The sequence below is a fragment of the Thermococcus sp. GR6 genome (assembly GCF_012027415.1).
Lineage (GTDB): Archaea > Methanobacteriota_B > Thermococci > Thermococcales > Thermococcaceae > Thermococcus > Thermococcus onnurineus.
The window spans coordinates 162,568-217,714 of sequence record NZ_SNUM01000001.1; the positions used below are offsets into that span (position 1 = coordinate 162,568).

At 49.1% G+C, this 55,147-nt stretch carries 59 protein-coding genes, 1 tRNA gene and 1 pseudogene (2 of these 61 running past the window's edge); 30 read left to right on the forward strand and 31 right to left on the reverse strand.

Annotation, left to right across the window (positions count from 1 at the left end):
• On the forward strand, nt 1–564 hold the final stretch of the coding sequence (locus tag E3E32_RS00950; protein ID WP_167730859.1) for a DEAD/DEAH box helicase. It extends 1,977 nt beyond the left edge of the window; the window shows 564 of its 2,541 coding nt (coding positions 1,978–2,541); its start codon lies beyond the left edge, outside the window; the stop codon is at nt 562–564.
• Nucleotides 565–641: 77 nt separating this feature from the next.
• Here E3E32_RS00950 and E3E32_RS00955 read toward each other — a convergent pair whose 3' ends face one another.
• Nucleotides 642–1,433: a DUF63 family protein gene (locus E3E32_RS00955; RefSeq protein WP_167730860.1), complete on the reverse strand. Its 792-nt coding sequence runs from the start codon at nt 1,431–1,433 to the stop codon at nt 642–644.
• A gap of 95 nt (nt 1,434–1,528) precedes the next feature.
• On the opposite strand from E3E32_RS00955, the gene E3E32_RS00960 reads away from it, so the two are divergent.
• Together E3E32_RS00960 and E3E32_RS00965 are read left to right on the forward strand one after the other, a co-directional pair.
• Nucleotides 1,529–1,921 (forward strand): hypothetical protein, encoded by a 393-nt coding sequence (locus tag E3E32_RS00960; protein ID WP_167729806.1) that lies wholly within the window; start codon nt 1,529–1,531, stop codon nt 1,919–1,921.
• 60 nt (nt 1,922–1,981) lie between these two features.
• Nucleotides 1,982–2,617 (forward strand): hypothetical protein, encoded by a 636-nt coding sequence (locus E3E32_RS00965; RefSeq protein WP_240910534.1) that lies wholly within the window; start codon nt 1,982–1,984, stop codon nt 2,615–2,617.
• Here E3E32_RS00965 and E3E32_RS00970 read toward each other — a convergent pair.
• Nucleotides 2,614–3,375, reverse strand: a complete 762-nt coding sequence (locus tag E3E32_RS00970) for an energy-coupling factor transporter transmembrane protein EcfT (RefSeq protein WP_167729807.1) — start codon at nt 3,373–3,375, stop codon at nt 2,614–2,616. The two genes, E3E32_RS00965 and E3E32_RS00970, sit on opposite strands and share 4 nt — an antisense overlap.
• Complete coding sequence (locus E3E32_RS00975; RefSeq protein ID WP_167729808.1) at nt 3,372–4,163, reverse strand: energy-coupling factor ABC transporter ATP-binding protein; 792 nt, start codon at nt 4,161–4,163, stop codon at nt 3,372–3,374. Before E3E32_RS00975 ends, E3E32_RS00970 begins: the two co-directional genes overlap by 4 nt.
• Before the next feature lie 47 nt (nt 4,164–4,210).
• On the opposite strand from E3E32_RS00975, the gene E3E32_RS00980 reads away from it, so the two are divergent.
• A complete protein-coding gene (locus E3E32_RS00980; RefSeq protein ID WP_167729809.1) occupies nt 4,211–4,726 on the forward strand; it encodes a biotin transporter BioY in 516 nt (171 codons plus the stop codon).
• Nucleotides 4,727–4,804: 78 nt separating this feature from the next.
• On the opposite strand, the gene E3E32_RS00985 is transcribed toward E3E32_RS00980, so the two are convergent.
• The 4 genes from E3E32_RS00985 to E3E32_RS01005 form a co-directional block, all read right to left on the reverse strand.
• A complete protein-coding gene (locus E3E32_RS00985) occupies nt 4,805–5,764 on the reverse strand; it encodes a pyrolysin (protein WP_240910535.1) in 960 nt (319 codons plus the stop codon).
• A gap of 130 nt (nt 5,765–5,894) precedes the next feature.
• A complete protein-coding gene (locus tag E3E32_RS00990; protein ID WP_167729810.1) occupies nt 5,895–6,485 on the reverse strand; it encodes a molybdenum cofactor guanylyltransferase in 591 nt (196 codons plus the stop codon).
• Nucleotides 6,486–6,751: 266 nt separating this feature from the next.
• The gene (locus E3E32_RS01000) at nt 6,752–7,240 is read right to left on the reverse strand and encodes a hypothetical protein (RefSeq protein WP_167729811.1); all 489 of its coding nucleotides are present in this window, start codon (nt 7,238–7,240) and stop codon (nt 6,752–6,754) included.
• Nucleotides 7,241–7,274: 34 nt separating this feature from the next.
• Complete coding sequence (locus E3E32_RS01005; RefSeq protein WP_167730862.1) at nt 7,275–9,176, reverse strand: S9 family peptidase; 1,902 nt, start codon at nt 9,174–9,176, stop codon at nt 7,275–7,277.
• A 127-nt stretch (nt 9,177–9,303) separates the two neighbouring features.
• Between E3E32_RS01005 and E3E32_RS01010 the strand changes: the two genes are divergently transcribed.
• On the forward strand, nt 9,304–11,736 hold the full coding sequence (locus tag E3E32_RS01010; protein ID WP_167729812.1) for a tRNA(Met) cytidine acetyltransferase TmcA: 2,433 nt from the start codon (nt 9,304–9,306) through the stop codon (nt 11,734–11,736).
• 53 nt (nt 11,737–11,789) lie between these two features.
• Here the strand turns inward: E3E32_RS01010 and E3E32_RS01015 are convergent, their stop codons facing one another.
• The gene (locus E3E32_RS01015; protein ID WP_167729813.1) at nt 11,790–12,218 is read right to left on the reverse strand and encodes a hypothetical protein; all 429 of its coding nucleotides are present in this window, start codon (nt 12,216–12,218) and stop codon (nt 11,790–11,792) included.
• Nucleotides 12,219–12,378: 160 nt separating this feature from the next.
• Between E3E32_RS01015 and E3E32_RS01020 the strand changes: the two genes are divergently transcribed.
• From E3E32_RS01020 to E3E32_RS01055, 8 genes are all read left to right on the forward strand, one after another.
• Nucleotides 12,379–12,891 (forward strand): TIGR00288 family NYN domain-containing protein, encoded by a 513-nt coding sequence (locus E3E32_RS01020; RefSeq protein ID WP_012571926.1) that lies wholly within the window; start codon nt 12,379–12,381, stop codon nt 12,889–12,891.
• Entirely contained in the window at nt 12,888–13,400 is a 513-nt protein-coding gene (locus E3E32_RS01025; RefSeq protein WP_167729814.1) for a TIGR00288 family NYN domain-containing protein, read from the forward strand. The genes E3E32_RS01020 and E3E32_RS01025 overlap by 4 nt, the downstream gene beginning before the upstream one ends.
• Nucleotides 13,401–13,438: 38 nt before the next feature.
• Complete coding sequence (locus E3E32_RS01030) at nt 13,439–14,374, forward strand: calcium/sodium antiporter (RefSeq protein WP_167712198.1); 936 nt, start codon at nt 13,439–13,441, stop codon at nt 14,372–14,374.
• Between the two features lie 129 nt (nt 14,375–14,503).
• On the forward strand, nt 14,504–15,646 hold the full coding sequence (locus E3E32_RS01035; protein WP_167712194.1) for a thiamine ABC transporter substrate-binding protein: 1,143 nt from the start codon (nt 14,504–14,506) through the stop codon (nt 15,644–15,646).
• Nucleotides 15,647–15,709: 63 nt separating this feature from the next.
• Nucleotides 15,710–15,786 (forward strand) — tRNA-Arg (locus tag E3E32_RS01040).
• 389 nt (nt 15,787–16,175) lie between these two features.
• Nucleotides 16,176–16,322, forward strand: coding sequence for a hypothetical protein (locus tag E3E32_RS01045; protein WP_167729815.1), 147 nt, complete (start codon nt 16,176–16,178; stop codon nt 16,320–16,322).
• A 98-nt stretch (nt 16,323–16,420) separates the two neighbouring features.
• On the forward strand, nt 16,421–17,044 hold the full coding sequence (locus tag E3E32_RS01050) for a hypothetical protein (protein WP_167729816.1): 624 nt from the start codon (nt 16,421–16,423) through the stop codon (nt 17,042–17,044).
• Nucleotides 17,045–17,108: 64 nt separating this feature from the next.
• Nucleotides 17,109–17,753, forward strand: coding sequence for a hypothetical protein (locus tag E3E32_RS01055; RefSeq protein ID WP_167729817.1), 645 nt, complete (start codon nt 17,109–17,111; stop codon nt 17,751–17,753).
• Between the two features lie 96 nt (nt 17,754–17,849).
• On the opposite strand, the gene asnS is transcribed toward E3E32_RS01055, so the two are convergent.
• Nucleotides 17,850–19,142 (reverse strand): asparagine--tRNA ligase, encoded by a 1,293-nt coding sequence (asnS, locus tag E3E32_RS01060; RefSeq protein ID WP_167730863.1) that lies wholly within the window; start codon nt 19,140–19,142, stop codon nt 17,850–17,852.
• Nucleotides 19,143–19,383: 241 nt separating this feature from the next.
• On the opposite strand from asnS, the gene E3E32_RS01065 reads away from it, so the two are divergent.
• Nucleotides 19,384–20,646 carry an amidohydrolase family protein gene (locus E3E32_RS01065; protein WP_167729818.1) on the forward strand — a complete coding sequence of 421 codons (1,263 nt, stop codon included), beginning with the start codon at nt 19,384–19,386 and terminating at the stop codon, nt 20,644–20,646.
• On the opposite strand, the gene E3E32_RS01070 is transcribed toward E3E32_RS01065, so the two are convergent.
• Both E3E32_RS01070 and E3E32_RS01075 read right to left on the reverse strand, forming a co-directional pair.
• A complete protein-coding gene (locus E3E32_RS01070) occupies nt 20,627–21,040 on the reverse strand; it encodes an NfeD family protein (RefSeq protein WP_167729819.1) in 414 nt (137 codons plus the stop codon). The two genes, E3E32_RS01065 and E3E32_RS01070, sit on opposite strands and share 20 nt — an antisense overlap.
• A 19-nt stretch (nt 21,041–21,059) precedes the next feature.
• On the reverse strand, nt 21,060–22,016 hold the full coding sequence (locus E3E32_RS01075) for an SPFH domain-containing protein (protein ID WP_167729820.1): 957 nt from the start codon (nt 22,014–22,016) through the stop codon (nt 21,060–21,062).
• 114 nt (nt 22,017–22,130) lie between these two features.
• Here E3E32_RS01075 and E3E32_RS01080 point away from each other — a divergent pair, with 114 nt between their 5' ends.
• The 7 genes from E3E32_RS01080 to ndk all read left to right on the forward strand — a co-directional run bounded on the left by E3E32_RS01080 (nt 22,131) and on the right by ndk (nt 27,220).
• Nucleotides 22,131–24,023, forward strand: a complete 1,893-nt coding sequence (locus tag E3E32_RS01080) for a phosphoadenosine phosphosulfate reductase family protein (protein WP_167729821.1) — start codon at nt 22,131–22,133, stop codon at nt 24,021–24,023.
• Nucleotides 24,024–24,049: 26 nt separating this feature from the next.
• Complete coding sequence (locus E3E32_RS01085) at nt 24,050–24,922, forward strand: winged helix-turn-helix domain-containing protein (protein WP_240910536.1); 873 nt, start codon at nt 24,050–24,052, stop codon at nt 24,920–24,922.
• 41 nt (nt 24,923–24,963) lie between these two features.
• Nucleotides 24,964–25,572: an HVO_0476 family zinc finger protein gene (locus E3E32_RS01090; protein ID WP_167730864.1), complete on the forward strand. Its 609-nt coding sequence runs from the start codon at nt 24,964–24,966 to the stop codon at nt 25,570–25,572.
• 159 nt (nt 25,573–25,731) lie between these two features.
• Entirely contained in the window at nt 25,732–26,103 is a 372-nt protein-coding gene (rpl7ae, locus tag E3E32_RS01095; RefSeq protein ID WP_012571914.1) for a 50S ribosomal protein L7Ae, read from the forward strand.
• Between the two features lie 78 nt (nt 26,104–26,181).
• Nucleotides 26,182–26,394 carry a 30S ribosomal protein S28e gene (locus E3E32_RS01100; protein WP_012571913.1) on the forward strand — a complete coding sequence of 71 codons (213 nt, stop codon included), beginning with the start codon at nt 26,182–26,184 and terminating at the stop codon, nt 26,392–26,394.
• 5 nt (nt 26,395–26,399) lie between these two features.
• Complete coding sequence (locus E3E32_RS01105) at nt 26,400–26,606, forward strand: 50S ribosomal protein L24e (protein WP_167729823.1); 207 nt, start codon at nt 26,400–26,402, stop codon at nt 26,604–26,606.
• Nucleotides 26,607–26,695: 89 nt separating this feature from the next.
• Nucleotides 26,696–27,220, forward strand: coding sequence for a nucleoside-diphosphate kinase (gene ndk / locus E3E32_RS01110; RefSeq protein WP_167730865.1), 525 nt, complete (start codon nt 26,696–26,698; stop codon nt 27,218–27,220).
• Nucleotide 27,221: 1 nt separating this feature from the next.
• On the opposite strand, the gene E3E32_RS01115 is transcribed toward ndk, so the two are convergent.
• Nucleotides 27,222–28,094: a hypothetical protein gene (locus tag E3E32_RS01115; RefSeq protein ID WP_167729824.1), complete on the reverse strand. Its 873-nt coding sequence runs from the start codon at nt 28,092–28,094 to the stop codon at nt 27,222–27,224.
• Between the two features lie 93 nt (nt 28,095–28,187).
• Between E3E32_RS01115 and infB the strand changes: the two genes are divergently transcribed.
• A complete protein-coding gene (infB, locus tag E3E32_RS01120) occupies nt 28,188–29,981 on the forward strand; it encodes a translation initiation factor IF-2 (protein ID WP_167729825.1) in 1,794 nt (597 codons plus the stop codon).
• Nucleotides 29,982–29,984: 3 nt separating this feature from the next.
• On the opposite strand, the gene rlmD is transcribed toward infB, so the two are convergent.
• The gene (rlmD, locus tag E3E32_RS01125; protein WP_167729826.1) at nt 29,985–31,244 is read right to left on the reverse strand and encodes a 23S rRNA (uracil(1939)-C(5))-methyltransferase RlmD; all 1,260 of its coding nucleotides are present in this window, start codon (nt 31,242–31,244) and stop codon (nt 29,985–29,987) included.
• 136 nt (nt 31,245–31,380) lie between these two features.
• Nucleotides 31,381–32,601 (reverse strand): PLP-dependent aminotransferase family protein, encoded by a 1,221-nt coding sequence (locus E3E32_RS01130; RefSeq protein ID WP_240910537.1) that lies wholly within the window; start codon nt 32,599–32,601, stop codon nt 31,381–31,383.
• A 68-nt stretch (nt 32,602–32,669) separates the two neighbouring features.
• On the opposite strand from E3E32_RS01130, the gene gyaR reads away from it, so the two are divergent.
• Nucleotides 32,670–33,674 (forward strand): glyoxylate reductase, encoded by a 1,005-nt coding sequence (gene gyaR, locus E3E32_RS01135; RefSeq protein WP_167729827.1) that lies wholly within the window; start codon nt 32,670–32,672, stop codon nt 33,672–33,674.
• Nucleotides 33,675–33,748: 74 nt separating this feature from the next.
• Here the strand turns inward: gyaR and E3E32_RS01140 are convergent.
• Nucleotides 33,749–34,461: pseudogene (locus E3E32_RS01140) on the reverse strand (DUF72 domain-containing protein).
• 99 nt (nt 34,462–34,560) lie between these two features.
• Between E3E32_RS01140 and E3E32_RS01145 the strand changes: the two are divergent.
• Nucleotides 34,561–36,141 (forward strand): dihydropteroate synthase-like protein, encoded by a 1,581-nt coding sequence (locus E3E32_RS01145; protein ID WP_167729828.1) that lies wholly within the window; start codon nt 34,561–34,563, stop codon nt 36,139–36,141.
• Nucleotides 36,142–36,168: 27 nt separating this feature from the next.
• On the opposite strand, the gene E3E32_RS01150 is transcribed toward E3E32_RS01145, so the two are convergent.
• Genes E3E32_RS01150 through E3E32_RS01165 form a run of 4 tightly spaced genes read right to left on the reverse strand, consistent with a single transcriptional unit; the run spans nt 36,169 to nt 38,181 of the window.
• Nucleotides 36,169–36,462: a DUF3216 domain-containing protein gene (locus tag E3E32_RS01150; protein ID WP_167729829.1), complete on the reverse strand. Its 294-nt coding sequence runs from the start codon at nt 36,460–36,462 to the stop codon at nt 36,169–36,171.
• A gap of 3 nt (nt 36,463–36,465) precedes the next feature.
• A complete protein-coding gene (locus E3E32_RS01155) occupies nt 36,466–37,224 on the reverse strand; it encodes a YchF/TatD family DNA exonuclease (protein ID WP_167729830.1) in 759 nt (252 codons plus the stop codon).
• A complete protein-coding gene (locus E3E32_RS01160; protein WP_167729831.1) occupies nt 37,217–37,480 on the reverse strand; it encodes a DUF504 domain-containing protein in 264 nt (87 codons plus the stop codon). The genes E3E32_RS01155 and E3E32_RS01160 overlap by 8 nt, the downstream gene beginning before the upstream one ends.
• A complete protein-coding gene (locus E3E32_RS01165; protein ID WP_167729832.1) occupies nt 37,480–38,181 on the reverse strand; it encodes an MBL fold metallo-hydrolase in 702 nt (233 codons plus the stop codon). Before E3E32_RS01165 ends, E3E32_RS01160 begins: the two co-directional genes overlap by 1 nt.
• A 445-nt stretch (nt 38,182–38,626) precedes the next feature.
• Between E3E32_RS01165 and E3E32_RS01170 the strand changes: the two genes are divergently transcribed.
• From E3E32_RS01170 to E3E32_RS01190, 5 genes are all read left to right on the forward strand, one after another.
• The gene (locus tag E3E32_RS01170) at nt 38,627–39,208 is read left to right on the forward strand and encodes a hypothetical protein (protein WP_167729833.1); all 582 of its coding nucleotides are present in this window, start codon (nt 38,627–38,629) and stop codon (nt 39,206–39,208) included.
• A gap of 5 nt (nt 39,209–39,213) precedes the next feature.
• Nucleotides 39,214–40,383 (forward strand): Kiwa anti-phage protein KwaB-like domain-containing protein, encoded by a 1,170-nt coding sequence (locus E3E32_RS01175; protein ID WP_167729834.1) that lies wholly within the window; start codon nt 39,214–39,216, stop codon nt 40,381–40,383.
• Nucleotides 40,380–40,574, forward strand: a complete 195-nt coding sequence (locus E3E32_RS01180; protein ID WP_167729835.1) for a hypothetical protein — start codon at nt 40,380–40,382, stop codon at nt 40,572–40,574. Before E3E32_RS01175 ends, E3E32_RS01180 begins: the two co-directional genes overlap by 4 nt.
• Before the next feature lie 69 nt (nt 40,575–40,643).
• Nucleotides 40,644–41,906 carry a hypothetical protein gene (locus tag E3E32_RS01185; protein ID WP_167729836.1) on the forward strand — a complete coding sequence of 421 codons (1,263 nt, stop codon included), beginning with the start codon at nt 40,644–40,646 and terminating at the stop codon, nt 41,904–41,906.
• A 203-nt stretch (nt 41,907–42,109) separates the two neighbouring features.
• Nucleotides 42,110–42,775 (forward strand): recombinase family protein, encoded by a 666-nt coding sequence (locus tag E3E32_RS01190; RefSeq protein WP_167729837.1) that lies wholly within the window; start codon nt 42,110–42,112, stop codon nt 42,773–42,775.
• On the opposite strand, the gene E3E32_RS01195 is transcribed toward E3E32_RS01190, so the two are convergent.
• From E3E32_RS01195 to E3E32_RS01210, 4 genes are all read right to left on the reverse strand, one after another.
• Nucleotides 42,756–43,274, reverse strand: coding sequence for a hypothetical protein (locus tag E3E32_RS01195; RefSeq protein WP_167729838.1), 519 nt, complete (start codon nt 43,272–43,274; stop codon nt 42,756–42,758). The genes E3E32_RS01190 and E3E32_RS01195 overlap by 20 nt on opposite strands.
• A gap of 362 nt (nt 43,275–43,636) precedes the next feature.
• On the reverse strand, nt 43,637–44,440 hold the full coding sequence (locus tag E3E32_RS01200) for a hypothetical protein (protein ID WP_167729839.1): 804 nt from the start codon (nt 44,438–44,440) through the stop codon (nt 43,637–43,639).
• Nucleotides 44,437–45,231, reverse strand: a complete 795-nt coding sequence (locus E3E32_RS01205) for a hypothetical protein (RefSeq protein ID WP_167729840.1) — start codon at nt 45,229–45,231, stop codon at nt 44,437–44,439. The genes E3E32_RS01200 and E3E32_RS01205 overlap by 4 nt, the downstream gene beginning before the upstream one ends.
• 63 nt (nt 45,232–45,294) lie before the next feature.
• Nucleotides 45,295–47,478 carry a hypothetical protein gene (locus E3E32_RS01210; RefSeq protein ID WP_167729841.1) on the reverse strand — a complete coding sequence of 728 codons (2,184 nt, stop codon included), beginning with the start codon at nt 47,476–47,478 and terminating at the stop codon, nt 45,295–45,297.
• Nucleotides 47,479–47,613: 135 nt separating this feature from the next.
• Between E3E32_RS01210 and E3E32_RS01215 the strand changes: the two genes are divergently transcribed.
• Entirely contained in the window at nt 47,614–48,144 is a 531-nt protein-coding gene (locus tag E3E32_RS01215) for a hypothetical protein (protein WP_206205184.1), read from the forward strand.
• Nucleotides 48,145–48,154: 10 nt separating this feature from the next.
• Here the strand turns inward: E3E32_RS01215 and E3E32_RS01220 are convergent, their stop codons facing one another.
• The 8 genes from E3E32_RS01220 to E3E32_RS01255 form a co-directional block, all read right to left on the reverse strand.
• Nucleotides 48,155–48,538, reverse strand: coding sequence for a hypothetical protein (locus E3E32_RS01220; protein ID WP_167729843.1), 384 nt, complete (start codon nt 48,536–48,538; stop codon nt 48,155–48,157).
• Nucleotides 48,535–49,056 carry a hypothetical protein gene (locus E3E32_RS01225; RefSeq protein ID WP_167729844.1) on the reverse strand — a complete coding sequence of 174 codons (522 nt, stop codon included), beginning with the start codon at nt 49,054–49,056 and terminating at the stop codon, nt 48,535–48,537. Before E3E32_RS01225 ends, E3E32_RS01220 begins: the two co-directional genes overlap by 4 nt.
• A 67-nt stretch (nt 49,057–49,123) precedes the next feature.
• Entirely contained in the window at nt 49,124–49,408 is a 285-nt protein-coding gene (locus E3E32_RS01230) for a hypothetical protein (RefSeq protein WP_167729845.1), read from the reverse strand.
• A 148-nt stretch (nt 49,409–49,556) separates the two neighbouring features.
• The gene (locus tag E3E32_RS01235) at nt 49,557–50,636 is read right to left on the reverse strand and encodes a hypothetical protein (RefSeq protein WP_167729846.1); all 1,080 of its coding nucleotides are present in this window, start codon (nt 50,634–50,636) and stop codon (nt 49,557–49,559) included.
• Nucleotides 50,637–50,694: 58 nt separating this feature from the next.
• Nucleotides 50,695–51,297, reverse strand: coding sequence for a hypothetical protein (locus tag E3E32_RS01240; RefSeq protein ID WP_167729847.1), 603 nt, complete (start codon nt 51,295–51,297; stop codon nt 50,695–50,697).
• A 556-nt stretch (nt 51,298–51,853) separates the two neighbouring features.
• Entirely contained in the window at nt 51,854–54,691 is a 2,838-nt protein-coding gene (locus E3E32_RS01245) for a primase-helicase family protein (RefSeq protein ID WP_167729848.1), read from the reverse strand.
• Entirely contained in the window at nt 54,688–55,074 is a 387-nt protein-coding gene (locus tag E3E32_RS01250) for a hypothetical protein (protein ID WP_206205185.1), read from the reverse strand. Before E3E32_RS01250 ends, E3E32_RS01245 begins: the two co-directional genes overlap by 4 nt.
• Nucleotides 55,065–55,147, reverse strand: partial view of a hypothetical protein gene (locus E3E32_RS01255; protein ID WP_167729850.1) — the 3' portion only. Its footprint extends 721 nt past the window's final position; 83 of the gene's 804 nt are visible here — the last part of the coding sequence; the start codon falls outside the window, past its right edge; its stop codon occupies nt 55,065–55,067. Before E3E32_RS01255 ends, E3E32_RS01250 begins: the two co-directional genes overlap by 10 nt.

The window sequence follows — 55,147 nt, forward strand, 5'->3', positions numbered from 1 at the left end:
ATAAGGGGCAACCTCGGAAAGAAGCCCGCCCAGTGGATAGCCCTCAAGCTACTCCCCTTCGAGAACCTGTATTTGAGCGGAACGCTCCAGAGAGAGCTTGAAGGAGCGGTCCGCGGAAGGCTGAGCGCCAACGTCTTCTCGCCGAGCTTTGCGTCGATTCTGGAAGAGCTTGATAAGGTCATCCCCGAGCTCAGCCCCAACGCGGCGGAGAGGCTGTTCACGATCTATCAGGAGTTCTTCATGTGCCCCGAGGACGACTGCACCGACTACGCGATGGAGCGCGTTAGCAACCTGATAATCGAGCTGAGGAGGAACGGTAAGCACCCAACCCAGATAGCAGAGCACTTCAGGAAGGTCTACGGTCTCGTAGTTTATCCTGGCGACGTCTTCACGTGGCTCGACGGAATAGTCAGAAAGCTTGAAGCCATCGAGAGGATAGCAAGGATTTTCAGAGTGAGGAGCACAGAGAACGAGGCAAAGCTTCTCAGGAGGGAGATTGAGGAGGGGAGAGCTTTAGATAGACGATCTCAAACGGGAACACGGGAGCGCGGTTATCGCCAGTGACTGCCCTTAAGGATAACCGTTCTCCTTTGGATTTTGACTTCAGCTTTCTGCAAAGATAAAACCGGGAGATCCAGAGCTCAGCCTATCTGCAACACCAGCTGGGCTGGATCTCTTATTGCCGGGCCGAGGCCGAGGATGTAGATGGCCAAGTACCAGAAGTAGCGCTCTTCCTCATCTGGAACGAGGTATTTAAGGCCGTAGTAGACGATGACTAGGATGAAGGTTATCCAGGGGTAGTAGAAGTAGGCCCCCAAGTGGGTGACTAGGATATTCTCCAGCCAGTGGACTTCCCTGTATCCGTAAAAGTGAATCGCCACCACCGTTGAGGCTATGTCGAAGTAGTGGGCAAGAACAGGGTAGAGGTAGAGCCTCTCGAAGGGTTTCCAGCGATAGAAGGCAAAAACCGCGAGGAAGCTGACCGCTGTGTGAATTAGGGTCAGCTCATAGGGTTCCCAGCTTTTGACGTTGGTTATAAGCAGATAGTTGGCCCACAGAGCTAGAATGCTCCCCCAGGCGACTGTTATCTTTGGATAGGTTTTCAGCTTGGCATCCGCAACGAGGGCAGGGACTATGAGGACGAAGGCCGTGAAAAATATCCCTGGCGTTAGAATGAGCGGGTTCTTGGGGAGAACGCCCCCATCGACCAGCGCCCTAACGGTTGCTCCGAAGACTACCATGGGCGTGACAGCCAAGAAAAGCCTCTCATCGACCCTGATTTTGAGCGGTTTGATTATATACTTATATGAGTATATGATTCCGAAGCCGAGCAGGAGGGCATAGACGAGGGTGTTGTAGGGGTTGTAGCCGCTCCTCGTGTACATCGGCTCGATGAAGTACTGGTAGATGAAGTTCCACAGCGACTCCAGCATTTTACCCACCGTACTGGAATAACTTCCCGCGCTTAAAGGTCTTTTGGGAAGATTAATAAGTCTCGACAAGGAAAAACAAATCTGGAGGTGGTGACATGCCTTACGGGCATGGATTTATATATGGACTCGGGGCCGTGTCTCTCCTCGGTTTCCTGCTCTCCCTGTTCATAGCAGGGTTCTTTCTGTCGCTCGCGGCCCATCTGGTCGGGATAAAAGAGGCCTCAACGCTTAAGGCGATGCTGGCAATAGTTGGCGGCGGAATCGTTGGAGCGATAGCGTACGCCGTGGTTGTAGTGCTGCTTATCTGGATAGCCCCCATGAATGTCCTTCTCGCAGTAGTGGCACTTATCCTGGCCTATGTGTGGGTCATTAAGACGATTTTCAACACCGACTGGATCAGGGCGTTTCTGGCTTGGATTCTGGCGGCGATAATAGAGGTAATGGTGGTGGGAATCCTCGTGCTTCTCGGTCTGGTTGCCCTGGCGTGACCCTCTGACTTTTATTCTTTTCGGAAAGGTATAAATATCCCGAGCGCGCTATATTGTACGATGCCTATGTTTTTCAAACCGGCTGAGGTTCAATCGAGGGAAGTAAAGCCCTTCGAGGAATTTCCCCTATCTTTCAGTGAGGGGAGCCTAGCCGGGATAATCTCAACTGACGAACTCGCCAACACGGTTTTTCTGTACCATCTGGTGGCCAATTCCCTCCCCAGCGGCCCTGTTTACCATGTTGGGCCCGGCAGTTCCTTCTCGATTAAAGTGCTCAAGCGCCTAGTTGAGGACGTTTCCAACCTCTACACCGGCAACGTCTACTCAATGGACGAGCTTCTTCAGGCTTTGAATCTCGTTGAAGACAACTCCCTAGTGGTCGTTTCCCTATTTCCAACGCTCCTTAACAGAACGGCCGAGAATATTGTGGGGCTAAGAAAGACCGTCGATAGAAAGGGTCTGATGCTCGTACTGACACATACGACGATTGAGCTGAACGAACTCGACTTACCCGGCGAGTTCCGCGCGCTCTACACCCTCCCGGAGATATTCGAATCCCTTGCCGTCTTGAGAACAAACTCCTACCGCGGCCACTACAGGCTTAACATGACGGTTCTGAAGGCCCCAGCCGAGTTTGTCTCAAACATTGGCGACCACTCGATACCGATTGATTCCCTCGTCAAACCCCTTCTTTAGCCGTATATCCTCACATGGCCGAGGCCAAGACCGTATCTAACGTAGAGTGCCAGCGCGAAGAGGAGAACGACGACAAAAGTTGCCGCGTAGTCTTTTCCACTCATCTTGATGTCGTAGAGGAACGTTCTCTTCTTACTCGCACCCAGAGCACGGCTCTCAAGGGCTATGCTCAGCTCGTGGGCGGTCTTGAGCGAAGCGACCAGAAGTGGAATCAGGACGACAGTCATTCTCTTCGTCCTGACGATGAAGTTGCCCTTCTCCATTTCCCAGCCGCGTGCCATTTGGGCGTCCATGATGTTCCTCGTGAGGAGGTACAGCGTCGGGATGTAGCGGAGTGCTATTGAAATCGTCAGCCCGAACTCGTAGGGCATGCCGAGCCTGACGAAGCCGAGGATGAGCTCTCTCTGCTGGGTCGTCATGAGCAGGATGAAGGTCAGCAAACCGAAGGTAAGCAGCCTGAAGGCAAATGAGAGCCCGAAGAGGAGTCCCACCAGCCGCGGCTTGTAGATCAGTGGCCAGACTATTATGGTTATGATAACTATAGGCAGGAGAGGTTTCAGGAGACGGAGCTGTTCTTTTATCTCAACTTTTCCCAGCAGGCGGCCGTAGAGGAGGGTAACAAAGAACAGCGGGACGAGAAAGGTGGGATCGTTGAAGAGCATTATAACAGCTATCCCTACTACCGTGCCGATTATCTTAACGCGTGGATCGAGGCGGTGAAGGAAAGAGTCGCGCTCGACGTAGAACGAGTACATCATCGAGAACCACCTGCCAGAGCCTCTATCAGCTCGCTCACGCTTCTCACAAATCCGGCTCCAATCTTTTCGCTGATCCTTAGAAGTTCAGGCTTTTCAAGGCCGTAGTCGTGCAGGTTAAGAGAGAAGAACTCCTCTACTGAACCATCGAAAGCCTTCCTTCCATCATTAAGAAGCATCACTCTTTCGGCAAGCTCAAGAACGAGCTCCATGTCGTGGGTTATGAGCAGAATTCCATGGCCTTCTCCCCTGAGCTTCCTTATCACGTTGACGACGCTCTCCGAGCTTCTCGCGTCCAGACCGGTCGTCGGCTCGTCGAGGATGAGGTACTTCGGCTTCATCGCCAGAACGCAGGCTATAGCTAGGCGCTGCTTCTCACCGCCGCTCAGAGAGTAGGGCGTTCTCTCCTCGTAACCCTCCAGATTAACCGCCCTTAAAGCCCATTTCACACGTTCATCTACCTCTTCCTCACTCAGCCCGAGGTTCTTTGGTCCAAAGGCGACTTCCTTAAAAACGCTTTCCTCAAAGAACATGTGCTCCGGATTCTGGAAGACGTAGCCTACAACGCGTGAAAGCTCCGCGACCGTGTGCTCCATGGTGTTCATGCCGTCAACGATGACTTCCCCTTTTGTCGGCTTGAGCAGACCGTTCAGGTGTTTGGCCAGGGTTGTTTTTCCGGAGCCGTTGGGACCGACTAGGGCCACTACCTCCTCGCCCATCTTGAAGTCTATGCCCTTCAGTGCTTCCTTTCCGTTCTCGTAGATATGCCAAAGATTTTTAACCTCAATCATCGGGGAATTTTCAAGTTTCGAGTTTAAAAGCTTTTTAAGGTGGTAGCATGAGGGGCAGGGAGGTTGCCTTCGCTGGACTCTTCGCGGCTTTGACGGCCGTGGGTGCCCAAATAAGCATTCCAATCGGTCCTGTACCGATTACGTTACAGGTGCTCTTCGTCCTCCTCAGCGGCCTCGTTCTCGGAGCGAGGCTCGGATTACTGAGCCAGCTGGTCTACGTTGTCATGGGGGCAATTGGTCTCCCGGTGTTTGCCAACTTCAATGGTGGCTTCACGGTCATCTACGGCCCGACTGGCGGCTACATAGTAGCGTTTCCCATAGCGGCCTATCTTGCCGGGCTGTTCACTGAAAGGCTTGGCAGAAGAGGAATGCCCATCGGCTCCATCCTGGGAGTTGGGATTATATACCTCCTTGGCTGGCTGAGGCTCGGCCTGTTCATGGGAGGGGACTTCGAAAAGGCCTTCCTTCTCGGCGTCACTCCATTCCTGCCAGTGGATGCAGTTAAAGCCGCTGTTGCCATTGTGATAGCAGACAGGGTCAGAAAAGCGGTGGAAATAGGGTGAAAAGAAGTCACCAGTCTTCCATTGCTTCTTTTAATATTCCAACTGCCTGCTTCTGGTGCAGTGCGGCCTTCCTTAAGTCTATGAAGATGTAAACTCGGGGAAGTTTGAAACAACGGGACCGTATCTACTTGCGTTCGCATAGTAAGTTGCTGCGGTGTCGTTCTGAGTAATAGCGAGCCCGAGCGTTTCGTTGTCCATTCCTCCGGCCACAGCCTCCCTGTACATCGTGTTGAACTTCTCAAGCGCCCGCTTGTACTGGATGTAGTAGTAGAAGTTGAATGTCATGAAGTCGATCCCTCCAATGACAATAACAGGGGCAACTGGTACGAATTGGGAGTAGCCCAAGTTGTTCATGAGCATTTCCCTGAAGAATGCTTCCCACTCCGGACCTTTCCTTGCGACGCTGTACTCTATGGTTAGTCCGGTCACGAAAACCTTGCCGTTTCCCAGCGAGTAGATCGCTGTGCTCGGTTTGTTATAATCAGGGGTTCCCGAGGGTGCCTGAACTGTAATTATCTCCGCGTTAGCTGGCAGGTTGATGAAGTAGCCGTGGCTCGCGTAGCTGCTCACCAGAGTTGTGCCGTTGGCTATCAGATAATCGTAGCTTGAGTAATCCTGCACTATCTCCGCTCCTCCGGGTAGAGGTGTTGTCCATACCCCTCCGTGCCATCCCCAGTTGGCGGCATGTATCTCGAGGGTTCTTCCGGCTCTCACATACTCCTCGAGCTTGTCCATCTGAGTGCCGAGGTCGTCGTAGAATGCCTGCGGCTGGTCGCTGACAATGATTATCATATCGTAGGTCTCGATTAGCTCTTGGGCAGTTTTGTTCTTCAGCTCTCCCGAGGTCATAACGTCGTAAGGTACCCCCATATCCGTGAGCGTGTTCTCCACTGCAGGTGAATTCCAGGCATCGACGCTTTTCAGGATCAGTACGTTATAATCGCTAATGGGCTTTGCAGAAACCATGCCCGGGCCGAAGGGGCCCATCACACTAAACAGAATAAGCAGCGATATCGCTGCGCTTAAGAGTTTTTTCATAATTATCTCTCCTTTATGGTCCGAACCGAGCAGAAGAACTTTTGGGAACTCCCACCCTACTATATTATAGTCCTTGCTACTATTTAAGAATTTTTACAAAAATTTGGAAAATTTCCAGCAAATCTGAGGCTCAGAGCTTCCTCAGCGTCTCCTCTGCAAAGCGGACGTCGAACTGGTTTCTCACCTTAAAGAAGCTCAACGTAACCTTCGGGTTTCTCTTGGCAAGCTCTTCGATAGAGACGGGCTCATAGTCGAGGAACTCCGTTATTCTACTCAGGCTTTTGTAACCCTCTGCCAATGCTGCTTCTATAGCATCCTTCAGCGCGTCGGATTCATAGACGGCGTGCGTTATCTCCGCAGTCCCGTCGCGCCAGACCGGAATTAAGGCTTCGGGTTCGTTCTCATAGAAGAGACCAGTCAGGTAATTCACCAGGAAGGGCATTATGAGGGGCATGTTGCCCTCGGCGAGAAATATTGACTCCCTGGATGGAAGGGCGTTTAGAAGGGCTTCGAGCTTGTTCCTTCCTTTGACTGGTAGGGGATTTGAGACATGAAGGGAATAGAGCTTCAGCTTGTCTTTCCTCACGATGGTTATTACATCGTCTATGCGCTTGCTCATCAGAAGCCGCCTTTCAGTAAGCTTTACCACAGGCTCGTCGTTTACTGGTATCGTGTAGTTCTCCCAGCGCTTCTCTGGGTAGGCTAGGATGTATGCTCTCATGGGCTCTCATTTCAGTCGGGGCTTTAAAAACCCCACGGCGGTGGACGGCAGGAGATAAAGAACGTCTATCTGGAGTGCTCTCGAGCTCTTTCCCGAAGTCCTCACCGAGAAGGGAGAGCAGTTCGTCCGAGCTGAGCTCCTCGGCCTCGATTTTCGCAAGATACTTGACTATTGCTTTTCTGGCCACCTCACTCCACTTTATCTCGGGGGATTCTTCATTTTCTCGTAAAAGTTTGAGGAACGGAGAGAGTTATGTTGGGTAGGGATTATGTGGGGTTGTACCCTCTTGGAGGCTTTGCGCGAAATTTAGATGGGCGTTTTGGCTTGGTATCCTCCTTAATATCAACAAGATAAAATGCCAAAAGCAATATTACCACCAAATTTTTTAGAATATTGCTAATGCTATGATCTCGGATAATTAAAGATATTGGAAGAGAAAGTATTGAAATGTACAACGATGCTCCAAAAATGATATCCAGTATGTATATAACGCCTGGAATTTTTGAAACGAACATAAATGTAAGAAAGAACGATGCAATGAACAGATAAACGAGCGAACTAAAATCACCTATTTCCTTCAGAGATATCTTCTGACCGGATAATATTGCCCAGGAGATTCTAAAAAATAAACCAGTGAGTACTATAATAAATGCATAGACTCCAGCAAGCTCAGCGTTTTTGACAATGAGTTTTATATTCTTTTTTATCGTCATAAAGTTGAGATAAAAAGTATAGGAGGAAATATCAATTTTCATGTTTAATTGCTTGTTGTGTTGTATATTTTAAAGTTTACTCTCTTTTTAACCACCTCTCCATCCATTCGGCTATAAGCTCCAGCCTCCTGACCCTGTGCTTCGGCTTTCCACCCCTTGAGAGGTCGTGGTTCTCTCCCGGGAATATCGCGAGCTCCACCGTCTTGCCGAGATACCTCAGCGCGGTGAAGAACTGGAGCGCCTCCGGCAGCCAGCAGCGGTAGTCCTCCGTCGAGTGGATTATGAGGAGCGGCGTCTCGACGTTGGGAGCGTACTTCAGCGGGCTCTTCTCCCAGTAGCCGTCGAGGTTATTCCACGGGTCGCCGCCTATCTGGTCCGGGGCGAAGAAGTAGCCGATGTCCGTCGTTCCGAAGAAGCTCACCCAGTTCGAGATGGAGCGCTGAGTAACTGCCGCCTTGAAGCGCTTCGTGTGACCGACTATCCAGTTGGTCATGAAGCCGCCGTAGGAACCGCCGGTGACACCTATCCTCTCGGGGTCGATGAAGTCGAAGCGCTTTATGGCTTTGTCAACGACCTCCATGATGTCCTGATAATCGCGCTCTCCGTAGTGCTCCCTAATGTCCGCGAACTCTTCACCGTAGCCGTCGCTTCCCCTCGGGTTGCTGAAGATCACGACGAAGCCCCTGGTCGTCAAAACGTGGAACTCGTGCATGAAGGAATAGCCGTAAGCCGTCTTCGGCCCGCCGTGGATTTCAAGCACGGCTGGATACTTTTTGCCAGGCTCAAAATCAACGGGCTTCATTATCCATGCGTCTATCTCAACGCCGTCGCTGGCCTTAACTTTGAAGTGCTCGGGCTTCGAGAGCTTGTAGTCCTTAATCCAGCCGTTGAAGTCGGTTAGCTTCTTCTCCTTCCCGTTCCTGAATATGTAGAGCTCCGTTGGAGTTACCGCATCCTGGGCGGTGAAGGCTATGTAATCACCGATGGCGAAACTCTCCACGCTCCTGTCGCCGCCGATAACTCTCTCAATCTTGCCCTCGAGGTTAACCCTGAAGAGGTTCGCCCTTGGGCCATCGGTAGCAACGTAATAGATCCAGCCGTCCTTGAGAACCAGCTCAGCTCTCTGAGCACCGCGAACGTCGCAGTTGAGGGAGTTGTATGCGGCGCGGTCGAGATCCTTTGTGAGCTTCCTCAGTTCTCCTGTCTCGGGATTGTAGTGGTAGATGTGCGTGTTCGTGGCGAAGCCCCTTTCAAGGGTGTTTGCCTTGAGGATGAACGTCCCGTCGTCAAGCGGGATGAAGTCCTGAACGCTCCACTTTCCGGGCGTCAGCTTCCTTGCTTTCCTGCCCTCGAGGACGTAGAGGTCGCTCACCCTCGGGTTCTTCTCCCTGTCCTCCTGGGCGGTGAAGTAGAGCTTCCCTTTGTGGAAGCGTATCGTCCCGACGTCGAGTTCCTTGGGAGTTAGGCGCTTCTTTCTGCCGCTCTCGATATCGAGGAGGTAGACAACGCTCCTCCTCCCGTAGACCCAGCCGACGCCGTTGAACCAGTATGGAATCTCCTTAATAACGTGGACGTCGTCGTTGGGCTTCTTCTCGATATCTATAGGCGTAATAACGGCTATGCTCTTTCCATCCTCGGTAAAGCGGAGATCCTTTATCCCGTACTTGAATTTAGTGAGAAGCCTCGCCTCGCCGCCGTCCGTGGGTATGACATAGAGCTCGGCCTCCTTGCTCTCCTTGTCCCGCTTCGAGGTGAAAGCTATGAGCCTTCCGTCCGGCGAGAAGCGCGGGTTCCCGTCCTTCTTCCCGGAGGTGAAGGGTTTGATCTTCCGCCCGTCATAGAGGTAGAGCCTTGAGAAGTAGTCGTCCTTCTCCACGCTTATCTCCGTGACCTGGAAGACGAGTTTCCTGCCAAAAGCGTCGATGTTGCCGACGAGCTTGAACTTTCCGAGGTCTTTCTCGGTCAAACCTTTCGCCATTAGAACCACCGAATATCTTAGTTCCTTTTCGTATAAAAGCTTAGCGTTTCGATGATTATCGAGAGACTCTCTGAACCTCCTAACCTTTTTAAGCCTCCTACCCTCTCTTCTCTGGGAGGTGACGGCCGTGACCGTCAAGGTCCGCTTTGACAAGGAAGTGAGAGACTACGCCAAGGGCGAGAAGGTGAAGGACTCCGTTCTCAAGCTCACCGAGACGGCCCTTGCTCAAGCTTTGGAGAAGTTCCACCGGAGAATGATCGTCATCGAAGGAGATACCCTGAGGAAGGCCGAGCTGGCCGGAATTCTCGCGGGAGCCTCGGCCAAGGTTCTGAGCGACGTTATAGACGAGCTGAAGAAGAAACGTCTCCGCGATGAAAGCGAGGATAAAATCGAGGTCCTCTATGCCACCGATGCCCTCGGAGAGGAAACCTTCGGAAGGAAGCGCTATGAAGCGTTTAGAAAGCACTTCGACGTTCTGGCCGGTTCTGATGTTAACATTAAAGCCGTAACCTTCAAGCACACCCGGGACATACTCGGAAGAACCTACGACCTCCTCGTTCTTGACCTCAGCTACGACTACTCCCCCAACGACCTCGGAAGAATAATCGAGACGGTCAGGGGAGGCGGCCTAATATTCGTGCTGGCTCACCCATTCGAGAAGTGGAAGAACATGTGGACGGGCTTCCACAAGAGTCTTGTTACCCCCCCGTACACCATCGACGACGTCAAGAAGCGCTTCAACAGGCGTCTAATCAGAAAGTTCACGGAGCACGATGGCATCTACATAATCACCGAGAACGGGAAGGCCAGGAAGAAGCCCAAACGGAACAAGAGCCAGGCCAAGATAAAGGGCAGAAAGGGCATCGATATTCCCGAAGAAACTATCTTCCCGCGCGAGCTCTACGAGATGGCCTTAACTGAAGGTCAAGTTGAAGTCCTGAAGGCTTTCGAAGAGCTCGTTGAGAACGAGGGTATGGTCGTTCTCACCGCCGACAGGGGCAGGGGTAAGAGCGTCTCCGTTGGAATAGCGGCGATAGGCCTTGCCCTGGCACTTAAGAAGCGCACGAGGATAGTAGTCACCGCTCCCGAGCCCGAGAACGTGCAGAGCCTCTTCCGCTTCGCCAAAAGGGCCCTTGAGAAGCTCGGCTTCAAGCCCCACGTCGTTGAGGAGAAGGGTCTGATAAAGGAGCTCTACGCGAGGAAGATAGGCCTGCGCTATTATCCGCCGACCGAGGGCTACAGAAAGAGCGCCGACCTCTACATCCTCGACGAGGCCGCCGGAATCCATGTGCCCATACTCCACAAGTATCTGAACAAGCCGCGCGTTGTGTACTCCTCCACGATTCACGGCTATGAAGGTGCAGGTAGGGGCTTCTCGGTCAAGTTCCTCAAGAAAGCCCGCGAAAAGAGGGAATTCAAGGAGCTCCACATGGACGAGCCGATACGCTACGCCGAGGGCGATCCCATAGAGAAGTGGCTCTTCGACGTTCTGCTCCTTGATGCCGAGCCGGTCGAGCTTACCGACGAGGATTACGAGCTGATAAAGAAGAAAGAGGTTTACTTCGAGGAGCCTGACCTGGACGACTGGTTCGAGAACGACAGGGAAGACCTCAGAAACTTCGTTGGAATCTACATCCTCGCCCACTACCGCAACAGGCCGAGCGATGTAGCTTTACTTGCCGATGCCCCACACCACGAGGCCCGCGTTCTCCGCCTGAAGAACGGAAAGATAGTCACGGCGATACAGATAGCCAAGGAGGGCAACATTCCGAAGAAGGTCATAGATAAGATGGCAAAGGGCTACAAGCCCCGTGGGAACATAATTCCGGACATGATGGTCAAGCACCACTATTTGAAGGAGTTCGCCAAGCTGAAAGGCTACAGGATAGTTAGAATCGCCACCCATCCAGATGCGATGGATATGGGGCTTGGAAGCAAGGCTCTTGAGCTGCTCGAAGAGGAGGCGAGAAAGAAGGGCCTTGACTGGATAGGTTCGGGCTTTGGAGCGAGCGAGGAGCTCGTCCGCTTCTGGGTTAGGAACGGCTTTGCGGTGGTCCACCTCAGCCCTGCCAGAAACCCCGTCAGCGGTGAGTTCACGGCGATAGTCCTTAAGCCCCTCAGTGAGAAGGCCAAGAAGCTCATAAAGAAGGCCAATGACGAGTTCCGCATAAGGCTCACCGAGTGGCTGGGCGACACCCACCGCGACCTCGAACCGGAGATAGCCCGCTGGCTCTTTGAGAGTCCCTTTGGAGAGGCCGTTGACTACCCCATACACCTGACCGAGGTCCAGAGGAAGCGCCTCGACGCCTTCACGGGTAAGGTTCTGACATACGATACTGTCGTTGATGCAGTTAAGCCCATCGTCAAGCTCTACTTCCTCGATGGCTGGATGAAACCCTACCTCGACGAGCGCCAGATAAAGCTCCTCATCTACCGCGTCCTGCAGGCCCACAGCTGGGAAGAGACTGCCAAGCTCATCGACAGAACCGAGACCTTCACCATGATAGAGGTGCGCGACATAATCAGAGGGCTCTGGTACTACTACAAGCGGCTCCTGTGACCGGGCTCTGGTTCTCAGTCTTTTGTTTGTCCTTGGCTATTCCTTGTTCTCTTTCATTCCGCCCCGCCGTTCTGTCTGTTCTCCGATATTCTGCCGACGGCCTTTATCAGGCTGTAATCAAAGACAGAGAGGGGTATGTAGACCACTATGAAGGCCCCCATGAACTGGAGCGTGCCCTCAGGCTGTAAGTTGAAGTGGTTCACTATGAGCGCCGTGAGGAGCGTGTTGAGGAAGACTAGGGAAACGTAGGTCTTGAATATGTGTTTTTTCAGCTTCTCTATCGTTGGCCTTATGAGCTGGGCGGCACTTATACCCGCTACGGCACCGGTTATTCCGTTGTCATCAAAATTGCCGCCCGTGATGGTGTACACTGCAAAGAGTGCCATTAAGGCAGTTGTGATCCCAAGAAGGAGCGTTGTAAGTTTCCATTTAAGCGGAACCTTTCCTAGACTTTCAACTTTCTTCACGACTAAAAGTTTCATCTCTCTCACCCTGATACGCCCCTTTCTAGTGGTGTTTTTTATTCTCATCAGTTTTAAATTTTTCCAGGGAAGAGAATCAACATTTTTATAGGATTATCCCGTAGGTAAGGTGGTATCACAATGGTAGCTTGAGTGATGAACAATCTCAGCGGTGACAGCTATGTCAGGCAGCAACTGGGAGAAGATAGTATCGATAACAAAGGAGGGGATGCGGAGTATCGGAATGATGAGGCGAAAGATAAGCAGGGGTAAGAAGATAGCGCTGCTTATTGACGGCCCAAACATTCTCCGAAAGGAGTTTGGAGTAAAACTGGAAGACATAGTGGACGTTCTGGAGGACATCGGCGACCTCAGGGTTGCTAAAGTCATACTCAACCAGTACGCTCCTCAGGGTTTAATTGAGGCCGTTTCCAACCAGGGGTTTGAAGTAGTTGTGGTTTCCGGCGAGACTGGAGTAAAACTCGCAGTCGAAGCCATGAGGGAGATATACAACCCGAACATCGACGTCATAGCTTTGGCGACTAGAAACGCGGAGTTTTTGCCGGTTATACTCAAGGCAAAGGAGAAGGGCAAGGAGACGATAGTCATAGGTATAGAGCCGGGATTCAGCGCGGCCCTCAAACATGCCGCCGATTACACGATAATCTTGACACCGAATGGTGAGGAAGGATGAGGGAGACTCTCTTCAAGGTCCTTAAGCGCGGCGAGAAGGAGGTCGAGGAAAAGCCCGCAAAGCCAAAGAGCAAGAAGAGTATAGGCCTTATTATCGATGGGCCCAACATCCTCAGGAAGGAGTTCGGCATAAAGCTGGAGGACATCGTCGAGGCTCTGGAAAGGATCGGCAAAATCCGCGTTGCAAAGGTTGTCCTCAACCAGTACGCGCCCCAGGGGCTGATAGAGGCTGTGGTCAATCAGGGGCTTGAGCCGATTATAGTCGCCGGCGACACCGACGTGAGAATAGCCATAGAAGCCATGGAGCTCATATACAACTCCGACGTCGAGGTAATAGCCTTAGCGACCCGAGATGCTGATTTTCTGCCGATAATTAATGAGGCCAAGCGCAAGGGGAAGGAGACGATAGTTATTGGAGTTGAGCCCGGCTTTTCGGTGGCCCTCCAGAATGCTGCGGACTACGTCATCAAAATGGAGGGCAAGGGGAACGGGGGCTACGGAGCCAAATAACTTTTAAGGACTCTTCCCAGCCTACTCTGGTGAGGGCAGTGGTAGTTGAAATAGTCATGTTCATTGTGGGACTCGCCCTTCTAATCAAGGGGAGCGATTTCTTCGTTGAGGCCGCTTCGAGGGTGGCCAAGGGCTTTGGGGTGAGTGAGTTCATTATAGCGCTCGTTCTGGCAAGCATAGCGACGACCCTGCCCGAGGTCACAGTCTCGGCGATATCGTCCTATCAGGGAAAACCTGACATCGCCCTCGGAAATGCCATAGGGAGTGCCCTCGCCAACATAGCCCTTATCCTCGGTGTCTCATCACTCCTCCGTCCGCTTAAGGTCGAGAGAACCGCCTGGAAGAACGCCCTCTTCATGATAGTGGTCACAGCTTACGCCGGATTGCTCATGTACGACGGCACGATAAGCAGGCTCGACGGCGCGAGCCTGATACTCATCTACTTCGGCTTCCTCTACTACCTCTACAAGAAGCACATGACCCTGGAAGAGCTTCCGGAAGGAGGGCGCGGAAATCCAAAGCGGGACGCGCTTATAATGTTCGGGAGCGGACTGCTCGTTGTCACTGGTGCGAAACTCGTCGTTGACAGCGCCGTCACCCTCGCGAGGGCCTTCGGTGTTCCCGAAGTGATTATAGGGCTTACGATGGTCTCAATAGGAACCTCCCTGCCTGAGTTCACTAACTCCCTAATGGCCACCATAAAACGGCTCCCCAACATCAGCGTGGGCAACATCATCGGTGCCAACATCCTTGACATGCTTGTGGTCATAGGAGTTGCGGCGCTTATAAACCCAATCAGGGTTGACCAAACTATATATACCTTTATCCTCCCGCTAACGCTTCTTGTCATGGGCATATTGACGGGAGCGCTCCGCTTCACGGGCAGAGTGAGTAGAGCAACCGGTGGAGTCCTGCTGGCGATATACTGCTACTTCCTTTACCTAGCTGCTACTGGGGGAGTGAGCCTCCCCTAACGTTCAACGTTTTAATGTTTTCACTTAATCTGAACTTTTTCAAGGTCACAATTCTGGGAGGCAAAGCTTTATTAGGCATCGTATTACCACATTATTGAAAATCACAACCGAGTATTTGGAGGTGGTTCGATGAGGAAACTTGGCATCGCACTCCTAGTAGTGCTCCTTGTGGGGCTTTTCGCGGTTCCAAAGCCCGCTGCTGCCCAGGAAGAGCTGACTGTTTACTCCTACGACAGCATAGAGTGGTGGATGAAGGAGATAGTTCCGATATTCGAGGAGAAGTACGGTGTTAAGGTCAACCTCGTCCTCATAGGTGACGCTGGAGAGGTCCTCAACAGGCTCATCCTCGAGAAGGACAACCCGCAGGCTGATGTCGTCGTCGGCATAGACAACAGCTACCTCGCCAAGGCTATAGATGCAGGCGTTCTCGAACCATATAAGCCAGAGAACGCCGACGTTATCCCTGACTGGATAATCGAGAAGTTTGACCCAACCTTCCACCTCACACCCTACGACTACGGATACATAGCTATCAACTACCGCAAGGACATGGTTCAGAACCCGCCGACCAGCCTCGAAGACCTCATCAAGCCCGAGTGGAAGGGCAAGCTCATCATCGAGGATCCGAGGACCAGCTCGCCGGGAATGGCCTTCCTCCTGTGGACGATAGCCGTTTACGGCGACGACTGGCTCTACTACTGGGAGAAGCTCAAGGAGAACGACGTCCAGATCGTCGAGGGCTGGAGCGCAGCTTGGGGAGCTTTCACCAAGGGCGAGTATCCGCTCGTGCTCAGCTACGCGACTTCCCCTGCTGCAACCGTTTACTACGAGAACAACACCAACATCGGTGCCGTCGCATTCAAAGAGGGCAACTACCTCCAGATCGAGGGTGCTGGAATAGTCAAGGGTGCCAAGCACCCAGAGCTCGCCAAGAAGTTCATAGAGTTCCTCATCAGCGAGGAAGCCCAGGAGAAGCTTCCGGTCAACCAGTGGATGTACCCCGTCAACAAGAACGTCCAGCTCCCTGAGGTCTTCCAGTACGCGGTTGAGGTTGACAAGCCCGTCACCGTTGACCCGGCCGAGATAGAGAAGAACTACGAGGCCTGGCTCAAGCAGTGGACCGAGCTCATGGTCGAGGGCAAGAGCGCTGACGAGATACTCGGCAAGACGACCACCGAAACCAGCGGGGAAACTGATAACGCCGGCATCTGCGGACCGGCCCTGATAGTCGGCCTTGCCATAGTGCCGCTCCTCCTTAGGAGGAGGCGCTGAATTCTTCTTCCCTTTTCTTCCCACCGTAACTTTTATAAGAGCGCCCCTTAACCACTAACCCGAGGGCCCGTAGCCTAGCAGGATAGGGCGCCGGCCTTCTAAGCCGGAGGTCGCGGGTTCGAATCCCGCCGGGCCCGCCATTCTCCGAAATAATAGCTTCCATGCGCCTCACCTTCTCTAGATGCTCTCTAAGGAGCTTATTTGCGAGGGCCGAGATGTTAAAGCCCTCTTCCCTAAGACCGCCGACCACCTCTTCATCAAGGTACAAATGAACGCGCGTCTTTCGCCTCTTTTCGGGCTTATCTCCATTGAGAGCCCCGCTATATTTAGGCCCACTTTGTCCCAACATGGCCCACCATTGTGATAATGGACAGAGGTCGATATTAAGACTGCGGTCATAGTCCTTTGCTGGAATTTTGCGTCACTGCGTTTTATTCGAGCTTTTTGATTGTTTTCCTGCGGACAAAAGCCGAAACTTTCTTATATATGATTGTAATAATCCCATTAAGAAATCATAGGGGTGATATCCATGCCGGATGAGAAAAAGCTGACGTTTAGTGATGGATTCCGATTTGGGCTTGGGTTTTTCACGGCAGGAATAGTGTTCTACATTATAATACTAATCATAACAATGCTAATCTTTGGTGCTATGATGGGCACAGCAACTATGCACTAAAAATCTTGGAACTGTTGGGATTCATGTGTTAAGCACTATCCTTTTTGTTTTAGCAATCTCGGCAATCGGAAGAAATTAACTTGGTGGGGGCGGTAGCGGTGCCGTTGTTTGGAAAGAAGGATGAACCTAAAGAATTGCCGGAGCATATTGAGACTACCGAGAAAGTGGTTGCTAAGAAGGTGTATTTGATTCCTGACGAGCCGACTGTTCAGGTTTATGGCATGGAGGAGATAATAAAGTCTCAGTTGCTCGGCAAGGAGGTTGTTGCAGGCACTCTGATTGAGATTGAGACCATGTCCGGTTTGCCTTTTGACGAGAAGGTTCTCAAGAAGATGGGTGGTGCCCTGAAGGTGCGGTTTAAGGTCTGGAAGGTAAAGCCAGAAAGCAGGGGCATTGTCTCTGAGGAGACCAAGATCATAATCGAGGGTCGGATAAGTAAGGTTGATATGGAGGCCTTCATCGATAAGTGCTTGGGTATCCTCATATTGCTCGAAGAGGAAGCTTCTATGCCTGTTGGGTATTCTGAGCTCAGGCACTTTGTTAAGGGGGACGTGGATCTCAGAAAGCTGGATATTCAGACCAAGTCGAAGTTGTTAGATTTATTATATGAAATAGAAGAGAACTGCTTGAAGGCCATTCTGGATCGGAATCAGGGCTACCTTGGCATCAGGGCGCTTGAGTGTGTTCACAAGTTGAGAGGTATCTTGGAAGGAAGGTCTTAAGGAAAAGAAGGCGGCCACCTGCCGTGAGGTGGTAACATTGAATACTAACACAAAAACATGGGTAGTGATTCCCCTCATAGTGCTTTTTGTTTATATTGCAATTATTGGGGCGTGGGTTGGTGCTAAAACACAAAATGACACTACCTTGCAATTCATATTAGTCATAGCGAACATTTTAATGGCAGGTGTTGTTGCCATTCAAGCAATGGCTACTGCGGAAGCAACAGAACAGGCAAAAAAGCAGGCAAAACTAATGAATGAAACCCTTATTGAGATGAGAAAACAGCGCCTGAATATTGAGGAATACAAAAACTATCTCGTTGAATATCTTAGGTACCTTGTCTTGAGATTGGAAGGAAATACAACAAGTGGCTATCAACACGTTGAAGAGCCTTACCTGTTTATCTCGAAGAGATACAAGGATAGGATTGGCACATCTTCTCTTTCTCCTGCAGAAGAGGGTTTCATACGGAGAGTTTCGAGATTCCTCGAGAAGTTCCTTAAGGCGCACGGTTTAGAACCTCAGGAAATAAAGGAGTATAACGGTTTAATCTCCAACTATGGCAGTGGCAAAGATAGCCAACTTTTGAAAACTATTCGGGAGAGATCTGAGGAGCTTCTGAAAATTGCAGAGCCTATTTTCCAGAGGGTTGAAGAGATAGGTGATAAAAGGTTAGAAGAAGAAATCCTGAAAATCCTTGAATCTTAAGTAGCTTGTCCGGTATGCATAGTTTTCTTTTTCAATGTCTTGCTTATTCGAGTCAAATGGATACAACATAAGAAGAATCAACAAAAGAAAGAAATCTCACGGATACAACCTACTGGGCGTCCTCGGGAAGAGAGTGGCCCAGCGGACGTGGTCGAGCTTTAGCACCCAGGCGACGAGCCTCTCCAGGCCGAGGCCGAAGCCGCTGTGTGGAACGCTGCCGTACTTCCTCAGGTCAAGGTACCACTCGTAGTCCTTCGGATCCATACCCTCATCGAGAATCCTCTGCACGAGCTTGTCGTAGTCGTCCTCACGCTGGCTTCCACCGATGACCTCGCCGTATCCTTCCGGCGCGAGCATGTCTGCCGCGAGGACCTTCCTCGGATCCTCCGGGTCTTCCTTCATGTAGAAGGCCTTGATGTGCTTCGGATAGCCGTAGACGAAGAACGGGCTCTCGAACTCCTGCGTTAAAATCCTCTCCTCGTCGGCGCCCATGTCCTCGCCCCACTCTATCTGAACGCCCTTGCTCTGGAGTATGTCTATCGCCTCGTCGTAGCTTATCCTCGGGAACGGTGGAACCGTGTTCTTGAGCGTCGTTAAGTCTTTCCTGAAGGTCTCGATATCGCTCCTTCTCAGCTCAAGCGTTCTCTGCACCATGTAGCTGACGAGCTCCTCTTCGACCTTCATGATGTCCCAGAGGTCCATCCAGGCAGCCTCAAGCTCGAGGTGCCAGAACTCGGTGAGGTGCCTCCTCGTCCTGCTCTTCTCGGCCCTGAAGCTCGGTGTGAGCGACCAGACCTTCTCAAGGCCGAAGATGGCCGCTTCGAGGTAGAGCTGGGCTGACTGGCTCAGGTAGGCATAGCGGTCGAAGTACTTGAGCTTGAAGAGCGTTGCGCCGCCTTCAACTGCCCCTGTGACGAGTATCGGCGGAAAGACCTCGTACCAGCCGTCCTGGAGGAGCCACTCTCTCGCTGCTTGCATGAGAGTTGCCTTCACTTTCATTATGCTCGCTACCTTCGGTGAGTGGAGGTGCAGGTGTCTCACGTCGAGCAGGAACTCGTCGCTTGCGTCCTTCGTTATCGGGAAGAAGTCCACGTTCTGGATGACCTGAATTTTATCGGCCTGGATTTCCACACCCGTCGGAGCCCTTGGATCGGCCTTAACAACGCCCTCAATGATAACGCTCGACTCAATTCCGGCCTTCTTGGCCTCGGCATAGGCCTCTTCACTCAGCTCCTTCTTGAATATCGTCTGAACTATTCCGCTCGAGTCTCTAAGCACTATGAAGACCTTCTTTCCGACTTCCCTCTTTCTGTAAACCCATCCGGCGAGCTTGACGCGCTTACCTTCCATCTCGGGTCTAACGTCCGCGCAATAAATCTTATCAATCATCATTACCACCTCCAGAGGCTTTGAAATGGGCTTTATAACGGTAGCGATTCCAGACTACCCACGTTAACAGAAGAGCGTCAATTTATCCACGGCTCAAGGGCGGTTATTCCCTTCCTTATCATCAGTATTGGCGGCATGGCTCTACTTTTCCCTTTTCTGCATTTAAATCCTTTGGGCGATTTTATGTCGTTATGTCAAAATTTTTAAGTATCCAGATGGCATATATTCAAAGGGTGATGGGATGTTTGCGCTCATTGGTACTGTGGTCGATGCTGAAAAGGTTCTGAAAAATCATGCAGTTTTGGTTGATGGAACCGAGGTAATCAACGTTATTCCCAGAGATAAGCTTGGAGAATATGGAGTTGATGGAATCTACGGTGGAGATGGTTATCTCGTTCTGCCGGGTCTAATCAACACCCACACCCATGTAGCCATGGCCAAACTCCGCGGACTCGGCGAGGATCTGCCAATAGAGCGCTGGCTCAAGGAGGTAATCTGGCCCACTGAGCTCAACTGGACGCCCGAGGAAATCCGCCGCTGGGCGCTCCTTGGAATGGCAGAGGCTTTAGCTAACGGCTCCACAACGATAAACGACCATTACTTCTTTGCCGATGAGATAGCCGGGGCCGCTCGGGAGCTTGGAATACGCGCCTTCATCGGCCAGACGGTGATGGACCTGGTGGACTTTCCCCTCGCGGAGCCTGAAAAGGGCTTCAAGTTCTTCAAGCACTGGGAAGGAAAAGACGAACTCGTCAAACCTGCTTTAGCCCCCCATGCAACGAATACGGTCTCACTTGAGCTCATGCGAGAAATTGGTGCCTTTGCCCGCGAGAGAAACGCTTTACTCCACGTCCATCTCTCCCAGAGCGGGGAAGAGGTCAGGACCGTTAAGGAGCATTACGGACTCACTCCCGTGGAGTACCTTGCTGAGGCCGGCGTTCTCCATGAAAACCTCATTGGCGTGCACGGGATATACCTGAGCGATGGAGAAGTTAAGCTCTACTCCCGAAGCGGAGCCACTCTCGTCCATTGCTCCCTCAGTATGGCAAAGCTTGAGGCAAGGATAGCTCCGATAATTGAGCTTTACACTGCAGGGACGAACATAGCGCTGGGCAACGACTCTCCGAACCCCATTGGCGTCATGGACATGTTCACTGAAATGCGCTTTGCGGCCGTGCTTAACAAGGTCTGGAGAAAGAGAACGGACGTGGCCAGCACGAGGGAGGTTTTCAGCTGGGCCACCATTGGTGGAGCCAGCGCTCTGAAGCTTAAAGCCGGGCTGATAAAACCCGGCTACCTAGCTGACCTTGTCCTCATAAACGCGAGGAAACCCCAGTTCCTGCCCGGGGAGAACGTTTACTCCCATCTCGTCTACTCCACAAGAGGAAGCGACGTAGAGCTTGTGATAGTGAATGGGGAGATAGTCTACAGAAACGGCGTATTCACGAAGATTGGAAAAACGCTGGAAGAATTATGGAAAGAGCTCAGACCTTTCGAACGATGAGTTTGACGCCATCAACGTTGATGACCTCGACGGTGTCCCCTATCTTCAGCCTATCCTCGCTGAGGGCTATCCACTTATCGCCCTCGAGCTCGACAATGTAGTGCTCCTTTCCGACCTCGACAACCTTTCCCTTTTTACCTTTGAGCTCGAAGGTGTACTTCGGCTTTCCGACGTCCTGGACGTCCCGTTTGATGTACCTCCCGATGACCATGTAGGAAATCACTGCCGCCACGAGTGAAACGACGAAGGACTCTGCGAAGCCCCAGCCGAAGCCGAGGAGCAGCCCGAGGACGGCGAAGGCAACGCCTATTGGGGTTATGAAAGCAGTGACCATCATGTCGAGCACTATTATCAGCAGTCCCAAAATTAAGAGGGAGATGGGAAGGGCATCCATGGCTTCTCACCATTGGCCATTAGCCCATAATGTCCTTAAGCGTTTCGAGGTCAAGATTACTGGAGTTCCCTGCTTCCTCAACGGGCTTCTTTTCGCTCTTTGGTGCCTTTGGCAGTTCGGTGTCCTTCACCTTCTGGAGGATTCTTAGCAGGCCTATCAGCGCCTCGGTGTCGTACGGGACGATGAGGTTACCGTACTTGGCCAGTTCGGGCATCTTCTCGATGTACTGGAGGGTTAAGTACTTCTCGTCCGCCATCTTCAGCGCCTCAAGAACCTTCCTTATGGCCTCGGCCTGACCCTCGGCGATGAGTATCTGCCTCTGCTTCTCACCCTCTGCCTTGAGTATCGCAGCCTGCTTCTGTCCTTCAGCCTCTTTGATGGCGCTCTCCTTCTTACCTTCTGCAAGGAGGATCATGGCCCTCTTTTCACGCTCGGCAGTCATCTGCTTGGCCATTGCCTCCTGGATGTCCTTCGGCGGGTCAATCCTCTGTATCTCAACGCGCGTTATCTTGACACCCCAGCGGTCGGTTATCTTGTCCAGCTCCTCTCTTAGCTTGGCGTTGATTATGTCCCTGCCGCTGAGGGTCTCGTCGAGCTCCATCTCACCGATTATTGCACGCAGGTTTGTCTGGGCAAGCTTGACGATGGCCAGAAGGAAGTCGCTGACGTTGTAAACGGCCTTAACAGGATCTAGAATCTGGTAGTAGACGACGGCATCGACGGTGACGACGACGTTGTCCTTACAGATGACCTCTTGGGGCGGCACGTCTATGACGTGTTCGCGCATGTCCACGACCCTTACGCGCTCCATGAAGGGTATTATGAAGTGTATTCCTGGCTCGAGGATTCTGTTGAACTTTCCGAGCCTCTCGACGAGGCCCTTCTGGTACGGCCGAATTACCTTGACGCTCAGCAGGAGCATTATCAAAAGAAAAACTCCCAGAATCAGCAGAGCAGCACTTGCGAAGGCTGACATTACTATCGCCTCCAGTTAGTTTTCAAACTAAAAAGAATAAAACTCTTTATAAGCATTTCTGTTGAAGGACGACTTTATAAACCCCTCCGCCCTCTGGAGGTCAGGTGAGAGAAAATGGGAAGGCCAGTCTTCCTCGGTAAGGCTTACATTCACTGGTGTGGAGAGTGCAACGTTCCACTCATCGGCGAGAGCTGCGCCGTTCACGGAAAAGAGGGCGTCTTCAAGCTCAACATCACTCCGCCAGGCGATCTGCGCTTCGCTTTCGAGAGGGACATCGAGTTCATACGCTCAATCTTCAAGGAGCACTACGGCGTGGACGTTGGTGAACTCTTCGAGGGCAAAATCGTCCTGCTCAACAAGACTCCCGGGGAGGACGACACCTACGAGATAATCGTCGACGGTTACGTTTTCGGCTGGATACGCTTCGACCCCATCGAGCTCCGCTGGAAGCCGGGCTTAAAGACTGAGGGTGCAATCGCCCTGTGGAAGCGCTTCGGCAAAAAGATGCGCAAATGGATAATCGTTGATGAGGGCGCGATAGAGCCTATCTTGAGCGGCTCCAACCTCCTCCCAGTTGGCATCCTCGAGGCCGAGGAGAGCATCAAGGTCGGCGATGACGTGGTTCTCATCTCCCCAAACGGTGAGGTCGTGGCGACGGGCATAGCAAAGAAGGATTACAGCGCGTTGATCGCCAGGGAGCGCGGAACAGGTGTCAAAGTCAGGCGGCAGAAGAGCGTGAACTACCGTGAGGGAAGAAAGGCCACGATGGAAGACGTCCTCAGGGCAAACAGCATCGAGCTTGAGAAGAAGGTTCAGGAAGCGAGGCGCTTCATGAGAAAAACTGCCATGCGTTACTCCGATCTGCCAATAGCGGTGGCCTTCTCCGGCGGAAAGGACAGCCTCGCAGTTCTCGGCCTCGCTTTGGAGGAGTTCGGTGAGGAGGGCTTTACAGTCTTCTTCAACAACACGGGCATAGAATTCCCCGAAACGCTTGAATACGTTGAGGAGCTCAGGAAAGAACTCGAGCCGAAGGGGATAAAGTTCGTCGTTGCAGATGCTGGAGACGCCTTCTGGAGGGCACTTCACGTCTTCTCGCCGCCTGGAAGGGACTACCGCTGGTGCTGTAAGGTCACAAAACTTGGCCCGATAACGATGGCAATAAAGGAAAACTACCCCGAAGGAGTGCTTATGTTCGTCGGCCAGAGGAAGTACGAGAGCATAAAGCGCTTCAAGCAGCCCAGGATATGGAAGAACCCCTGGGTGCCGAACGAGACTGGTGCCTCTCCGATATTCCACTGGCGCGCTTTGGAGGTCTGGCTCTACATCTTCTCACGCGGGCTGAAGTACAACCCGCTCTACGAGGAGAGACTCGACAGGATAGGCTGCTTCCTCTGTCCGAGCTCATCTCTGGCGGAAATCTACACGCTGAAGGAGGAGAAGCCCGAGCTCTGGGCTAAGTGGGAAAACGAGCTGGAGCGCTGGAGGAGGCGCTTTAACCTTCCAGAGGAGTGGATAACCTACGGCTTCTGGCGCTGGAAGAAGCTAAGCAGGGGTGAGAAGGCGATAGCAAGAGAGCTCGGCATTGAAATTTCAGAGGAACGCTCCTGGGAGCCGGTCAAATACACCATCGAGGAGGAGGACGGTGTCTTCACGGTGCGCTTTAACACGGTGGTCAACCTCAGGAGGATTAAGGAAGTCGCTCCTATCCTCGGCGAGATTGAGGAAGGCGAAAACTACATAAGGGCGGGGAAGGTTACATTTAGACCAGATGGAGCCTATACCGATGACTTCAACGAAGCCCTGCAGGCTTACTACCTCGTTAAGAGGGCCTACGAATGCGTTGGCTGTGGTGTCTGCGTGGGCAAGTGTCCTGAAGGAGCACTCAGCATAGACCCCGTGAGCAAAAAGATAGTGGTGAATCCCGAGCTCTGCATCCACTGCAGGGAGTGTATGAACGTATGCCCGCTCCTGAAAATCAAAAATCCCGAGGAAGGAAGCCAGCTCTGATCGGGCTATTCCTGACTCTCTTCATTTTGGCAGCTCCTCTGGCGGGAGGACAGACCTATGACTATGAAATAAACGCCTACGCAGTCTATTTTGAGGTCATCAGTCCGGACGATATTAAGGAAACTATAGAGATAGACCTGACCTCGCATACAAATCTGAGCCAGTACGTTATCTACACGGACTACCCGGTTGATAACCCGAGCGCCATTGTGGAGTTGGGCAACAGCGTTGAGACAATAAACGTGACCGTCAGGGAGGTGCTCGATGGGACCAACGCGGTCTACCTCAACTTCCCGACGCTTAAACCGGGCCAGAGCGCCAGAATAAAGCTCACCTTCGAGACAAGAGGGATGATAAGTGAGGCCGATGGTAAGGAGCAGTTCACATACTATATCAAGTTCAGCCAGCCGGTTGGGGTTTTCCACATGCAGCTGCTCGTTCCGAAGGGCTACGCGATTCTTTCGCCGATAATCCCATCTCCGGACAAGGTTGAAAGCTCCACCAACAGGCTTCTCCTTGAGTGGACGAGGAACAACATTCGTGCGGGGGACGAGTTTTACTTCATCGTCGGCTTCTCCGGCGAGATAAAGATCGAGAAGCCTTCGCCGCTGACTTACCTTGTCCTCTTCCTCGCAGGCCTGCTCCTTGGCGCCGGCGGCGTTTACGGCTACTTCCTTTACAACGAGCGGAAGCGTGAGAAGGAGATGGGGTTCCTGAGGGGCGACGAAGAGAAGATAATGGCAATCCTCCGTGAGGGTCCAGTTCTCCAGAGTGAGCTCGCTGAAAAGCTCGGCGTTTCCAAAGCGAAGGTCAGCATAATACTCAGGGAGATGGAGGAGAAGGGCCTGATCACGCGCGTGAAAGAGGGCAGAACCTACCGCATCTATATCAAAGAGTAGCTTTATAAACCGCTCCCCTCTTCTTTCCACTGGTGAGAGACATGGAGGAGTACTTCATCTGTCCTGAGTGCGGTAGCGATGACGTTGAAGTCATCAAAGAGAGGGGAAGGGAGCTTACCCTTCGCTGCAACGAGTGTGGCAACGTGTGGATCATAACGCTCCCAAAACTCGTAAAGGTTCCACTCATAGTTAGCAAGCACGAGAGGAGCTTCAAGACCTTCGCGGAGCTCCCGGAAGGCGAGGAAATCAAGGTCGGCGACATAGTTGAAACCGAGGACGACGAGGTCAGAATTACCGGCATAGAGCTTGAAGGTGATAAACGGGTGAACAAGGCCAAGATAGGCGAGATCAAAACGCTGTGGGGTGAGAGTTTAACCTATCCCAAGGTCATCAAGGTCTCCATCTACCTGCCGAAGGGAGTAACGCAGGCCTTCAAGGTTAAGGTGCCTCGCGATGAGGAGTTCGTCGTCGGCGAGGTTCTTGAGGTCGGCGGTTACACCTTCAGGGTCGAGAAGATAAAGACGGAAACCAAGATGCTCCACCACGGCAAGGCCAGGGCTGACAAGATAGTCGCCCTGATGGGGCATCACATACCACGTGCCCGCGCGAGGAGGAGCTTAGAAATCTACCGCGGCTATGATGAGAGCTGAGCTTTTCCTTTTCCTGACTCCCGGATGATGAGCTTGGCCGCTGCTGATGGCGGCCGTTTCGTTCTGCCTTTCCTGCCGGCTATCGAAATCCTTTTAAACCATCGCCCAGAATTGAGCACGCAAAACTCGATGAACGATGAAGTTTCGGAGGGATGAAGGATGGCGAAGCCAAGCTACGTCAAGTTTGAAGTTCCGGCAGAGCTTGCTGAGAAGGCCCTTGAGGCTGTCGAGCTCGCTCGCGACACCGGAAGGATAAGGAAGGGTACCAACGAGACCACCAAGGCCGTTGAGAGGGGCCAGGCTAAGCTCGTTATCATTGCAGAGGATGTTGACCCGGAGGAGATCGTTGCCCACCTCCCGCCGCTGTGTGAGGAGAAGGAGATCCCGTACATCTACGTTCCGAGCAAGAAGGAGCTCGGCGCTGCCGCTGGTATTGAGGTTCCAGCTGCCAGCGTCGCCATCATCGAGCCCGGCAAGGGCAGGGAGCTCGTTGAGGAAATCGCTATGAAGGTTAGGGAGCTCATGAAGTGAGCTCCTTTTCCTCCTTTCACTCACGGAAAGGTTTAAGTTCATCTCTGCGAGTGGATTTTTAGATAAGGGGTGTGAGAAATGAGCGACGAAGGATACCCAGCGGAGGTTATTGAGATCGTCGGCAGGACCGGCGTCACCGGTGGCGTTACTCAGGTCAAGGTCAGGGTCCTTGAGGGCCGCGACAAGGGCCGTGTCATCAGGAGGAACATTAAGGGCCCTGTCCGCGTCGGGGACATAGTCATCCTCAGGGAGACTGAGAGGGAAGCTAGGGAGATCAGAGCTAGGAGGTAATCGCGATGCCCAGGTGGAACGTCTGCTCCTATTGCGGAAGGGAGTTCGAGCCGGGAACCGGCAAGATGTTCGTCAGGAACGACGGCAGAGTGCTCTTCTTCTGCTCCAGCAAGTGCGAGAAGTACTACTTCATGGGCAGGAACCCCAGGAAGCTCAAGTGGACCAAGGCCTTCCAGGAGGCAAGGCTCCAGAGGGCCAAGAGGATGAAGTGATTTCTTTTTTCTTTCGTTCCCTTATTCTGCCACATGTCCTTCTCCAAAAAGCCTTTTAACCGTGCCGTCAACTACTTCTGGTGTTGCCAATGGCGGACAAGAAGATAGAGCGCACCCTGGTTATCCTGAAGCCCGACGCCGTCGTTAGAGGCTTGATGGGCGAAATAATCTCCCGCTTTGAGAAGAGGGGGCTTAAAATCGTCGGAATGAAGATGATATGGATCACCCGCGAGCTGGCCGAGAAGCACTACGAGGAGCACAGGGGTAAGCCCTTCTTTGAACCGCTGATTGACTACATAACCAAGGCTCCAAGCGTCGTCATGGTGGTTGAAGGCCGCTATGCCATAAGCGTCGTCAGGAAGATGGCGGGTGCAACCGACCCGAAGGATGCCGAGCCCGGAAGCATAAGGGGAGACTACGGTCTTGACGTTGGCGACGCCATATACAACGTTATCCACGCCAGCGACAGCCCGGAGAGCGCAGAGAGGGAGATAAAGCTCTACTTCAGCGAGGACGAGATATTCGAGTACTGGAAGGCCGCCGACTGGTTCTACCACACCCACGCAAAGGGAAAGAAGGAGTATATGGACAGAATGAACTGTTTGGAGTGCTGATTCAATCTATTATCACGTCCAGCCTTCCCTTCTTCTTGTTCTTCCTGAAGAACTCCGCGTATTCCTCTAGTACCTCCCTGCACTCCTCCCGGACTTTTCCCTTCGTCAGGGTGACCGTCACCGTCAGGTTCAGGAAGAAGACGAATAACGTCAGCGCTATCAGACCCATCGTGGTGAAGGGACCATCGCCCATCAATACCCCAACGAGCGCCGGGAGGAGGTAGATGCCGTGGATGGCCAGCTTCAGACCCATTCCTAAGTCAGGAACCTTCCCCATGCACTCAACGACTTCCTTCCACCTTGGAAACTTCTCGACGAGCCCACCTCCCACGAGGAGGCAGTTCCCGAGCTTGTAAACGCTCAAACTGTTCTCATCTGTCAGGCAATTGTAGCCTAAGGCAGAAGCAACTTCCCCGAGCTCGCTCCCGCAGGGCCTCGCCTTCAGGCCCACGAACGGGTCTCTGTGGGCGAGCCAGATCATAAAAAGATACAGAGCAACGCCCGGAACGAGGAGTAGCCCCCACCCGCTGGCAGAGAGGCCGATTCCGAGCCCGGTCATCGCCCACACGAGGGCGGAGGTTCCTGGGAGCTCGTCTATCGTCAGAGCCCGTTTTCCTCTGAAATTGACATAAAGGAGCGTGATGAAGAGAGTGAGGAAGGTTTCAAGGCCTATAAGTTCGGAAGGCTTGAAGTCCCCAAGCGGGGTGCTTATGAAAACATTTCCCTCCCAGCCACCGTAAAACCATTGGGCTACTATGTACGTGAAGACCGGGGTGAGCATTACCATCGTCAGCTCGTGGGCCCTACCCTTCAGCCTTCCAAGGATTAACGCCAGGCCAATCCCAACAATTATTCCAAGTACCAGTGCTATCATCGCACCACCGGCAGGAGTTACTATCGAGACTTTTAACCCTTGCGCCGAACCCTTTAAAAACTCACGCCGGAGTATCTTCCAGAGGTGAGGGAAATGAAGAGGATTAGACAGCCGATCATAGCGGTTCTCGGTCACGTTGACCATGGAAAAACCACTCTCCTTGACAGGATCAGGCACACAAACGTCGCCGGCAAAGAGGCCGGCGGAATAACCCAGCACATCGGTGCAACTGAGGTACCGATTGAGACGGTCAAGCAGCTTGCCGGCCCGCTCATCAAACTCTGGAAGGGCGAGATAAAGCTCCCTGGCCTGCTTTTCATCGACACGCCCGGTCACGAGGCCTTCACGAGCCTGCGCGCGAGGGGGGGTAGCCTCGCTGACCTTGCTGTCCTAGTTGTTGATATAAACGAAGGCTTCCAGCCGCAGACGATAGAGAGCATCGAGATCCTCAGGAAGAACAGGACACCATTCATCGTTGCAGCCAACAAGATAGACAGGATTAAAGGATGGAAGATTGAGGAGGACGAGCCTTTCCTCGTGAACATCAAGAAGCAGGATCAGAGGGCTCAGCAGGAGCTTGAGACCAAGCTCTGGGAGCTGATAGGCAAGTTTTACGAGATGGGCTTCCAGGCGAACCGCTTTGACCGCGTTCAGAACTTCACCCGCGAGTTGGCGATAGTTCCGATTTCGGCCAAGTACGGCATAGGCGTCCCCGAGCTGCTCGTCCTTATCGCGGGTCTCAGCCAGAAGTACTTGGAGGAGAAGCTCAAGATTGAAGTTGAAGGCCCGGCACGCGGCACAATCCTCGAAATCAGGGAAGAGATCGGTCTCGGAACTACCATAGACGTCATAATCTACGACGGAACGCTCCACAAAGATGATACAATCGTCGTTGGCGGCAAGGACAAGGCGATAGTGACGAAAATCCGCGCTCTGCTCAAGCCCAAGCCCCTCGACGAGATACGCGACCCGCGCTTCCGCTTTGACCAGGTTGACGAGGTTACAGCCGCTGCGGGTGTCAAGATAGCCGCTCCGGGCCTTGAGGAGGCTCTTGCGGGATCACCGGTCATTGCCGCTCGCTCCGAGGAGGAGGTCGAGAAGGCCAAACAGGAAATACTCAGCCAGATACAGAGCGTTGTCATAAGCACCGGCAAGGTCGGTGTGATAGTCAAGGCCGATACCCTCGGCTCTCTGGAGGCCCTTAGCAAGGAGCTCCAGGAGAAGAACATCCCAATAAGGAAGGCCGACGTCGGGAACATCAGCAAGACCGACGTCATGGAGGCCCTGAGCGTCAAGGACGAGGATCCAAAGTACGGCGTCGTCCTCGGCTTCAACGTCAAGGTGAACGAGGACGCTGAAGAGGTTGCTAAGGCCAGGGGCGTGCCCATATTCACGGGCAACATCATCTACAAGCTCATTGAGGACTACGAGGCCTGGGTCAAGGGCGAGGAGGAGAAGAAGAAGCGCGAGCTACTCAGCAAGGTCACCTTCCCGGGCGTCATCAGGCTCTATCCTGACGAGCGCTACGTTTTCAGGAGGAGCCATCCCGCGATAGTCGGTATCGAGGTCGTTGAGGGCAGGATAAGGCCCGGCGTCACGCTCATCAAGCAGAACGGCCAGAAGGTTGGAACGATAAAGTCCATCAAGAACCGCAACGACTTCGTGCAGGAGGCCAAGAAGGGCGAGGCGGTGGCAATAGCCATCGAGGGCGCGATAGTTGGCAGGCACATCCACCCGGGCGAGACGCTCTACGTTGACTTGACCAAGAACGACGTCATAATCCTCCTCAAGCAGCTCAAGAACGAACTGGAAGATACCGACATAAAGGCCCTCAAGATGACGGCGAAGGTCAAAGCCCAGGAGGATCCGTTCTGGAAGGCGGTTTGACCTCTACTTCTTTTCTAACATTATTACCGCCTCAACGTGCGGCGTATGCGGGAACATGTCGACTAAAGTAGCATCTTCAACGTGGTAGTCCTTCTTTAAGTGGTTCTCGTAGTCCAGCTTGAACGCTCTGGGATTGCAGGAGACGTAAACGACCCTCTCAACGCCACTTTTAATCAAAAGTTCCGCTGCCTCCTTCAGCCCCTTCCTCGGCGGGTCAACTATTACAGTGTCGTAATCGCCGATTGGCGTTTCCTCAGCCCGGCCAACTTTGAAGACGGCATCAACCCCATTCAGCTCAGCGTTTTTTCTCGCCATTTCCACCGCGAGGGGATTCAGCTCGACGCCCTCGACGGCAAAACCCCTCTTCGCCAGCCAGACGCCAAAGGTTCCGACGCCAGAATAGAGGTCGAAAACCCTCTCTCCATCGGCGAAGCCCTCGACGGTCTTCAGCAGGAGAGCTAAGGCGTAGCTGTTGGTCTGGAAGAAACTGTTCGGATGGATGAGATACACCACGTCCTTAATCCTCTCTCGGATGTAAGGTTGGCCAGCTATAAGCCCCGGCTCTCCCTTCGGGTCGTCCCTCTCATCGGCCTTGAAGCTCCAGTAGAGGGAATCCGCGAAAGAGAAGTAGTCCCTAAAGGCCTGCAGGACCTCCCTGGTGGGTTGAACGTGGGCTATAAGGTTCACCATAACCTCTCCCGTGAACTTGCCCTCCTTAATTTGGAGATAGTGAACGTCGCCCCTCTTTTTCCGCAGGTCCCAGGGTCTTAGGCCGCTCTCCTCGAGAAAACCTCTGAGGGCATTCAGATACTCGCGCGTCCTCTTCGAGAAGATTGGACACTCCCCGGAATCCACGACGCCGAGCGGGTTTCCGTACTCCTTGAGGCCGATCCCAGCGGCTGTAACGATGAAGTTGCTCACGTTCCTGAAGCCCCAGATTTTGGGAGAGCCCCTTACATCTGCGCTTATCCCTGTTATCCGCTCGAAGAGTTCCGCTTTAAACCTTAGCTGCTCCTTGTACTTCATTCCCTGCCAGAGGCAGCCGCCGCATCTCCCAAAGTGAGGGCATCTCGGAGTCTGTCTGAGCGGCGATGGTTCGAGAAGCTCAAAGTCTGTTGCGATTCTCCTTCCGAAGCGCCGTTTAGTTCGCTTCATCAAGACGTAATCGCCTGGGTAGGCGAAGGGGATATGGATAGCCCTGCCATCTATACGAAGGGTGCCCAGGCCCTCCTCGGTAAAGTCTTCGACTGTCTCTTTAATCATGTGGTTCGTTAATTGGAGCAGCTTTAAGAAAGTTTGCCCGATGCTCACGTTCGGTTAGCAAGAAGTGAAGCTACGTGGTGATGTTCCACAAGGGAGGGAGGATATGGGACTTCGATTGAAAAAGAAAGTGGGAGGGTCAGAACTTCTCGCGGTAGAGCTCCGCAAGCCTCTTTATGCCTTCCTCTATCTCCTCTTTGCTCGGCCTTGAGAAGTTTAGCCTTATGGCGTTGCCGCCGCTCTCGTCCGTGTAGAAGGGCTTTCCTGGAACGACAACGACTCCTTTCTTTTCCATTAGCTCGCCCGCAAAGGCCATCCCATCGGCTCCCTCAGGCAGGAAGAGCATTACGAACATCCCTGCTATTGGCCTCGTGAACTCAGCGTCGGGCAGGTTCTCTTCAAGGGCATTCAGCATTGCGTCCCTCTTTTCCTTGTAGCCCGGAAGCCCCTTGTTCAGGTGGTACTCCTCGAAGTAGCCCCTCTTCAGATATTCGAGCGCGATGTACTGGGAAATCGTCGGTGCGCAGAAGTCAACCGGGGACTTCTCCATAAGTACCTTCTTCCCTATTGCACCTCCGGTTATGAGCCACCCGATCCTGAAGCCCGTCCCCATGACCTTGCTGAGCGTTCCGGCCACAATCACCCTGCCATCCCTGTCCATTGCCTTGAGGGGTGTCGCTTTACCTTCGTAGCGCATGAAGTTGTATGCTGCGTCTTCAACGATTAATAGATCGTGCTCGCTTGCTATCTCGAGAAGGGCCTTTCTCCGCTCCTTGCTCATAGTCACGCCCATGGGGTTCTGGCCGGTGGGTATGGTGTAGATGAACTTGACCTTCTCCCCCCTGGCTTCGAGCTCCCTGAGCCTCCCCTCCAGGAGGTCAGTCCTCATGCCGTTTTCGTCCATAGGTATTCCCACGATCTTCGCACCCAGCTGCTCGAAGGCGAGGATGCTGTTGATATAGCTCGGATTCTCGGTTATGACGATGTCGCCCGGGTCTATGAGCACCCTTCCGAGGAGGTCGAGGGCGCCGGTGCCACCTACGGTTATGATGATCTCTCCGGGAGATACTTTATAACCCTCGTACTTCTCAAGGAACTTCGAAAGCTCTTCTCTGAGCTCCGAAATCCCGTTCGCTGGGGTGTACATTACCGAGGCCGGAACGTTTTCGAGAACTTCCTTCGCAAGCTCGCCCAAAACGCTCCTCGGAATGAGGTTAGGGTCGGGGTCGCCTGCTGAGAGGGAAATGAGTTCCCTTCCCTGCGCCCTCAGCTCTGCAGCTTTCTTCATAACGTCAGCAAGGGCAGAGCCCTTAATCCAGTTGGCCCGTCCGGCCAAAAACTTCACGTCCTTCATAGCCATCACCCGATAAGGATATTAGCATTGAGACTTATGTCTAAAGGCATATTTAACGTTTCCAGGTGGTGGAGATGAAGCCAAAGGTCCTCATCACAAGGAAAATTCCTGAGAACGGAATAAAGATGTTAAGGGAGCACTTTGAGGTCGAGGTCTGGGAGGACGAGCACGAGATTTCGAGGGAAGTCCTGCTCGAGAAGGTAAGGGACGTCGATGCCCTCGTTACCATGCTGAGCGAGAGGATTGACGCCGAGGTCTTCGATGCCGCCCCAAGGCTCAAAATCGTTGCCAACTACGCGGTTGGTTATGACAACATAGACATCGAGGAGGCAACTAAGAGGGGAGTCTACATCACCAACACGCCCGACGTTCTTACCAATGCCACCGCAGACATGGCCTGGGTTCTCCTCCTAGCGACAGCACGGCGGCTCATTGAGGCAGACAAATTCGTCCGCTCCGGCGAGTGGAAGAAGCGCGGTGTTGCCTGGCACCCGCTGATGTTCCTCGGTTACGACGTCTACGGCAGGACCATAGGAATAGTTGGCTTCGGCAGAATCGGTCAGGCGATAGCGAGGCGCGCTAAGGGCTTCGGGATGAGGATACTTTACAACTCCCGCACGAGGAAGCCAGAAGTTGAGAAGGAGCTCGGCGCTGAGTTCATGCCATTGGACGAGCTCTTAAAGGAGAGCGATTTCGTTGTCCTGGTCGTTCCACTGACCAAGGAGACCTACCACATGATAAACGAGGAGCGTCTGAAGCTGATGAAGCCGACCGCGATACTCGTCAACATAGCGAGGGGAAAGGTCGTCGATACAGAGGCGCTCGTTAAGGCTCTCAGGGAGGGCTGGATCGCCGGAGCTGGGCTGGACGTCTTCGAGGAGGAGCCATATTACCACGAGGAGCTTTTCAGCCTGGATAACGTCGTTCTCGCGCCCCACATCGGTAGCGCCACCTACGGCGCGAGGGAGGGAATGGCAGAGCTCGTGGCGAGGAATTTGATAGCCTTCAAGAACGGTGAAGTTCCGCCGACGCTGGTCAATAGAGAAGTTTTAAACGTCAGGAAGCCAGGATTTGAATAAACTGGAGAGGGAATCCCCGGCGATGATGACCCCACCCTTGGCTGACCCATGATGAGCTGGACCCGTGCCTGAGCCTAGAGCATTGCCTTGAAGCGCTTCGCATCGGTGCACATGTTCGAGTTGTTGAAGTAAACGAAGCTCTCCCCCCTGTTCCACCCGATAACCCTTTCCCTTATTTTTTCCAGCTCCTCCTCCGTGTAGACGTGGCTGTGGACTATCCTCCCTTTCTCATAGCGCCCGTGAAGGCGGTAGTAGTTCATATCGCCATGGTGGAGCGGAATCCTCACGAGCGGGTCTGTGACGTCTATAACGTCGAACCCCCGGACAAACTGTTTAACTCCCTCCTCACTCCAACCCCTGAGCTCAACGGCTATCTTAAATTCGCCCCTGTCGATCATCGAGAAGAACCTCTCGGCGTTCTCAAAACTCTCTTCGTTCTCCTTAAAGCTCCTCGGGAGCTGGATGAGTATGAAGCACGCGCCGAGGATCTCTGCCTCCCGGAGGGTGAGCCTCCAGAAGTGAAGGACGTCGCTCGTCGGCCTCAGAAGGCCGACATCTTTGCTCGGCCTCACGTTGCTCCTCCTCTAGGTGGGCTGTTCGGAGGATGGGTGACTCCCTGAAAGGCCTTCATCGAGAAGATGAATCCTTCCGGCGCTTCCTTCTGCCAGCGTTCTAGGGTCTTCTCTTGGAGAATGCGGTAGAAGGTCTGCTGTATCTCAACCGTATCAAAGTCCTGAAAGTACCTCGCCCTTGCCTCGCAGAAGCCGCAGGTCCCCACGTGGATCATAACATCACCGGAGAGAATTTGTCCCGGGAGCATTTAGCCCTTTCGTGAAGGTAAAGTTTGTACGAAAGCCCTAAATAGCGGGAACGCCAATCTCCGACCATGAGCCTTCCCGAGCGAATCCTCCTCGTCACCGGCAAGCTCGCCGAACCACTTGTTCGAAAGTACGGTAAGGGCTGCAATGTTTTCGTTACGCCTGTGAGCGTAGCGGCTTTTCTGACTCCCGAGATGATAGTTCGCTATCTGAAGAAGGCTAAAATCAAAAGCGAGGACTACGACCTTATTCTCATTCCTGGCCTCGTGAGGGGCTCGGCCCAAGAAATCGAGGAAGAGCTTGGTATTCCCACCTTCAAGGGACCGAGGAACGCGATGGACCTTCCTCAGGTGCTGAAGGCGGTAAGAGAAGGCTTCAAGCTGAGCAAAGAGGTTCCGGCGGATGACCTCTTCTCCTTCGATGCTCTAAAGCGCGTTGAGGACATAAGGAACCGGACGAGAAACAAGCGCTACATAGAGGAGGCCCTCAAAAGGCCGTGGAACGTCCTTGTAGGAAACCTGCCCGCAGGGAGGGACTTTCCCACCAGAATCCTCGGCGAGGTCGTCGATGCCCCGAGGCTGGGCGTCGAAGGGACCGTGCAAAAGGCCCTCTACTACCTCCGTGAGGGAGCAGATATAATTGACATCGGCATGATCGCGAGCGAGACGAACCTTGACTTCGTCGAGCTCATCCCCGAAATACGCGAGAGGCTGAGGGAGAACGGTCTCGACGTGCCCATAAGCTTCGACTCGCTTAATACTGCGGAGATAGAGCGGGCCCTTGACCACGCCGACCTCTTCTTGAGCGTGGATGAGAGCAACTTGGAGGAGCTCGTAACTGGGAAGCCTGTCGTTCTGATTCCAACCAATCAGGCGAAGGGGTATTTTCCAACAAGACCTGCGGAGAGGGTTGAATTCCTTGAGAGGCTTAAGGCCAGGGCCCTTGATTTGGGTTACAAAACGATAATCCCGGACCTAATCCTGGAGCACGTGCCCTATCTGGCGCGCTCGATAACGGCCTTCCAGCTCTACCGTGAGAGGAACCCGGACGACGTTCTCCTTGCCGGCGTCGGAAACGTCGTCGAGCTCTACGACGCCGACAGCGTCGGGATGAACGCCCTTCTTGCTGGAATAGCCAAGGAGCTCTCTATAGGCCTTCTCCTAACGACGGAGACAAGCGCCAAGGCCAGGGGCTCAGTAAGGGAGCTGAGGAGAGCCCTGGACATGAACCTCTTTGAGATGCCGAAGGACCTCGGCTTTGACCTGCTGATACTCAAGGAGAAGAGGGGCAATGACTGGCGCTTTGAGCCTGCCAAAGAAATCGTCAAGGCCGAGGAGAGGCCAGTTGAGCTCGAACCCGTTTACTTCCGAATTTGGCTTGAAGATGGGAAAATATGGGTGAATGCTCACCACGGAACAGAGACCGTCTTAACCATCGTAGGCGACGAGCCGAACGCGATAATCGACACAATTCTTGAGCGCTTTGAGATAAGCCCGAGGCACGCCTTTTACCTCGGCAGGGAGCTTGAGAAGGCTTACACCGCGCTGAGACTGAGGAGAAGCTATGTCCAGGAGGTCGAGCTTTTTAAGGACTTCTACTTCCAGAATAGTGAAAGTGATGAGCGGAGCTCTCCTGAGGGCTCCCGGTGATGACTACAGCCAGGGCTGATAAAATCCCTAACCCTCGAAAATTGGTGGCTTCGCCTTCCTGAACTGCTCGTCAAGCTCTGCTCTCCTTGCACTGACCCTTTCCAGGAGTTTCACAACCCTCTCATCGCCAGGATACTTGGCCCTTAGGCTCGTCAGCATGCCTTCGGCAAAGCCCAGTATGGAGACTTCTATGAACTCCTTCCCCTTCTTGCTCTCCAGCCCTTCATTAAGGGCCACGAATGAATCTATCCTCGCTATCAGCCCCTTCTCGCCGAGCTCTTCACAGAGCTTCTTGAGCTCCTCAATCTCTGGAACGTTCATCTCTCACACCTCCAGCCTGAAAAACTCGATCGTATTTTTCTCTGTTATCCGTTCAACCTCATCAAATTCCCGCCCCTTAAGCTTTGCCACCTCTTCAATGGCCATTCTGACGTAGTAGGGCTTGTTCCTCTGTCCCCTGAATGGGCTCATGTATGGTGAATCAGTTTCCACGAGGATATCCTCCAGCTCAAGAGCCTCTACTGTCTTCCTAATCTCCGGGATAAAGACTATCCCGGTGCTTATCCCTATTGGATGATCGTTTTCAGCGATCTCCTTAGCAAGCTCGGGACTCCCCGTGAAGGAGTGGAAATAGGCATTAACACTGTATCTCTGAACCAGCTCAAAGGCTTCCCTTTCGGCATCCCTTGCGTGGATAACCACGGGGAGCTTAAGCTCAGCCGCCAGCTCTAGGAAATGCTGGAATATCGCCCTCTGGTTTTCCCTTTGGGCCTCGTTTTCGGCGTAGTGATAGTCGAGGCCTATCTCGCCCACCGCCACAATTTCGTTCCTGTGCTCCCGGATGAAGTCCTCAACGCGCTTCACCTTTTCCCAGTTGCCCCTGCGTGCTTCGTTCGGATGGTAGCCGAGCGTCGGGAAGAGGAAGCCAAAGTATGGTTTGAGCAGCTCCCAGCTCTTCCAGACGTGAGTTTTTCTGTACTCGGTTATGGAATCAACCACGGCTTTGAGCTCCTTTCTGCACTCTTCTACTACCTGCGGTACTTCCTTCTTGTAGAACTCGAAGTGAGCATGGGCGTCAATCACTCTCTCCCCTCCTATCCTTTCTTGTCTCCCAGATTACCTTCCCATCCTTCCTCACGACCCTCAGAATACGGTGATATGGAATCTGGGCCTCTCCGACGAAGAAGTAGCCGTGTCCAAGCTCTATCAGCTCGACGGGGATTTTCTTGACGTCGCCGTAGGCACCGCGATGCTCGATGATGATGTAATAATCCCGCTCGTCCTCGCGCGGGTCATACTTGAGCTTGGCGAGGACTTCCTTCACTGAACCCTTCCGCATCAGAGCCACCCCAGGATTTCAGTGAGGTTTCCACGCCAGTCTTTTATCACCCAGCCGTGCCCGGGGAGGCCGAAGCTGACGTTGAACTCTAAAAGTTTCTCCAGTGACTCCTGGAGTTGCCAGCTGCTTCCGGTTGGGAGGTCTGTCCTCCCTACGGTGCCCTTGAAGACGGTGTCGCCCGTGAACATCAGCTTTTCCTCCGGCTCATAGAGACATGAGCTCCCGGCGGTGTGGCCTGGCGTGTGAATAAGCTCCAGCTTAAGCGAGCCGATTCTAAGTGTATCCCCGTCCTTCAGCTTTATATCGACGGAATGCGCCTCAAAACGCCGTCCATACGAGTACGCGAGTATGATATAGTCGTCGCCCTTTTCAAGGGCTCTTGCAGTGACCTCATGGGCCGCGAAGAGAACTTCCATTCCCTTGTTCTCAAAATAGTGCCTCAGGATGAGATTGCCCCCAACATGGTCAAAGTGTTCGTGAGTGTTGAAGATTATAACTCGCTTGATCCCCTGGAGATAGCCTTCCTTTTCCCAGATTTCTGTGTAAACGTGCCAGTTCACGCCGGTTCCGGTGTCAATGACCAGAGCCTCCTCTCCGTCGCGGAGCAGGTAAACGTTGGAATCCCAGCTAATCCCGCGGAGCATGACTGTATGTGGTGGAATCTCGATGGGAATTATGTTCCTCGGAAATTCTTCCAGCATGACTTTCCCTCCAAAAGGGCTCGAGGGGGGACCGCGTCCTCATCCGAGGGAGCGAGTCTCGTCAGGAGGGATGAATCTCTTCATCGCCCAAACCTCTTAAATCGCTTCTTTTCTCGAAAATAGGCCTTATAAAGCTTTTCTATTCATCGCCCTATAATGAAAAATTCATCTCTCCTCATCAATCGGAGCAGGGAAACAGCTTCTTTGTCTTCAAAAGAAGCTACAATAGGGCTACATTTGTTAGTTTCATTACCCCATTATGAAATATCACATCAAAGGCTTAAATACTTCTGCTAATTTTATTTCTATGAAAATTAATGGAATCGAGACTGAGAGCCTTGTGATTCTAAAGTCAAAAAGATAACTTGAAGGTTTTCCTTTCCACTTTTGTTGTCCGAAAAACTTTTCTTGAACCTGAGCAATTAGTATGAATTGGAGGGAAGCAATGAAAAAGGAACTAAGGCCCCTTACCAAGTTGTGGCTTTTTCTGAGTTCATATGTTCCACTTTGGATTCTGCTTTTAATCCCGAATTTTGATGGATTTTCTGGCCCAAATACCCGATTCTTATGTATTCTAACTTTCTTCTCCTTTGCATCACTCTATCTCTTCATTAGATGGGCAAAAGAAGAGGTGCGTGTTGCTTCAAAAGAAGGAGAAAAGAAGATTTGCGACAGAATATTGTTTGTAGTTGAGTATGAGGACATGAGTAGTTCATACCTTGAGTATCTACTGACATATGTGCTTTCATTACTGGCATTTATACCAGAGAGAACAACAATGAGGAGCATATTGATGTTATTGTTTTTGATGACTATTATCTTCCTTTTGTATGACAAGGCAGGCCTAATTTATGCTAATCCAATACTTGGACTTTTCGGATATAAAATATTTAAAGTCAAAGATAAGAAATTAAGAAGGTGGATAGTTCTAATTACAAAGAATGAAATTCTACCCATTTCCGAATCAAATCGGGATATTGGTATATGTGCATCACATCTCTGGGGTAATGTATATCTGGAGGTCTGAAGCCTATGGAAAGGGAAGACAATAAAAAAGGAGCCCTGCCGAAGTCAGAGGTTGTTAAACTTTTGAAGCATTTCTATGGAATGCTCACTGAAACCGAAGACATACAAGTTGATATTTATGTTGTTGAATCCACTGGGAAAACCGTGAAGGATGTAGACAGGTGGCACAATGTCTATCAACTAAAACTGAATTCTGATGAGAGGTATAGAGTTCTCAAGAAATTCAAGGATAAATACAAGATACTGCTAAGGGCACTATCGGGTGATGATGTCGATGTTGCACACTTATATGACTACACGGCTTCGGATTCTAAGACACTAAGACTAATTGAGCCGGAGAATGTTGTCGCATTTCAAAGCATATTAAGAAAAATAACTACAGAATCTTTTATATCAAGCTCATATAGAAAAATCAAGAGGCTTTCTGGTTTTGTTATTGATATCTTGCTGAGCAATGGTGAGAGAATTCAATTTATTGTGAAAGGCCAAAAGAAAGTAGTGCTGAAGCAGAACAGTTTCATGTTCGGATTAGTAAAGAAAGATGTGAAAATTGCTGATGATGATTATGCCGCAATACAAGTCACCATTGATGCAATATATGTAGATACTGATGATAATAAATTGTTGATTGTTAAGAACACGGGCAAATTCGAGCAATTATTCAGATTCTATGAGCACTATAAACAAGCCGCTGAAGAAATAATCTCCGAATTAAAGGAACTTGAGATAATAGAATTCGAAAATGAAAGCAAGACTATGAAAGAGTTTTTCAAGTATCCAACTCTCTCAAAAAGATTGTTCCAGCTCAAGGAGAATGGTGTGTTCGACTTTTTTGATGATGATGGAAATCTTACAGACAACTATTACAGGTTTGAGAGAAAGGTCAAGGATGCAAGAAAGATGTTAGATGATGCAAGATTTGATGTTGTGGAAGACCAAACCCCCATCAAAGTCAGAATTCTCGACAAGAAGGGTCTCAGCCAGTTTATAACAGTATGCCAAGGGAGGATAATACTGTTTTCTGAAGTTGGTGAGGATGCACTTCAGATAGGTGAAGTCAAAGGAACTGTAAAGCCTGTTAAAACAATAGCTGAGCATGGGGCACAGACACTGATTCAGACAGTCCTCGATAAATGGGTAAGTCCAAAACCAAAAGGAAAATCTGCATCGAAGTGAGTTATGAAAATTCCAAGACCCTCAAAGACATTGAAAGAGCCACTGTAGGGCATAAATTCGATATAATTGTCAGAAAACACTACAACTTAATGGACAGAAATATCGATAGTGTGATTGCGAAAAATGAGCTCAAGAGACTCAAAAATAGAAGGAAGATACGATGCGATTTTCGAGAAGATGAGATTCCTTGATTAGATGTTTTTCTATATCATCCGAAAACTTTTTACTGAACAATTAAAAACTCAGTTCGAGGTTCATTTATGTCATTGATGGACATCTTTAATATTCCAGACATAGTTACCGATGAAACTAAGGTAGTTCGCATGTTGAAACTTACACAAGTGATTTCACTCTATTATATATTTACCTCTCTGATTTTATTTCCAATCATTTTCATTATTCCATACTACAGGAGCATCGAAACAGGATTAGAAAAGTTTACTTCGAATCAACATTTCTGGCACTATGTGGTGTTTGTTCTTCTTTATATCATAATTCGGCACTTTATAAAAGAACAGGCAAAGAAAGAAAAGGAAGAGATTGAAAGTGAGAAGGCCAAGGAAAGGGAATATGAAAGTCTAAAAAAGGACATATTGGACAACATAGGAAAATACCTCACAACACCATCGAATGAAGATGTCCTCAAGGAAAATGTCATCAGAGATATGGCAAGGTTTGTTAGAAATGCTAAATTGAATATTCCCCTATATGGAGTCTTGGATAATCTATGGGGGAGATTTGAGAGCATCCTTTTTGGTATGCTTGTAATTTACACTTCAGTTTCAATAATAGTCTTTGAAATGGCGAATAACTATTTTAAATATCTCTATCCGAATCACTTGTATATCTTGGTAGCAATTTTAGTGTATATTTCAGCAACTACACTAATAACCTTACTGAAGGTGAACCTTCATGGAATTCTTAGGGATGCTGAAGGCAAAGATAAAGTTCTATTCAGGGTTTTTGCATTGATAATTCCTTATTTTCTCTTTGATTCTCTAAACATCCCTAAACCATCTTTTAATAGATATCCATATGTCCTCCCTTATAAAGAATGCAGAGGAGTTCCCCAACAATGCAAGGTTAAGAATAATAAATGCATGGCAAAATGCCTCTTCATTAACTTTGTAGAGAAGCTTGTATCGAATTATGAAGTGTTCAGGATTCATCCGAGATTATCCTCAAAGGACACCCCAATAAAGGATTATAGCCAGATAATAAGGAATCTTGATGATTTGATGTATGAATATGTCCCGACATCAATATCTGAGATAAAGAACTCTTATCTTGTCTTTGATAAGCAGGATATGAGAGTTTCTCTTATCATCATGTCATTGCAAAGATTTTCTGAAATGAAAACACGAAATAAAATGGACAAAGAAAACCCGACACTTGATGCGATTAGGGTAGTTGAAGAAGTTGAGTCTGTGTTTTATGTTTCAATTTTAGAGTGGGGCATTGATGGAGGTATTATGTGGAATATCATGCTTCAAATCGCCGATGAGTGTGATAGAGAAAGATAACATAGGAGTGAAGGTTAGAAATAGAATAGGTTAAAACAAACTTTATGGTGCAAAACGAGGGTTTTTGACAGTGCAAAACCTCTCTTGAGTTTGCACCTGTTCTGCTCATTTTTCTCATGATTTTTAGTGCAAATCCCCCACTTCAAATTTTGCACAAAGTTTGTGCAAAAGGTTTATATACACTTTGCACCAATATTCTATTGGTGGTGCGGGTGAGAGTGTTTGCTTATCTTCGAGTCAGCACATCTGAGCAAGATATAAACAGTCAGAAACAGAGCATTCTGAAGAAACTCGAAGAGCTCAACATTGATGCAGAACAGGTGGGCTGGTTCTCTGATGAAGGGGTTTCGGGGTCTGTGCGAGCCCTTGAGAGAGAAGAGTTCTCGAAGCTGTTCTCTCAGCTCAGCGAGGGTGATGTGCTGATTGTTTCAGAATTATCGAGATTAGGGAGGAGTCTGAGCGATGTGATTCAGCTACTCGATGTGCTCATCAACAAAAAGAAAGTGCGAGTCATCAGTGTGAAAGAGAATCTCGACTCATCTAAAAACACAATGTATTTCAAGATTTTCAGCACAATCATCTCGCTCTTCGCAGATTTAGAGCGAGATTTCATCAGAATGAGAACAAAGGAAGGCCTCGAAAGGGCAAAGAAAGAAGGAAAGAAGTTAGGCAGGCCGAGGAAATTGAATTACAAGGCGATTCTCAAGCTGTGGGAAGAGGGCAAAGGCATCAGCGAGATAAGTGAACTGCTCAACTACAGCTACAACTCAGTCGCTTCTGTCATCAAAAGAGCGAAGAAGCAGGGCATCATCTCTGAAGAAGAGAAGAGGAGAGTGGACTGGGACAAACTCAAGGGGCTGGCTTCTTGAAGACCAGCCAGCCGAGAAGTCCAACATTTTCTTTCTTCTCGACAGCGAGGTTGAGCTCATCGAGAGAGTTGATGAACTCTCTCGCTCTCTTCTGCAGGGCCTCTCCTGACTCCTGATAGCCGAGAATTCTGAGAGCTTCGAGGACTTTGATTTTTCTCTTGTCTTCGAGAGCTCTGTAGAGTTTTTCGAGTGCATCATCAGTCGCCTTCTTCAGAGCAGTCTTCCTGCTCTGTTTGCTCTTGAGCTTTTCGAGCTGTGATTCGAGCTGTTCAATCTGTCTCTTGAGTTCAGAGTTTTCGAGCTCAAGAGACTCGATTTTTCGCTTGAGCAGTTCAATCTCGATGATGAGTTCCGCCTTGTCTCTGTTCTCGATGTAGAGTTGAGTTATGAAGTCACCCCAGCTCAATCGACCCTTCTTCTCTTCAATTTCATCAGCAATCTTCTTGTCGAGGGAGACAGACACTATCTTTGTGACCCCATACTTCCGCTTCCTCCCCATTCGTGTTCCTGACAATCATATATCCTCATGAGATTTAAAAAAGGAGAATTGATTAATTAATAATTAATTTTCATTGAACAAGTTTGAACATAGTCATCGGAAAATTTTCGATAATTTTTTCACTAATAGTCAATCCGAGTTGTCTGAGAGGAGTATCAGTCAAGATCTCTTCTCTCTGTTCTCAGAATAAATTAATTAATAATTAATTTTTCGCTTAAAATAAAGCATGAAGAAACTTGACTCTCCTTCATCGATAATGGAGAAGATGAAGAAGATGACTACTTGACTACCACTAACTCATATATAATTATATTATGAATTAGTGGAGTAGAAGAGTTGTATGGAGATGCAATCGAATTGACTCACAATTTCGAATTGAGCTCTCTCATTGTTTTGAAGACAGGACACTGATATTTTCTGTCACAATACCAGCAGAAGGCCAGATTTGGCCTCAGTTGGGCTGGATTTCTGTAATGGACTGCTTTTGCGACCCTTTCAAGCTTCTCAAGAAGCATCTGCTTTTCTCTCTCTGACTGCTCGAACTTTAGCACTTCTCTTGTGTATGTGTTGATGACAAACACATTCGAGCTGAAGAGCGACAAAAAGTTCAAGTGCTCTAAATCAAATGCCCTCAACTCTTTTGAGTGCTTCAGCTCGATGAGATATCTTGTCTTTTTAATTTTCAAGAAGTAGTCAGCTTCTGTTGTTACAACATATTTGCTGTTAGATACACTGATTTGATACTTCAACACGACATCGAAGAGCAACATTCTGTTTCTGTAAAGCTTAGTCTTTCTGAGTTGCTCTTTCAGATACAAATCAATCGCAGTTGCGATGACACGCTCTTTGTTGTTGCTCCTGCTCTTCTTCTTGCTTTTTCTTCTTTTTGCGCCCTTCTTCATTTGTTTATTTTCTTGTTTTTCTTGCTTGCTGTTGTTGTGAAGCAAAAATGAGAGATAAGCATTCATTTCGCATCTTGCGACAGTATTAAACACAATCAAATTGCTGTAATCTCTCATCGCTGATGCAGAAATGCGCTTCTGCTTGAGTTGTTCTGCTTTCTTTACATACTTCTCAAGCTCGTGCTCGAAGAAGTGTGAATCGAGTTTTGAGAAGATGAACTCAGCAAAGCTGATAATGCGCTTGTCATTCGCTTCTGTAATCACTCACAGCACCCCCTCTGCCGCGTCACTTTCCTGAGCGAGAAAGCAATTTTGCTGTTAATCTCGCTCTTATGGTATTCACAGCTCTTCTTAAGCGGACAGAAGCGACAGAAGCGGAAATCCAGCTTCGCATAGAATTCATTGTGCTTTTTCAGTGCTATCAAAAACATTTCGAATCTTATTAACAATTCTCGTCTCAAATCTGCGAGCTCATCTCTGCCGTATTCTCTTACACTCTTGTCTCGCACATTGATGATGACAAGCTTTTTTGCTTGCTTTGAGAATGAGAAGAATGCGAGCTGAAGCAAATCAAAGTGATATGTGTTTGAGCTGTTCTTAATCTCGATGAACCAGCCCTCAGCGGGCTGGAATAAGTCAACTTCACTCACAAAAACAGAGTTTTTGTATCTTATTCTGATGAGCTTGTCATACTCGAAAACTCTTCTACTTGCGAGTGCTTCGAGCTTTTTGAGTTGCTCTTTCAGATAATTGTCGAGTGCGAGAGCTCGAACTCTCCTTATGTCTTCTTCTGCCTTCCTCCACTCTTTTTTCTTTTTGACAACTTCTTCGAGATAGAATCGCTTTTTGACTGCGAAATGAGTGCATCTGAAGATATCGCCAGCTTTGAATGTGTTTTCCTCAAAAACAAACTTTTGCTTACTCAGTCTGTCGAACTGATACATTGTGAGTGTGTCTTCATCATTATAAAACTCATCCGCCGCTTCAAATAGAAAATCAGCGAGTGCAAAGACATCATCGAGAATCTGCGATGCACGAGTCTTGTGCACATACATTACTTAGCCCTATAGTAAAAAATGCTGAAAGTATTTAAGTCAAAAATGAGGGAAAGGCTGTAATCAGACACTGCGCAGTGTTGCAAAGACATCTCTTTCGCTGACAATGAAGTCGCTCACGACAGCGAATGTGCTGTCTGTGTTGTGATATGTATCATACTGCAAATATTCTGTGTTGATGAAATATGCTGACCAGTCATAGACAGTGCTGTTCTCGAAGAAGTATATTATGTTGTAGCTAACTGACTGTGCATTTGTCAATATGTAATACTTGTTGCTGTCATCTGAATCTGTGTAAATGTAAGTATTTGTTGTGTCATCGACAAGATATTCAACATCGTAGTGCGCATAAATTTCTGCTATCGCAGTTGCGACAACAGTGCTTGTTGCATCATTTATGAGCGCATAGTATGTAAATGTGTCTTTGTTTATGTCTGAGATGACAGCAGTGCTCGTGTCAATAGACTGTAGCGCAGTGCTGTCAATTGTCGTGAAATTGATAATATACATAGTTCTTTTGTCATCATTGTCTGCGAAAATCGCACTCATTGACATTATTATTGCATAGTTGATAAATTTGTGCGACTCTTCTCTCACATCGAATTCGTCACATGTGTAATATTCATACATTGCTGTTGTGTCGAAGTTGATTGAGTGTATGTTCCCTTCGGTTTTTATGTTTTCAACTGCATAGTCATTGTTTTTAATAAGCAACTTGAAATGAGTGCTGTTGTATCTTGCGAGCTCTAAGTTCAGCTTGTCGACATCGAGCTGATTGTTCTTGACATCTTTCATTACAACAAACTCAGCATCGAGCGAGTCAGTGAATCTTGTGTAAATGATAAATATGTCATTCTCATCTGATGCTATTGTGCTTACTCTGCTTCTGACTGCTGTTGCAGTCACAATTTTGTTGTTCATGTAAAGTATTGCAAGATTTGAGATGTCATCGAAGTCGCTCGCACTAATGTAGTTAACATCACTAACATCAGCTGTTATTTTGTTGTAGTCAACTTTGACTTTGTTGATGACAGTCAGCGAGTCAGCATCGACCTCAAGTAGATACACTGTCAGCACACTCTCTTTCACTTTCACAGCGACATAAATTCTGCTTAGTGTGTCATCGACAGTGACAGCGACGCTGTCTGCAGTTATTATGCTTAATTCGCTGATAACAATCGACTTTGCATCGATGACATTGTAGTTGTAGTCGAGCTTGACAAGATAAATCGCATTTGTCTGCGCTGTTGCGACAACAATGTAGCTTGTCGCAGTCTGTATCACATCGACAATCTGTGCATCTGCTTCGAAGAACTCAACTTTCAGCGAAAACTCATCGACTCTGTTTTCGAGAAAGTTAACAAATGCAATTTGTGAGCTTGCATCAGCGAGCAACACACTATCGAAAGTGAAATCTGCGAAGCGTGTGTATCTCTGTGCGAGCACCCTGTATGTGAAACTATCACTACTGTCGCTCACATTGTCGACTGTGCTGTCAGTGTTTATTTCGCTCGTGTTGACGATGAAGTTAAAGTCATTGTTGTTCACAGTAATAACAATTGTGCGATTGTTCATACTGAGAATGCTCTCATCTGTGTAAATTGTGATTGTTGCATTAAATGCAGTCTCATTTATCTGTGTGATGACAACATTGTAGTTAACAATATTAATGTCGCTCGAAGTCACTGACATCTGCGTGTCAGTAACTATGACACTGAATGTCGCTTTGTAGAGTGTCTGCGCCGGCGTTACGAACTCTTCGAACACAAGTCTCATCACACTGTCTTCTGTGTCGCTCTCTGTGATAATGTTGTCTGCGAGCATTATTGTCACATAGCTCGTGTCGTAGCTGACTGAAATGAGTCTGACATCATTGTTTATTTTCTTCATCACATCTTCAGACACATATATCTTAACTTTGTAGTAGTATGTGTTGTTGTCGAGCTGTCTTTTTTCGACAATCTCTTCATTGTCAACTACAAAATCAAATTTGAGTGGCAGGACTGAGATGTTCGAACTGCTCGTGAACTCAAGCGTAGCGACATATCTGTTGTCGCTCGCTTTTTCGAAGAGGAGCGGCATGCCGCTCCTCGGCGTCAGTAGCTCGAAGCAGACACTGTCATTCTTAATGTGAATGCGCTTAACTTTTTCAGCTTCGCTGACATAAATCACTTTTATGTCAACTGCGAAGTATAGCAACAGCAAGAGCAGTATCACAGCGATGAGCAGTTTTCTTATCGTGCTCATGTTTTCACCGCAAAAAAATAAACATCAAAACATTTAAGGCACGACAATTTTTGTGAGTGAGATGTGAGCAACACAAGAGCATTGCAAGTTGCGTGACTTAAATTCTTTCAACTTTCAACAAATATAGTGATAGAAATGCTGACAATAATAAGAAAGAAAAAGAGTAATGAAAAAGAAATTTTGAAAGAGAAAATTCTCGCACAGAGGCTTTCACAGCGGTTCAAAGAGCTCAGGGCGCAGTCAGAGCTCGATGATGAACAAATACAGCGAATTTTACAGAGATTCAGAGAGCGGAGGAGAATGTATTTCAGTGATGATGTGAGCGATGTAGAAGACAAGCGAAAACACGAGCTTGGAAAGATGACTTTTAATCTTAACAAAAAGACAGTTGAAGTTATTTCTCTGCTCGCTGAAAAGGAGGGAGGCGGCTACGAAGTTAGGGCACTGAACAAAGCGATTAACTTTGCACACGAGCATTTAAATGACTTCAAGCGCTTTCTTAAAGACTTTGAGCGATGTAATGATTACAAAGTTATAAAAACATACACAAACATCGAGAAGAGCAAGTTCGATGAGATTCACAATAGCATTGACATGAAAATAACAAACAGCAAGCTCATAGAAGCGGTTGTTTATTTCTATCAAGAAAACAAAAAGAAGAGTTAAAGCGCTCTTTTCAATTTTGTGAAAAGTGAAAAGTTATGCAAGCATCAATGAGCTCACTGATGCTTGTCTTCACATCTGAGCTATTTATGAACTCATTTAGCATTTTGAAATGCTCATCTTTCAGACTGACAAGCTTTACAGTCTTCATCTTCTCTCTGCGCTCGCTCTTGAACTTTCTGAAAAATGTATTAAACTCAGTAGAAGACAGCGAATTTTCAATTGCTTCAGCAATCAGAGAATACAGCTGTCCAATTCCCCGCTTTTCTGCTTCTTTTTTAAGCAGTATGTAACTGTCGAGTGAGATAGAGACAACTAATTGAATGTCTGTCTTTTTCCTGCTAACTGAGTATCTTCTGTTGTTTGTTGAGTGCTTAAGCTTTACAACTGTCTTCATTCGACCACCTCCGCACTTTTATCATCTTTTGATAATTCGTTCGACTTTCTTTCAGCTTCAGCTTCGATGATATTGCTCTTTTCGAGCATCAGTGTGTATACGATATTGTTGTAGCTCTCACGAAGTATGTCAAGCTTCTCTATATCATCAAGCAGTTCATCATGCAACACTGCTTTTGTCGCATAGCTTATCAAAAACTCGACTGCGCTCACGACTGCGAGTTTGTCAGTGAGCTTGTCAAAATCGAGAATGAGCTTCTTCATGAGCTCGAACTCATGTTTGTTAGTGTTGTTTTTGTTTAAAACTGCTGAGAGCTCGAAGAGTATTATGTCTCTGTCTACTTCGCTCGCTTTCTTTGTTGAAACAATATCGTATCTGAAGAGCACAAGAATCTCATGCGTGCGCTTATTATAAGTAAAAGCATAAAACTCTGCGTCGTGTTTGACAATCACTGCGACTCTGTCAGCTATTTTGTTATAAAATACTTCAATGTTTGCGAGCATGTGCATGAGCCTCATCTGTTGCACCTATTATAATACATAAGCTCAAAGTATTTAAGAGCAGGAAAGAAGAAAAGAAAAAGAGTCAGATTTTGAACTTGTATCTAATCTTGTATTCTAAATCAACTGATTTGTCAATGTTTTCTCTGAGTCTCGCAAGCATCTGCTTCAGAACTTTTGTATCGGTCTCGAACTTCGAGTCAAAGAATATTTGCCAATTCTCTGCCCCGATTTTGCGGAACTCTCTAATAAGCTCATCATTCTCATCGATTGAATTCTCTGTTATGTCGAAAGCGATGTTGAGTATCGCATCGATGTATTGCTGATAAGTAGCATGTATCTGCTGTCTAAGAGCGGCGACCTCACTCACAATATCACCCCCTTTCAATTTTTGTCGAAGCCCATATGTTGAGGGCCCAGAATAGGAAATCAGCAGAGGTTACTTTTCTTTCAAAATATAAAAACTTTTGGGTAAAAAGTGTCAAAAAGTTTGAAAATTGTAGACAAAATTACAAAAATCATCTCATCTTTTCGAGGATTTGGGTAAGAACTTTGTGCGCCTCATCAGGACGGACTCCATAAAGATTGATATACAGCCCTTTTCTGTCGCCTTCCCTCACATATTCAGATTGATACCCATTGTAGAGAGGGTTCTCTATGTTCAATATGATAGCATCAACATCGAGATTGTTCTCCTCAATGAAATTGTCAATATCCCAGAAAACCGCAGAATATTCTTCTCCGAATTTTTTCAAGATAGCCCCAACCCGCTCGGCTTCTTTGAATATCTCAATAGTCTCAAGTATGAATTTGTTAAAACTTCTGAAAGACTTGTAGTCTGTGAGGCGAACTGACTCTACTTTCCCATTCTTCAGATTAATATCAACCGAGTTAGCCTCATCACCAAGGGTCACCATTAACCTATGCGGCTCCGCAAAGTAAACCCTAATTTTGTGCCTTGATTTCTTGCTCAGTTTCAAGATTATATCAGTGAACTCATAGAAGTTGGACAGGATATTTAGCAATAGGTTTTTGAGCCGAACTTCTCTCTCCTTATCATTCTGGATATCGATAAGGGAAAGTAGTTCCTTGTGTAATTTTACAGTATAACTAATCCGAGTTTTGTTGTCTTCATAGAGGATATAATTTATTGAGACTCCATGAGACTTCAACCTTGGGTCGAAAGAAATATCCATTGCGAAAGCGATGACTTCTCCGAAATATTTTGTCACATCGAGTATCTCATTGAGGATTTCAATGAAGAGCTTAACTTTCGGAGACCTCACATTGAGAGCAGACATCACCTCTTCTACAGATGACAAATACATTCTGATGATATGTTCGAGATGTGGGTATGCCAGCAAGGAAGTTGTGAGGGAAATAGGGACAAGGCGATTGTTTTTATATAGCATCATGAATTCGCATTTCATTTCTTCGCCAATAATATTGTTGAAGTTCACAAGCTCGAATATGACAACATTATTTTTGATTACAAAGTCATACTTGTGCCATGTTCTCTCACCAACAAGCTTGTAAATCTTTTCTTCAATAGGGGTCACATTAACCCGCTCGATATTTTTTTCGCTGACACGAATCATTCGAACCACCGAGAGTATTTTTCAGTATTAGGTGCTATTTAAATGCTTCGAGGAGAGGCTATTCGGATAAATCAACATTGAGAACATCTTTCAGATACTTCTTGTAGTCTGTGAGAGCTTGCCTCATCAAAGCGACTCCTATCCTCACCATCTTGAGGCTGTCTCGCTTCGATTCGAGGCGGCTGTATTTCTTCAAGCAGACATCGAGAGACACTTCAACCTCATCTCGAATCATGAAGAAGTGTTGCGAGAACCAGCCCTCCACAAGCCCCCGCTTTTCAAGACTCTCATACTCAGTTATGAGTTCATTCGCCTCATCGAGAAGCTGTGATGCGATTCTCTTGAGTTTGCGACCATCTGCCTTTTCGATTTCTTTGATAAAGCCCTCGAAATCGATTTCTTCTTTGATTTTGTTTAGATTCTTAGTAGCATTGTATTCGACTGTATCGACAAGGGCGGGGAGAACATCGAGTAGGTATTCAAAGAAGATTCCACTGAAGTTTTCAGGATTCTCATAAAGCCCCTCTGCCCAGCTCATGAGGGCATAGAACCTTCTTGCGAACTGCAAATCGCAATAGTGAATAATTGTGTTTTCATGCATGAAGCCCTGCTCGAACACCTCTTTTAATTCAAAGACAACTCGATTGTTATATTCGACCATAGCACCACCAATATACATACAATCGAGAGATAAAAAACTTGTTTCTCAAATGGTGTATGAGCTCAGGTCAAAATCCTCTCTCATGCTCCTAATTCCCGAAATCTCCTTGTTTAGGAATTTTTAGTTAAGGAAAATCATCATTCATTTCGGCGAATTGAGAATGTAAGCCATTTCAAACAAGCCACAGAGCCTAAATAGGGGTGAAAATCAAAAATATTCGATTCTGGTGGGAAATTAGTTTTTCAAACAAGCAAACACCCCACACGAGCGGGTGTAAAATTTTTATTCTTGCGATGTGTAAAGGTTCGCCATATCGAAGCTTTACATAAGTAAACAATCAAAAAATTTCGAATTGGTTGTTCGAATGTTTATTTGTTTAAACTGTTTATATCCCTCTATTTTGAAAATAAAATGATAACAAACCTCGAAATCTTGTTTAAGTATATAATTCCCCCTTCATTTCGAGAATGAAGTTGTTATAACTCTCTATTCGAAAAACTATCGGAGGCCTAAACAAGCTCCAAACAGGGAAATAAGGAAGAAGAGAGGAGTTTGTTCACATCACTTCGGAAATTATCTCATGAATTTCCCAGTCCAGTTCATCCCAGCTTGCCTGTTCAACCTTCTTCTTGAGCTCCTTGAAAGCTTCGATGTTTATCTTAATGACTCCGACAGTTCTGACACCGGCCTGAATAGTTGTCCTGTATGCGACCCTGTCCTTTATCCCATAGTCACTCGCAAGCTTTTCGAGTTGTTTCTGAAGTGCCCAGAGCGAGGTGAAGTTTGCGAGAGGCTCATAGCTCCTCTTCAGTAGGGCAAAATCCTCGATTGTGATGAAGACACTCTTCTTGTCCTTGTCGAAGAGGTTCGCATTCGCTATGAGCTTCTCAACAGCCTCGACTACTATCTCATCATCTGTGCTCCTCACATCGAACTCCTCGATGATTTTGTTGTAGTCCTCATTGAGGATGCGTTCTGCCCTCCTGATGAAATCTCCGAGCTCTGGGATGCCTGTTTCATCATAAATCCTCTTCACGACACTGTATAGCAGTGAAAAGCCTGTGAGAAGCTGTCCCCAGATGAGTTTTCTGCGGTAGTCGATATCGGCAGTTATTGTGTTTGCGAAGAGCTCAACATAGTCGCTAAACCTCCTTCCCCGCCTGTTCATTTCATCGACTATGAGGCCATAAACAGCATATCCGAGGCCGTATGGAATTTCTTTTATGAGTTTTGTCGTGTCTGAGTGCTTGAATATATAGTCTTGTATGTGAACATTGATAATTCTGCTCATGACAGCATCATCACCAGCCCTGAAGGGGCTGTTCGCTGTGATGATGAGTGTGGCCCTTGTCCTAAACTTTATATCCTTCCTGATATTTCCTGTTCCCCTGTAGAAATACTCATTCCCTGTCCCATAGCTCTTTAAAATTCCTGCAAAGCTTGCTGGGATGCTTGTAACATCATCTATAACCACCGGCAGGCGGTTCTCTGTCATCCTCAAGAACCTGTAGATAGTGTGTTCACTCCCAAGAGCATCTTGTGTTTTCGGCTCGATGAGGAACAGTCTTCTGAGTAGCTTACTTGTCAGTGTGCTCTTTCCGATGCCGGGTGAGTAGCTCCAGAGCCAGAGCAAAGGCTTCAATTGAGTCTCGAATGTGAAGGGTGTGCTCATTATCTGACCGCTGAAGGCGAGCAGGAGCCCATCATCACTGATATCATTGAGAATCTCGATGAACTTCACAAAATCACTGAGCTGGGCTGTCCTGATGTATTTGTCCACATCAATGATTGAATTTGTCTCGGGGTTGATGTAGGCATTTGTGATGTAGTATCTCTCATCGAACCACACATCGAAAGCTGTGTGGATGTAGTCGAACTCGATGTTGAATGCTTTCATAAGTATGAATATTGTCGCCTGCACGACCCTGACCAGTTCGCTCTTGTTTTTGGCGAGTGAAACACCCACTTTTATTAGGGTTTTCGCAATCTCCTCGATATCTTTCTGCTCGATGAGGATGTTCTTGAGCTTGTCATTGCTCACCTTCAGAGTAAAGAGTGCCTGCTGTTCATTGTCTGATATGAGTAACCTCGCATCAAGGAGCCTCAGGGATGCATTTATGACAACTTCCTCCTCGACCCTCTCAAGTGTATCTGGGAATCTCTTGTATGTTGCTACTACAACCCTGTCCCTGTAAACCTCTATTGCGACCATCTTTGTCTTTCCTTTCTTAATCCAGACCCTCCCGATGAGGCTTCTCTTGAGCTTGGCGACTGAATACTTTCTCATGAGTTCGAGAGTATCCTCGAACAACTTGACCAACCTCTCTACCATCTCCTCGTCGCTGACCCTCAGCACAGATGCGAGTGTCTTCCCGACGCCGGTGAGCTCATACTTGTTGTCATCACCCTTCCTGATGAGTATGGAGACACTCGCTATCTCTCTCTTTGAATAAGTATCGCTGACCGCCCTGATGCGGTCTTTCTCTTCTTCATCACCGACAAGTTGGATGAACTTTGAGAACAATTCTACAGCCTGTTCCTCATTAAGGGCCGTGTTCTTTCTTATGAAGCCGGCCAGTGTAAGGGAGAGGTAATGCCTGACCCCTGTGACCCAATAATCTTTCCACAACAGTGCGAGCTCTTTCGCAAGCTCATCGAGTTTCAACTCATCGAACTCAAGGACTCCATCCTCGGTGAATTCCTTCTCTGTCTCCCTCTTCGCCCTCTGCTCTTTCTCATGGAGTTCTTTGAGCTCCTGATAAATCTCCCAGAGCTTTTCAAATTCTATCTCCCTGAGTTCGCTGATATCCTTGTTAAACCATAGGACTAGTTTGTTGTTTTTCATGTTTCGGCTGTATGGGACTCTGACAACACGTGCAAAATCGTTTATGTTATCTGAGTGCCAGCCCTGAGGCAGTATAGCGTTGATGTATTCTCTAATGTTCTTGTAGAGCTCGAAGTGTTCTTTTTTGTTCAAATCGAGCTCGACAGCGATGTAAAGGTGTATTCCACGCCCGCTGAGCTTTATCGCCACATCTATGCCTCTCTTTTCGAAGTATTCAATGAGTTCTTTTGCAACCTTCTGTATTTCTTCATTTGATGCCTCCTCATGGCCGCTCTTCTCAATATCAAACACGAGATAGCTCGTTTTCGGTATTGCGTTCTCCGCTTTCCTCCCCTCGCCCGTGCGGAAGGTGAAGATGGAGTGGTAAATATCAGCGCTCTTGAGCCACCCCTCGTTGAGCGGGAGTTTTCCCTGCTCCAATTCCTCGAATGAAACGAAGATATCGCTCCAAACGGCGTTTGATACGCTGATGTAAAAACCCCTCGCCCCTTCTTGCCTCTTCTCGTAGAACTTCTTGAGATAGGCGACTATCTTGTCCATCTTGCTCATTCTGCCTCACCCCAAGCCGCTTTGAGGGGCTCGTATACGAGGAAGCCATTTTCGTGATACACTTCGAGCTCTTCCCCGACTCTCCAGCCGAGCTTGAAGAGCAGTTTTCCTGCATAAAAGAATGGGTAGCGCCCTCTGTTCAACTGAGCTCTCGTCACATGCACTTTGTCAGCTTTTTCGAGCATCTCCATCGCTTTTTTCCTGTTCTCGGTTATGTAGAGTTTGTTTTTGTAAATGAACACAAAAAGCTCGCTGTTTCCGCTAATCAGCCAGCCCATCGCCCAAGCCGGAATTGTGATAGCGACTGATGTTGAAATGTTGTATGAGCGGACGATTGAGCGGTATTTAGAAAAAGAAAGTTTGAGAGGGGCGGTCATTCGCACTCCACCCCCTCGGTGAGCTTTTCCTTGAATTCTTTCTGAGTGACTATTATGAGCTCATTTTCATAATCGATAA

What these genes read in the sequence shown, in the direction of transcription:
- E3E32_RS01185 (WP_167729836.1), top strand. Translation starts at nt 40,644, where the DNA reads ATGTCATTGATGGACATCTTTAATATTCCAGACATAGTTACCGATGAA.
- E3E32_RS01170 (WP_167729833.1), top strand. Translation starts at nt 38,627, where the DNA reads ATGAAAAAGGAACTAAGGCCCCTTACCAAGTTGTGGCTTTTTCTGAGT.
- gyaR (WP_167729827.1), top strand. Translation starts at nt 32,670, where the DNA reads ATGAAGCCAAAGGTCCTCATCACAAGGAAAATTCCTGAGAACGGAATA.
- E3E32_RS01070 (WP_167729819.1), bottom strand. Translation starts at nt 21,040, where the DNA reads ATGGATGCCCTTCCCATCTCCCTCTTAATTTTGGGACTGCTGATAATA.
- E3E32_RS01235 (WP_167729846.1), bottom strand. Translation starts at nt 50,636, where the DNA reads ATGATTCGTGTCAGCGAAAAAAATATCGAGCGGGTTAATGTGACCCCT.
- E3E32_RS01020 (WP_012571926.1), top strand. Translation starts at nt 12,379, where the DNA reads ATGTCAGGCAGCAACTGGGAGAAGATAGTATCGATAACAAAGGAGGGG.
- E3E32_RS01025 (WP_167729814.1), top strand. Translation starts at nt 12,888, where the DNA reads ATGAGGGAGACTCTCTTCAAGGTCCTTAAGCGCGGCGAGAAGGAGGTC.
- E3E32_RS01195 (WP_167729838.1), bottom strand. Translation starts at nt 43,274, where the DNA reads ATGGGGAGGAAGCGGAAGTATGGGGTCACAAAGATAGTGTCTGTCTCC.
- E3E32_RS00970 (WP_167729807.1), bottom strand. Translation starts at nt 3,375, where the DNA reads ATGATGTACTCGTTCTACGTCGAGCGCGACTCTTTCCTTCACCGCCTC.
- E3E32_RS00990 (WP_167729810.1), bottom strand. Translation starts at nt 6,485, where the DNA reads ATGAGAGCATACATCCTAGCCTACCCAGAGAAGCGCTGGGAGAACTAC.
- E3E32_RS01205 (WP_167729840.1), bottom strand. Translation starts at nt 45,231, where the DNA reads ATGTATGTGCACAAGACTCGTGCATCGCAGATTCTCGATGATGTCTTT.
- rpl7ae (WP_012571914.1), top strand. Translation starts at nt 25,732, where the DNA reads ATGGCGAAGCCAAGCTACGTCAAGTTTGAAGTTCCGGCAGAGCTTGCT.
- E3E32_RS01075 (WP_167729820.1), bottom strand. Translation starts at nt 22,016, where the DNA reads ATGTCAGCCTTCGCAAGTGCTGCTCTGCTGATTCTGGGAGTTTTTCTT.
- E3E32_RS00955 (WP_167730860.1), bottom strand. Translation starts at nt 1,433, where the DNA reads ATGCTGGAGTCGCTGTGGAACTTCATCTACCAGTACTTCATCGAGCCG.
- E3E32_RS01105 (WP_167729823.1), top strand. Translation starts at nt 26,400, where the DNA reads ATGCCCAGGTGGAACGTCTGCTCCTATTGCGGAAGGGAGTTCGAGCCG.
- E3E32_RS00980 (WP_167729809.1), top strand. Translation starts at nt 4,211, where the DNA reads ATGAGGGGCAGGGAGGTTGCCTTCGCTGGACTCTTCGCGGCTTTGACG.
- E3E32_RS01100 (WP_012571913.1), top strand. Translation starts at nt 26,182, where the DNA reads ATGAGCGACGAAGGATACCCAGCGGAGGTTATTGAGATCGTCGGCAGG.
- E3E32_RS01160 (WP_167729831.1), bottom strand. Translation starts at nt 37,480, where the DNA reads ATGCGGAAGGGTTCAGTGAAGGAAGTCCTCGCCAAGCTCAAGTATGAC.
- E3E32_RS00975 (WP_167729808.1), bottom strand. Translation starts at nt 4,163, where the DNA reads ATGATTGAGGTTAAAAATCTTTGGCATATCTACGAGAACGGAAAGGAA.
- E3E32_RS01210 (WP_167729841.1), bottom strand. Translation starts at nt 47,478, where the DNA reads ATGAGCACGATAAGAAAACTGCTCATCGCTGTGATACTGCTCTTGCTG.
- E3E32_RS01005 (WP_167730862.1), bottom strand. Translation starts at nt 9,176, where the DNA reads ATGGCGAAAGGTTTGACCGAGAAAGACCTCGGAAAGTTCAAGCTCGTC.
- asnS (WP_167730863.1), bottom strand. Translation starts at nt 19,142, where the DNA reads ATGATTGATAAGATTTATTGCGCGGACGTTAGACCCGAGATGGAAGGT.
- E3E32_RS01165 (WP_167729832.1), bottom strand. Translation starts at nt 38,181, where the DNA reads ATGCTGGAAGAATTTCCGAGGAACATAATTCCCATCGAGATTCCACCA.
- E3E32_RS01000 (WP_167729811.1), bottom strand. Translation starts at nt 7,240, where the DNA reads ATGAAAATTGATATTTCCTCCTATACTTTTTATCTCAACTTTATGACG.
- E3E32_RS00965 (WP_240910534.1), top strand. Translation starts at nt 1,982, where the DNA reads ATGCCTATGTTTTTCAAACCGGCTGAGGTTCAATCGAGGGAAGTAAAG.
- E3E32_RS01065 (WP_167729818.1), top strand. Translation starts at nt 19,384, where the DNA reads ATGTTTGCGCTCATTGGTACTGTGGTCGATGCTGAAAAGGTTCTGAAA.
- E3E32_RS01145 (WP_167729828.1), top strand. Translation starts at nt 34,561, where the DNA reads ATGAGCCTTCCCGAGCGAATCCTCCTCGTCACCGGCAAGCTCGCCGAA.
- rlmD (WP_167729826.1), bottom strand. Translation starts at nt 31,244, where the DNA reads ATGATTAAAGAGACAGTCGAAGACTTTACCGAGGAGGGCCTGGGCACC.
- E3E32_RS01175 (WP_167729834.1), top strand. Translation starts at nt 39,214, where the DNA reads ATGGAAAGGGAAGACAATAAAAAAGGAGCCCTGCCGAAGTCAGAGGTT.
- E3E32_RS01115 (WP_167729824.1), bottom strand. Translation starts at nt 28,094, where the DNA reads ATGATAGCACTGGTACTTGGAATAATTGTTGGGATTGGCCTGGCGTTA.
- E3E32_RS01035 (WP_167712194.1), top strand. Translation starts at nt 14,504, where the DNA reads ATGAGGAAACTTGGCATCGCACTCCTAGTAGTGCTCCTTGTGGGGCTT.
- E3E32_RS01245 (WP_167729848.1), bottom strand. Translation starts at nt 54,691, where the DNA reads ATGAGCAAGATGGACAAGATAGTCGCCTATCTCAAGAAGTTCTACGAG.
- E3E32_RS01215 (WP_206205184.1), top strand. Translation starts at nt 47,614, where the DNA reads ATGCTGACAATAATAAGAAAGAAAAAGAGTAATGAAAAAGAAATTTTG.
- E3E32_RS01225 (WP_167729844.1), bottom strand. Translation starts at nt 49,056, where the DNA reads ATGAGGCTCATGCACATGCTCGCAAACATTGAAGTATTTTATAACAAA.
- ndk (WP_167730865.1), top strand. Translation starts at nt 26,696, where the DNA reads ATGGCGGACAAGAAGATAGAGCGCACCCTGGTTATCCTGAAGCCCGAC.
- E3E32_RS01090 (WP_167730864.1), top strand. Translation starts at nt 24,964, where the DNA reads ATGGAGGAGTACTTCATCTGTCCTGAGTGCGGTAGCGATGACGTTGAA.
- E3E32_RS01150 (WP_167729829.1), bottom strand. Translation starts at nt 36,462, where the DNA reads ATGAACGTTCCAGAGATTGAGGAGCTCAAGAAGCTCTGTGAAGAGCTC.
- E3E32_RS01015 (WP_167729813.1), bottom strand. Translation starts at nt 12,218, where the DNA reads ATGAAACTTTTAGTCGTGAAGAAAGTTGAAAGTCTAGGAAAGGTTCCG.
- E3E32_RS01045 (WP_167729815.1), top strand. Translation starts at nt 16,176, where the DNA reads ATGCCGGATGAGAAAAAGCTGACGTTTAGTGATGGATTCCGATTTGGG.
- E3E32_RS01220 (WP_167729843.1), bottom strand. Translation starts at nt 48,538, where the DNA reads ATGAAGACAGTTGTAAAGCTTAAGCACTCAACAAACAACAGAAGATAC.
- E3E32_RS01130 (WP_240910537.1), bottom strand. Translation starts at nt 32,601, where the DNA reads ATGGCTATGAAGGACGTGAAGTTTTTGGCCGGACGGGCCAACTGGATT.
- infB (WP_167729825.1), top strand. Translation starts at nt 28,188, where the DNA reads ATGAAGAGGATTAGACAGCCGATCATAGCGGTTCTCGGTCACGTTGAC.
- E3E32_RS00960 (WP_167729806.1), top strand. Translation starts at nt 1,529, where the DNA reads ATGCCTTACGGGCATGGATTTATATATGGACTCGGGGCCGTGTCTCTC.
- E3E32_RS01080 (WP_167729821.1), top strand. Translation starts at nt 22,131, where the DNA reads ATGGGAAGGCCAGTCTTCCTCGGTAAGGCTTACATTCACTGGTGTGGA.
- E3E32_RS00985 (WP_240910535.1), bottom strand. Translation starts at nt 5,764, where the DNA reads ATGAAAAAACTCTTAAGCGCAGCGATATCGCTGCTTATTCTGTTTAGT.
- E3E32_RS01240 (WP_167729847.1), bottom strand. Translation starts at nt 51,297, where the DNA reads ATGGTCGAATATAACAATCGAGTTGTCTTTGAATTAAAAGAGGTGTTC.